This is a genomic window from Polaromonas sp., from assembly GCF_039930745.1.
Taxonomy (GTDB): Bacteria; Pseudomonadota; Gammaproteobacteria; order Burkholderiales; family Burkholderiaceae_C; genus Polaromonas.
Window position 1 is genome coordinate 1 of sequence record NZ_JBDTTH010000025.1, and the last position, 50,749, is coordinate 50,749.

The window sequence follows — 50,749 nt, forward strand, 5'->3', positions numbered from 1 at the left end:
CCAACGGCATCCTGTTCGGCGCAGGTGCTCAGGTCAATGTGGGCGGGCTGGTGGCCTCGACGCTGGATATCAAGGATGCGGACTTAAGCAGCAGCCAACGCAGCTTCAGCGGCCCCGGTACCGGCAGCGTCGTCAACCAGGGCCGCATCAGTGCCACACCGGGCGGTTACGTGGCCCTGCTGGGCAATATCGTGAGCAACCAGGGCAGCATCAGCGCGCCCTTAGGAAGCGTAGTGCTCGGCGCGGGCAGTGCTGCCACCTTGACTTTCCAGGACAACCAGTTGCTCAAGGTCGTGGTGGACCAGAGCGTTCTCAACAGCCTGGCCGAGAACGGCGGGCTGATTCAGGCAGACGGCGGTCGTGTGCTCATGAGCGCCGGCGCCCGGGATTCTCTGCAGGCCAGCGTGGTCAACAACAGTGGCGTGATCCAGGCGCGCACGGTCGAGAACCGCAACGGCACCATCATCCTGCTGGGCGGCATGGCCGCCGGCACCGCCAATGTCGCGGGCACGCTGGATGCCTCGGCGCCCAATGGCGGCAACGGCGGGTTCATCGAGACTTCGGGTGCGCACGTCAACGTTGCCAACAGCGCCCGTATCACCACGGCGGCGCTCACGGGCACTACTGGCACCTGGCTGATCGACCCGGTGGACTTCACGATTGCGGCCTCGGGCGGAAACATGACGGGCGCGGCGTTGAGCACCGCCCTGGGCGTAAATAATTTCGTTGTCCAGAGCACCGACGGGAATACGGGCACCGCAGGCGATATCAACGTCAACGACGTGGTGAGCTGGAGCGCCAACCAGCTGACGCTCAGCGCGCAGAACAACATCAACATCAACGCCAACCTCAATGCCTCGGGCACGGGCAAGCTGGCACTGGAGTATGGCCAGGGAACGGCCAACGGGGCTGCCAACGGCACTGCCAATACCTACAACTTCAACAATGGCGCGAAGATCAACCTGCCGGCCGGCAACAACTTCAGCACCAAGCAAGGCAGCACCGGCACGCCCGTCGTCTACACCGTGATCACCGACCTGGGCACCGCAACCAGCGCCACCGGAACCGACCTGCAGGGCATCAGCGGCAATCTCAACGGGCGCTATGCGCTGGGCGCGGACATCGATGCTTCGCCGACCAGCACCTGGAACGCCGGGAATGGATTCACGCCGCTGGGCAACAGCACGACGCAGTTCACCGGCACGCTGGACGGTTTGGGCCACACCGTCAATGGCCTGTCCATCAACCGGCCCACCGCCGACGATATCGGCTTGTTCGGCCGCGTGAACAACTTTGGCCGCATCAACAATCTGGGCCTGGTCGGCGGCAATGTTTCGGGCCAATTCAGGGTGGGCGCGCTGGTGGGATGGAACCTCGGCAAAATCTACAACAGCTACACCGACAACACGCCTGTGACGAGCGGCGGAAGCGTGGTCGGCGGGCTGGTTGGGCTGAGCCAGGGCTCCATCACGAACAGCCACGCTAGTAGTGCGGTGAGCGGCGGGTCCTACGTGGGTGGGCTGGTCGGTTGGGGCCAGGACGTCATCATCAACAGCTATGCCACCGGCAATGTCACTGCCTCCGGCGAGCGGGCAGGCGGACTGGTAGGCGACATGCTCAACAGTGGGGCCATCAGCGGCAGCTACGCAAGCGGCAACGTGAGCAGCACCGGCGGCAACGTGGGCGGGCTGGTGGGGTCGTGGAACAGCAACGGCGCCGCCAATGCTGCGATCAGCAACAGCTACGCGACCGGCGCTGTGACCGGCACCGATGGCGTCGGCGGCCTGGTGGGGCACAAGTTCAGTGCTGGTGGCACTGTCAACAACAGCTACGCGGCCGGCTCCGTGAGTGGCGCCAGCAACACCGGTGGGCTGGTCGGCTTGTGGGACGCCGGGACTGGCATCAACAACAGCTTTTGGGACCGCACCACGACCGGACAGCCCAACAGCTCGGGCGGCGGCACGGCCATGACCACGGCCGAGATGCAGCAGCAGGCCAACTTCAGCTCGGCCACGGCCGCCAACGGCAACGTCAACCCGAACTGGGATTTCGCCAGCGTGTGGCGCATTTATGAGGGGAACAGCCGTCCCCTGCTCAAAGCGCTCATGAAGGCCACCACGGTCGCCATCGGCAATACCAGCAAAACCTACGACAGGCTGGCCTGGAACGGCGGAACCGGCATCAGTTGCTCCAACGTGGCTTGCGGCAGCTTGTCGGGCAGCATCAGCTTCAGCGGAACTGCCCAGGGTGCGGTCAATGCCGGCAGCTATACGGTGACGGGGTCCGGCCTGTATTCCAACCAGCAGGGCTACGACATCAGTTACGCCAATGGCAGCCTGACGATCAATCCCGCCAGCCTGGCGGTCACCGGCGTGAGCGCGGCCAACAAGGTGTATGACGCCGGCCCGGGTGCCACCTTGAATGGCACAGCCAGCGTCACGGCCATTGCCGGCGACACGGTGAGCGTGGCCGGCACCGGCAGCGGAACGTTTGGCGACAAGAACGTGGGCAACGGCAAGGCGGTAACGGTCACAGGCTACACGCTGGGTGGTGCCGATGCCGGCAACTATGTCATCGTGCAGCCCACGGGCCTGACCGCGAGCATCACGCCGGCCAGCCTTGTCGTTGGCGGTGTGACGATCCAGAACAAGGTGTACAACGCCAGCGACGCCGCCACCATCAACGGCACGGCCAGCGTTGCAGCTTTCGCCGGTGATACGGTGAACGTGGCCGGCACGGGCATCGGCCGGTTTGCCGACAAGAACGTGGGCAACGGCAAGGTGGTTACCGTGACCGGCTACACGCTGGGCGGCGCCGATGCCGGCAACTACACCGTGGTGCAACCCACAGGCTTCACGGCAAACATCACGCCGGCCAGCCGCGCCGTCACAGGCGTGGGAGCGGACAACAAGGTGTACAACGCCAGCGACGCTGCCACCCTCAACGGCACGGCCGGCATTGCGGCTTTCTCGGGCGACACGGTGACGGTTAGTGGTGGCAGCGGCACCTTTGTCGACAAAAACGTAGGCAATGGCAAGGCCGTGACTGTGACTGGCTACACGCTGGGCGGCGCCGATGCCGGCAACTACGTCATCACTCAACCGACCGGGATCACGGCAAACATTACACCCGCCAGCCTGGTTGTCACGGGTGTAGGGGCAAACAACAAGGTCTACGACACCACGACCGCCGCCACGCTCAGCGGAACGGCGGCCGTCACGGCCCTGGTGGGCGATGTGGTGGCTGTGGGCGGTACTGGCAATGGCAACTTCGCCAACAAGAACGTGGGCAATGGCAAGGTCGTGACCGTGACCGGCTACACCTTGAGTGGTGCCGACGCCGGCAATTACACGGTGGTGCAGCCCACGGGGGTGACCGCCAATATCACGCCGGCCAGTTTGACGGTCAGCGGTGTGAGCGCAAACAACAAGGTCTACGACACCACGACCACCGCCACGCTTAGCGGAACGGCTGCGGTGACGGCCATGGTCGGCGACGTGGTGACGGTTGGCGGTGGCGGCGGCAATTTCGCCAACAAGAATGTGGGCAATGGCAAAGCAGTCACGGTGACGGGCTACACGCTGGGCGGAGCAGATGCCGGCAATTACACCGTGGTACAGCCCACGGGCCTGACTGCCAATATCACGCCGGCCAGCTTGACTGTCAGCGGCGTGGGCGCGAGCAACAAGGTTTACGACACCACCGCCACAGCCACGCTCAATGGCACAGCCAGCGTTGCAGCATTCGCGGGCGACACAGTGACCTTGGGCGGCACAGGCAGCGGCACATTCGCCAACAAGAACGTGGGCAATGGCAAGGCCGTGACGGTTACTGGTTACACCATCAGCGGTGCCGATGCCGGCAACTATGTCATCACTCAACCCACTGGCGTCACGGCGAACATCACACCGGCCAGCCTCGCTGTCACCGGCGTGGGCGCTGCCAACAAGGTGTTTGACGGCACAACCGCAGCCACGCTGAACGGCACCGCCAACGTGACAGCGCTGGGCACCGATGTGGTCACGGTAAGCGGCAGCGGTAGCGGTTCTTTTGCCAATGCGAACGTGGGCAATGGCAAATCCGTGACCGTCACAGGCTATACGCTGAGCGGCGCCGACGCAGGCAACTACACCGCCGTGCAGCCCGTCGGCCTGACGGCTGCGATTACCCCCGCGCCTGTGCCTGTACCGGTGATAGTGACCGGATCTGCGTCAGCATCTGCGTCCGCGACGGCCGGAGCGCCCGGGCGGAACGTGGATGCCGCCACGCAGCAGGCTCTGAACGAGGCACGTGCCAAATCCGAAGTGCCCGAGGCATCGTCAACCCTCCAGGTCATTTACAGCGCGAGTAACGATGCAAAAGATAGAAAGGATCTACCAGTTTCCAGTCCGGCCGTTGAGAGGTTGAAGGACGCTTCTGGCACCGGAGGAAAAGATCCGCTGCTGCACATCGTTGATGGTGGGGTCAGGGTGAGAAGAAACATGTTTGCATCTCAGGAATAAAGCTGGTCATCGAATGGTATTTTTCATGAAGGGCAGCGCTGGCCTGAATCGCCGTTATCGGCAGGTCTGGCGCTTGGTAGCGGTGTCGGATAAAAAAATAAACAGGCTTACTTCCTTGGATCGCCATGCTGGCCTGGCCCACTTGCCGCCTGGTGTGATGCGTGACCGGCTTGCGGGCCAGCCTTCCGCAAAAATTTCCCGCTTGAGGTGGTTGGTAGCCGGTCTGCTGGTAACCGCACCCCTGTTGACGGCCCAGGCGGCTGGTCCGGCGCCGGTGGGTGTCGGTTCCATCCTGCAGCAAATCCAGTCGCCCGAGCGAGCCGTTCAGTCGTCTGGCGGAGCAGGGTTGTCCGTCAACAAAGAGAAAGATGCCCAGGCGTCGCCAGAACAGGCTGCCATTCTGGTGGATGTCACAGCGGTCAAGGTTTTGGGCAATACCCTGTTCGAGACGGCCACCCTGCATGCATTGGTGGCCGACGCCGAAGGGAAAAAATTGACGCTGGACCAGCTGGACCAGCTGGCCGCACGCATAGGCAAGTATTACCACAGCCGGGGCCACACCTTCGCGCGGGCCGTGGTGCCTGCACAGGTGATCCAGTCGGGCGTTGTACGCCTGCTGGTGATCGAGGCACGCTACGGCAGGGTAGGCATCGATAACCAGACCCGCGTGAACGACGTGTTGCTGCAGGCGACGGCGGCGCCGCTGCAAATTGGGCAGGCGGTCGACCAGGCGTCGCTGGACAAGTCCCTGCTGCTGATGTCAGACATACCTGGTGTGGTGGTGCAGGCGGTATTGAAACCCGGTGAAGAGATGGGCGCGTCCGATTTGACGATCTATGCCACACCCGGCCCGGCGACGACGGGAAGCCTGGTTCTGGACGGCTACGGCAACAGCTACACAGGAAAAGCCCGCCTGGGCGGCACGGTGAACTTCATCAATCCACTACAGCACGGCGATGTCCTGAGCCTGGGGGGCTTGAGCTCCGGCCCGGGGCTGAACTATGGACGCGTGAGCTACGAGACCTTGCTCAATGGCCAGGGTACGCGCGCGGGAGCAGCTTATTCTTTGTTGAACTACAAACTTGGCGAATCCCTGGAGATTCTTGGTGCGCATGGGTCCGCCGAAACGGGAAGCCTCTGGGGCCGGCATCCGCTGGTGCGAACTGCGGATGCCAATCTCTACGGACAACTCCAGTACGACAGGACGCAGCTGCGTGAGCGCATTGACCTCATCGAGATGAAGACAGACCGGCATATTGACAACTGGACTGCCAGCCTGGCCGGAGACTGGCGGGATACGCTGATGTCCGGCAGCATCAACACCTGGAGCCTGGGGTGGACAGCGGGCCAGGTTGGTTTTGATGACGCTGCAGCGCAGCTGGATGATGCGGCAACGGCAAGAACCCAGGGCGCGTTTTCCAAAGTGAATCTGGGCTTTGCCCGCCTGCAGCGCTTGGGACCCAGAGGCACGTTGTATTTTTCAATGGCAGGCCAATGGGCGAGCACCAACCTCGATTCGTCGCAGAAGATGGCCGTGGGCGGGCCTCACTCGGTGCGCGCCTACGATGTGGGCGCTCTCTCGGGTGACCAGGGTTACCGGGCAAGCATTGAAATGCGCTACGACCTGGGCCAGGCAGGAGGCGGCAAACTCCAAGGGCTTGCGTTCTGGGACGGCGCGCATCTGACAGTCAATCAACGCCCCTGGGTGGTGGGCGCCAACAGCGCGACTTTGAGTGGAGCGGGAATCGGCCTCGATTGGACCGGACTCAATCAGTGGCGAGCCCGGGCCTACCTAGCCGTGCCTTTGGGGTCGGAACCCGAGCTGGTCAGGGCAACCCACTCAAAACGTGTGTGGACCGAGGTTGGCTACCGGTTTTGAAGGCTCCGATGGCTATGCCTTCTCCGGCTGAAGGCATGCCTTGTCAATCCGATGAAAAGAGCGCTTTTTCACGCCTTGTTCAGGGTCATCCGGCTGCGCCTTTCTTGATACCGTCCATGGATGTGGTTCTCCCGCGTTTGAGACGGAAGAGGCCTGCTGGAGAGAGAACATGCAACTGGACAATTTGAAGGTCAGCACGCGCCTCTGGGCCGGCTTTGGCATCGTGTGGCTGCTGATGGGCGGCTTGATGGCGGTGGGGCTGACGTCCCTCGCAGGTGTGGGCACTGTCAGCCGTGACATTGCCGGCGCTGACTGGCGCCGGGCTGGCGCGTTGGCGGCTGTGGGCGCTTCGGCCCAGGCGACTGCGCAAAAGGCTATGGAACGGGTGCTCGCGGGCGATCCGGCGCAGGCGGCGGCAAAACAGCAGCTGGCGGCCGGCGAAACAACCATCGCCGAAGCATTGGCGGCGCTGGAACAGGGCAGTCCTCCCGGTGAAGAAAAGGCCTTGCTGGCAGGCTTGCGCGGCGCCCATGCGTCGTACGCGTTGGCCCTTGGCAAGGTGGTGAAACTGCTGGAGGACGGCGACCGTGATGCGGCCTCCCGCGCCTGGATGGGCGAAACCCGGCAGACGCTGGAGCGCCTGCAGCAGGAAGTCCAGGCGCTGGCCGCGCTGCAGACGCAGCGGGTGCAAGCTCGCGGCCAGGCTGTGGAAGGCGACGTCGGCTCGGCACGCCGCTGGATGATCGGGCTCGGGCTGGCTGCCCTGCTGATAGGCGGCACGGTGGCTTACCGGCTGGTGCGTAGCATTGAGCAGCCGCTCAATGAGGCAATTCATATCGCTGAAACCGTGGCTTCCGGCGACCTCAGCCAGGAATTTTCCACCGAGCGTGGCGGTGATTTCGGCCGGCTGCTCGGTGCCCTGGGCGGCATGGAAGACACCCTGACCGATCTGGTGAGCCGCATCAAGGCTTCGACCGATTCGATCACCCTGGCGTCCAGGGACATCGCCGCCGGCAACTCGGACCTGTCCCGCCGCACGGAAGAGCAGGCCGCGTCGCTGGAAGAGACGGTCTCCAGCATGGAAGAGCTGACTTCCACCGTCAGGCTGAACGCCGAACATGCACGTTCCGCCAGCGGACTGGCGACCGATGCCTCGGGAATCGCCGAGCAGGGCGGCGCGGTGGTGGTCCAGGTGGTGAACACCATGGCCTCGATCAGCGGCAGCTCGAAAAAAATCGTGGACATCATCGCGGTCATCGAGGGCATTGCTTTCCAGACCAACATCCTGGCGCTCAATGCGGCGGTGGAGGCCGCGCGCGCCGGCGAACAGGGGCGCGGCTTTGCCGTGGTGGCCAGCGAGGTACGCGGGCTGGCGCAGCGCAGCGCCGAGGCGGCGCGTGAGATCAAGGCGCTGATCGCCGATTCCGTGGCGCATGTTGACAACGGCTCCGAACTGGTTGGGCAGGCGGGCCGCACCATGCAGGACATCGTGCAGGCCGTCAGGCGCGTGAGCAGCCTGCTTGAGCAGATTTCGGCAGCGTCGGTGGAGCAGAGCAACGGCATCGAGCATGTGAACCAGGCCATGGTGCTGATGGACAAGGCGACGCAGCAAAACGCGGCACTGGTAGAGCAGGCCGCAACAGCCGCTTCGGCGCTGGCGGAGCAGACACAGCAATTGCAGACCGCGGTGGGTGAGTTCAAGCTGGATGCCGACGACGCACCCGCAGGCAGCATGGCAGCCGGAAGCCGCCTCGCGGCGGTGGATGTGGAGATGCGTTATCCGGTGCCGGCAACGGCGTAGTTGCTATTGTTTCAGGAGCTGCTAGCGACCGTGTGGAAAGGGCTGAAGGCCGATTTGTTTGAATAATTTCAGATCGACGAGGGTTTCTTCAGCGTCAGCAGCCGGTCTTGCGCTTTCAGCACAATGATTTTCACCTCGGCCCCGTGTTGCACCGTGAGCGAGACCTCGGCATCGGGCGCGGCCCGGTCCCAGAGTTTCTTGTAGAAGCTTTCCAGGGTGGCGACCTGGGTGCCGTCCACCGCCAGCACCACGTCGCCCGCTTCCAGCCCGGCCAGCTCGGCGGGGCTGTCCTTGCTGATGCGCGTGATCCGGATGCGGCCGCCCAGGTCGTTCGAATTCAGGCCCAGCCAGGGCCTGCGGCTTTTCATGCTGGTGCCGGACTGCTGCATTTCAGCCAGGATGGGGCGCAGCAAATCCACCGGCACAAACATGTTGCCGACCACGCGCTGGTTCTCCCCGGTGGCGTCCGATACCAGCAACGAACCTATGCCCATCAGCTCGCCCTGCTGGTTGAACAGCGGCGCGCCGCTGTGGTTGGCGCCGTTGGACAGGATGGGCGGGCTGGTGAACAGGGCGCTCTCGATGTGGTATTCCCAGGTGCCGGAAAACGCGCGCCGGCTGACCAGCTGCGTCATGTTGACGGCGCCGTCTTCGTCGGCCTGCGGGCCGGTCACCGCCATCAGCGGCTCGCCGGCCTGCAGGCGCTGGCTGCTGCCCAGCGCGGCCACGCTGACCGGGCCCAGGCTTTGCACCGGAAGCAGGGGGCGCAGCAAGCCGAAACCGGTGGCCAGGTCGTAAGCTACGGGGCGGGCCGGCACGGTCTTGTTGTCCTGCGTGACGATTTCAATCTGCTCGGCCTCCAGCATCAGGTAGCCGATGGTCAGGATCAGCCCGTCCGGCGCGATCAGCACGCCCGTGCCTTTGCGCCGCTGGCCCAGCGTGTCTGCAGATGCTGCGTCTTCGGCCACCGTGACGCGAATGCCCACCACCGACGAGTTCGCGCGCTCCAGCGCTTCGATCATCCGCAGCGTGGCCGATGGCGGGTCCGTGGCCGCATGGGCCGGCAGGCTGGCCAGCCAGCAGGCTGACACAAAGAGAAAACGGAGCAACCAAGGACGAGGTGAGCGCATGACGAACTCCCGAAGCGGCAAAAACCGCGATCCAAGAATGCGCCCAATCGGATGCCCCTGCAAGCGACAGGCCCGGGAAACCTGTGGGCGCGCAGCGCTGCCTGCTGTAGGAATTAACTGCGCAGGCGCTGGTGCACCCAGTGCGCAGCGGCCAGCAGCCTGTGGTCGTCACCAGGAGCGCCCACCAGCTGCAGCCCCACCGGCAAACCGTAGCGCCCGCGGGCAAAGGGCAGATGCACGCAGGGCAGGCCCAGCAAGGTCCAGCTGCGGCAGAACAGCGGGTCACCGGTGCTGTCCAGCCCGCGCGGCGCCTCGCCCAAGGTGCTGGGTGCCAGCAGCACGTCGTGCTGGTCGAACAGTGCCTGCGCCTGCTGGCGCGCGCTGGCAGTGGCCCGCAGGTTGCGCGCGTGGGTTTCGCCGCTGATCGCCAGGCCGTCGGTGATCAATGCCTGCAGCGGCGCACTGAGCAGTTCCCGGTATCGCAGGCGTTCATGGCTCAGCGAGCGGGCTGTCTCGAAAGCCTGCACTTCCTTCTGCACCCTGACCAGCCCGCGCCATGGCACCGGCAGCGTGAGAGGCGTGGCGTGGTCAGCCAGCGCTTTTTCGGCCTGCGCCCAGGCCTGCTGCGTGTCGTCACCCGCCTGCGCCCACTCGAATGTCCGGCACAAGCCGATGCGCGGCGCCGCAGCCTGCTCAAAGTTGGCAGGGTCAGCCAGCCGCGCATCGCCGGTCAGCACCGCGCCCAGCAGGGCTACATCGCGCACGCTGCGCGCAAAGCCGCCCACCGTGTCCAGCGTTTCCGACAGGCTTTTGACGCCGGCCTTCGGTACCCGGTTGTGCGTGGGTTTGTAGCCCACCACGCCGCAGAAAGCGGCCGGCCGTATCAGCGAGCCGGCAGTCTGCGTCCCCAGCGACAGCGGCAGCATGCCGTCGGCCACCGCCGCGGCCGAGCCGCTCGACGAACCACCAGGCGTGTGCGCGAGGTGGTGCGGGTTGCGCGTGGCGCCGGGGAACATATTGGCCAGTTCGGTCGTCACGGTCTTGCCCAGCAGCACTGCGCCGGCTTCGCGGCACAACGCCACGGCGGCAGCATCAGCCGGCGGCTGCCGGCCCGCATAAATGGGTGAGCCGTAAGCGGTGGGCAGATCAAAGGTGTCGAACAGATCCTTCACCCCAAACGGCAGACCATGCAGCAGGCCACGTACCGGCCCGGCCTCGAGCTCGAGGGCCGTCGCCAGAGCGGCATCGGCGCCCAGCTGCACAAAGGCCTGCACTTGCGCTTCACGCTCGGCAATGCGGTCCAGGCAGGCGCGCACCAGATCTACAGCGCTCAGTTCACGGCGTGCGAGCAATGGGACGGCCTGCCAGGCTTCGAGCCGGTGCAGGGGTGTGAAAGTTGCGCTCATGAGCGGAGTATCCATGCTTTGCACCCATAATCCGCTCCCATGAGCGGCACAAACCAATCAACAAAATACCGCCCAGACATTGATGGATTGCGGGCCCTTGCCGTCATCCCGGTCATTCTTTTTCATGCGGGATTCACCATCTTTTCAGGTGGCTATGTGGGCGTGGACGTCTTTTTCGTCATCTCGGGTTACCTCATCACGACCATCATTTTCGAGGGACTGAAGGCGGAACAGTTTTCCTTTAGCGGGTTTTACTACAACCGGGCAAAAAGAATCCTGCCCGCCCTGTTTTTTGTCCTGCTTCTGACGCTGCCCGTCGCCGTGTACCTGATGCTGCCCAATGACCTCGCCGCATTTGGCAAGAGCAATGTGTATGCGCTGACTTTTCTAGCCAATTTCTATTTCAGGAAATCGGCGGACTACTTCGCCCCCTCTTCTGACCAACTGCCCTTGCTGCATACCTGGAGCCTGGCGGTTGAAGAGCAGTACTACCTGATTTTTCCCGTGGTCCTGTTCCTGCTTTGGCGTTTTGGGCGCAAGCATGTTTTCGGCGCTCTGCTGGGCATTTTTATTGTTTCTTTCCTGCTGTCCATTCTGGGCGCGAGAAACTTTCCGGTCAGCAACTATTACGTGCTTCCGACGCGTGCATGGGAGCTGCTTGCTGGTGCCCTGATTGTTTTCCTGCCCAGGTTGCACGTCCTGCAACGCCACCAGGGACACTGGGCTGTCAGGGAAGGCTTGCCGCTGCTGGGGCTGCTGATGATCGTGTTTCCGGTCTTTGCCTTTGACAAGATGACGCCTTACCCGGGGCCGCCTACCCTGATGCCGGTGCTGGGGACTGTGCTGATCATCCTGTTTTTCAATGAGCGGGGTTGGGCTGCGCGTTTGCTGTCTGTGCGTCCGCTGGTTTTTATCGGAGCCATGTCGTACAGCCTGTACCTCTGGCACTTTCCGGTCTTTGCCCTGGGCCATATCTACCAGTCGCAGCACGGTGTTTATGTTCCCGTCGGCTGGCTGTTTGCCCTGCTGGTGGGGATGGCCTATTTCTCACTGGTGGCCATTGAACGGCCGGTCCGCTATTCGAAAGCGGGCAAGCTCGGCATGTCAGCGCTGTTCGGTGTGATTTCGGCCCTGATGATTGCAGGCGGGTGGTTGCTGCAGGACAGGCCGGAGGAATTCAAAGCCTACAAACCGGCCCAGCTTCAGTTGATGCGCGCGCCGGCGCATGATCCGGGCGTACACACCTGGGACAAATGTTCCGCCACCGGCATCGCCAATGCCTGCGAAGGCGGCGATGTTCATGCGGCCAGGAAAGTCATCCTTTTTGGCGATTCCCATTCCTACACGCTTTTTCATGGCCTGAGTGAGGAACTCAAGAGCCGGGGGCAAAAACTCCTGCTCATCACGGACGGCAATTGCCCCCCGGTATTTGCGGCGGACGGGGTGCTCACCGATGACAAGTGTGTGGCCAGCAGCAGGGCCATCTACAAAGCCCTTTTGCAGGACAGCGATGTGGATGCGATTGTCCTGGTAGCGCGGTGGAGCTGGTACATCCACAGGGAACCCTTTGACAATTTGCAGGGCGGTGTGGGCGAAAAATCGAGCAACTTCCTGATCTCCCACCAAAAAAGCGGAGAGGGTCGCGTCAGCCTGTTGTCCTCCCTGTACGAAAAAACCTTCAGGTCCCTGGTTGCATCGGGAATCCCTACCGTGGTGGTCAATACCATTCCCGAGCCAGGCTGGAATGTACCCAAAAAGGCGCTCTACATGTTGAGTGATGCAAGCTTTGACCAGTTGTCGCTGAGCTACGGTGCGGAGGTTTTTGTCAAAAGAAATGCTGCTTTCGACCAGACGCTCGCCAAGTTCAAGGACATTTCCAGCTTCAGGGTGGTTCATCCTTCCAGCCTGTTTTGCAATGCCTCGGTGCCATTGCAATGCACTTCATTGATGAATGGCGCGCTGATGTACGCGGACGACAATCATCTGTCCTACCTGGCGTCCACGATGGTGTCGAAGCAGATTGCCAAAGCGCTGGACAACTTCCAGGAAGCTTCACTCAAGTTGCGCTGAGCCGCTGCCTACCTTGGGGGTGACCCTTCAGGGCGGCTGCACCGCCGTCAGCCTGAAACGCGAGGGTTGGCGGATACCCTCCAGCTTTACCCAAAGGTCTTCGCTGGCGCGCCACGACCGGCCAGCTGGCAATTGCAGCGCCGGTGGCGCCCAGGCCTCTCCCAGCCAGGGGCCGGTGGCGGCCAGATGCAGCAGGCCTGACGTGCACATCACTTCGTCGCCGGCGGCAAGATGCAGGCTCAGCGGCTGCCCGGGCGGCAGCGTGCGGTCAGGGCGCATGTGTGCTCACCACCATGTCCACCTCCACGGCGGCATTTTTGGGGAGTTGGTAAACCCCTATCGAGCTGCGTGTGTGCTGGCCAGCCTTGCCCAGCACGGTGTGCAGCAGGTCTGAAGCCGCATCGGCTACCTCGCTTTGCTGCGTGAAGTCCGGGGCGCTCTGGACAAAGACATTGATGCGCAACATGCGGCTGATGCCGTCCAGGCCATTCAGGGACTGCCCCAGCAGGAGCAGGGCACGGACAACGCACACCTGTGCAGCCCGGCGCGCCTGCGCCAACGTGACGTCGGCGCCCACGCGCCCGGTGACCACGACCGTGTCGCCCACACGCGGGATCTGGCCGCTGACGTAAGCGACGTGGTTTTCCTGCGCTACGGAGACATAGTTGCCGCCAATGAGAATGTTGCCGTCGAAGCTGTAGCCCAGGGCCTGGATGATGCTGTCCAGGGCAGCCTGCCGTGAAGATGGAATTGACATGGTGTGTTGACCTCCTGCCCCAAGCGTAAAAGGGGCGCGCCGGACGGAACAGGCACAGCGCCTGGAAATGCGAGGGCATCAGAAACGATTGGTGGACTCTGTTATGGTCGATTTCGGCGCTGCCTGTATCTGTTGCGAAACAGCGGCGCCACGCAAGATCAAGCCATGAACAAGCCCAACGACACGCCGCTGTACCAGCAACTTGCAGCCGACTACGGTGAAGCCATCGGTAAAGGCTCCTTGCAGACGGGCAGCCGCATGCCTTCGGTGCGTGAATTGATGCGCCGCCATGAAGTGAGCCTGTCAACGGCCCTGCAGGCACTGCGCGTGATGGAAGACCGCGGCTGGCTTGAAGCGCGGCCGCGGATTGGCTACTTTGTGCGTGCCAGCGCGCCGGCGCTGGCCGAGCTGGCCGACCCGGACTTGCGGACCCCGCTGGCTGCTGAGCAAAGCCGTTTCGGTGATCGCTTTGTCGGGCTCAATGAACGCATCTCCCTGGTGCTGGACAGCGCCCGCCGCGCCGGCGTGCGGGTGGACCTGGGCGGCGCCACGCCCGGCCCCGAACTGTTCGACGTGGTAGCCATGAACCGCAGCGCCGTCGCCTTGCTGCGGGAGCAGCCCGAGCTCATGGTGCTGGGCCGTGCGACCACCGGCGCGCATCCGGAGTTCCAGACGGCGATGGCCCGCCGCGCACTCGATGCGGGGGTGCGGCTGGCGCCACAGGACGTGCTGGCCACCAGCGGCAACACCGAGGCCGTGCATCTGGCGCTGACCGCCGTGGCGCAGCCCGGCGATGTGGTGGCGGTCGAGTCACCCACCTATTACGGTCTGCTGCAGGTGATCGAGTCGCAAGGCCTGAAGTCGCTGGAAATCCCTTGCAGTCCGCGCAGCGGCATCTCGCTGGAAGCGCTCGAACTGGCGGTACGCACCGAGCCGAGGCTCAAGGCGGTGGTCGTCATGCCGCACCTGCAGATGCCGCTGGGCACGCTGATGCCCGACAGCCACAAGGCGGCGCTGGTGGCGCTCTGCAGCGAGCATGGGTTGGCGCTGGTGGAGGACGATTCCTATCGGCTCCTGCTGGATTCGCCCACGCCACCGCGCCCGGCCAAGGCCTGGGACGTTTCAGGCCATGTCATCTATTGCGAGTCGTTCAACAAGACGCTGGCACCGGGGCTGCGGCAAGGCTGGATGAGCGCCGGCCGCTGGCATGAACGTGTGTACATGCTCAAGTTTGCGCAAAGCCGCAACACCGCGCAGTGGGGGCAACTGCTGGCCGCACGCTGGGCTTCGGCGCCGGCGTTTGCGCGCCACCTCCAGCGCCTGCGCACCAGCCTGCGCGGCCAGCGCGAGCAGGCGGCACGTGCTGTTGCCCGCCATTTTCCGTCGGGTACCCGCCTGAGCATTCCACCGGGCGGGCTGAACCTGTGGGTCGAGCTGCCGCCGGGCGCTTCATCTTCCAGGCTGTTCGAGCAGGCTTTGCGCGAAGGCATACGCATTGCGCCGGGTTCCATGTTTTCCAACACCGGGCGTTACGACGGCTTTGTGCGGCTGGGCTGTACCGTGCGTTTCACGGACGAGGTGGAGCAGGCCTACCGGGTGCTTGGCCGCCTGCTCGGCAAGGACGGGCAGACGGGTAGATAGAGAGAGGCAGAGAGTCAGCAGCCGGCTCAGGCTGAGCGGCAACGTGTTTGCCGACCTTGGCCAGCCTGACGCGGACCAGCTCAAGATTAAAACTGGTTTGGTGATTGAGATCAGGAAAGCCATGCGCAATCGTGGCCTTACGCAACAAGCCGCTGCAAAGCGCATGGGCATCACCCAGCCGAAAGTTTCAGACATGATGCGCGGCGATTTCACTAACCTGTCAGAGCGCAAACTGATGGACTGCTTGACACTAGTACTGCAACCCGAAAATATCGAAACATGAAAGCGCGTCTTCGCACCCATGGCGGCGTTGCAACCCTTGCGAAGGCGCCCAGCCTTCGCTGCGGCTTGCGCCTTGCCCTGGGCTCGAAGCCATCACTTTCATCTTGCTTCGCTACTTCCGGGTTGCAGTACTAGGTTATGACATCGAGATCAACGTCAGGCCAGCCAAAGAGGAAATCGGTCATCTGATGTTGACCGCAGCCTGACTGGCTGGGGAAAAAGGTCAACAGGATCGGGTCTCCTTTCCTGCAAGGCAATCGCTGCGCAGACAGAACAAGGGCTAACCACGCAGTTGGCCATGCGGCAACAAGCTGCCCAAGCAGTCGCCGTCATCCATCAGATGCTTGGAGATGATGGTTTTCTTGCGAAGTGGGATAAATACATGGCAGAAAAGCCATGGTGCCCGGGGCCGGAATCGAACCGGCACGCCTTGCGGCGGGGGATTTTGAGTCCCCTGCGTCTACCAATTTCACCACCCGGGCAGGAAGAAGCGAAGAGGCAAATTATGGCACAGTGCAGGTATGAATTATCTGACCATCGAAGACGCCATTGGCAAAACGCCTCTGGTGGCACTGCAACGCATCCAGGCTGACAGCAACTCCCAACGCAACAACGTGGTCCTCGGCAAGCTCGAAGGCAACAACCCGGCCGGCTCGGTGAAAGACCGGCCCGCGCTGTCCATGATCAAGCGCGCCGAAGAGCGTGGCGAGATCAAACCCGGTGACATCCTGATCGAAGCCACCTCCGGCAATACCGGCATTGCGCTGGCCATGGCCGCGGCCATCAAGGGCTACCGCATGGTGCTGATCATGCCGGAGGACTTGTCGATCGAACGAGCGCAAACTATGAAAGCCTTCGGCGCCGAACTGATCCTCACGCCCAAAAGCGGCGGCATGGAGCATGCGCGCGACCTGGCTGAGCAGATGGAAAAAGACGGCAAGGGCCGCATGCTGGACCAGTTTGCCAACCAGGACAACCCGCGTATCCATTACGAGACCACCGGCCCCGAGATCTGGGCCGACACGGCGGGCAAGGTTACGCATTTCGTCAGCGCCATGGGCACCACCGGCACCATCACCGGTGTGTCGCGCTTCCTGAAGGAAAAGAACCCGACCATCAAAATCATAGGTGCGCAGCCGAGTGAAGGCTCGCGTATTCCGGGCATACGCAAATGGCCTGAAGCCTACATGCCGAAAATTTACGACCCCAGCCATATTGACGAGACCGTGCTGGTGAGCCAGCTTGATGCCGAAGACATGTGCCGGCGCCTGGCGTGTGAAGAAGGCATCTTTGCAGGCATCTCGGCCGCCGGTGCCTGCTGGGTGGCACAGGAGATTGCCAAAACGGTGAAAGACGCGGTGATTGTGTTTGTTGTCTGCGATCGCGGCGACCGTTACCTGTCCACCGGCGTGTTCCCCGCTTGACGGATTTTATTGAATAAAAAGTGGCTGTAGCCCTTATATGACGGTCGCAAGCAGCTATCAAAAACGAAGCAACCAGACCAACATGCCATGACCCACGAATTCAAGTTTTGCCCCAACTGCGCAACCCCGCTCGCCATGATCACCGAGATGGAAGACGGTGGCGAGAAAGCCCGCCTGCGCTGTCCGGCCTGCGACTTCACCCACTGGAACAATCCGACGCCGGTGCTGGCGGGCGTGATCGAGTACCAGGGCAAGATCTTGCTGGCGCGCAACGCGGCCTGGACGGCCAAGATGTATGCGCTGATCACCGGCTTCATGGAAGCCGGCGAAACGCCTGAAGGCGGAATCACGCGCGAGATCAAGGAAGAAACCAATCTTGACGTGACCGACCTCAAGCTGATCGGCGTTTATGACTTCCAGCGCATGAACCAGATCATCATTGCCTACAGCGCGGTCGGTCACGGCGAAGTCAAGCTCTCGCCCGAGCTGGTGGACTACAAACTGTATGCGCACGAAGACGTGAAGTGTTGGCCGGCAGGCACCGGCTACGCGATGGCTGACTTCTTGAAGTCCAAGGGTTACAAGCCGGAGTTTCTGGAGTGGGCCAAGCGGGATTGAGTACCTGGCAGCACCTTGGGTGGTGAATTTTCAAGCCTTTTCGGCCTCCAGCCCTTATGTGGCGGGCGCCGACAGCTATCAAATATGTAGCGTGTCATTTATTTTCAGCTTTCACGTCACAAACGGCCACGCTGAATCGTCAATACGGTGTCACCTCCAACTTTTAAAGGAAACACCATGACCGCTACCACCACGGCCAACACCGCTCCCATCCGTCTGGACCTCGTCGTGCCTGAAGTCTTCCCCGCCCTGCTCAAGGTGAGAGAGGTCGTTGATGGACTGGGCCTGGACAAAAAACTTCATCACCTGGTGCACCTGCGCGCCTCACAGATCAACGGCTGCGCCTTTTGCGTGAAGATGCACCTGCGCGAAGCCCGTGAAGACGGCGAAACCCAAGACCGGCTGGACCGCCTCGTTGTCTGGGCGCACGTCAACGATTTCAGCGAAGCCGAGAAAGCCGCACTGGCCTGGACCGAAGCGCTGACCGTGCTCGACCACAAAACCGACTACACCAGCCTGCGCGGCCGGCTGCGCGAATCATTCACCGACAAGGAGATCGGCGCGCTGACCGCGACCATCAGCATGATCAACCTCTGGAACCGCATCCAGGTTTCGGCTCACTAGGCGCCAGCATGCAAGGCATCACTCCCGCCGCCGTGTTTGAAGAAAGGCGCAGGCACCTGTTCGGCCTGGCCTACCGCATCCTCGGTTCACGGGCCGATGCCGAAGACGCCGTGCAGGACGTCTTCATCAAATGGCAGGCCGCCGACCATGCCAGCATTGCCACGCCGGCGGCTTGGCTCACCACGCTTTGCACGCGGCACTGCATCGACATGCTGCGCGACGCGCAGCGCAGCCGGGTGGACTACGTCGGCACCTGGCTGCCCGAACCCATTCACACCAGCACCGAAGAAACCCCCGAAACACATGCCGTGCTGGCTTCGTCGCTGAGCATGGCCTTTTTGCTGCTGCTCGAAAGGCTCACGCCCAAGGAGCGCGCCGCCTACCTGCTGCACGAGATTTTTGAAACGCCCTATGCCGAGGTGGCCGGCATACTGGACATGGAAGAAACCGCCTGCCGCAAGCTGGTCTCGCGCGCCAGCATCAACATCGCGCAGGGCAGGGTGCGCCACGTAACACCGCCCAAGGTGCAGGACGACCTGCTCACCGCCTTTCGCGAAGCCATCACCGGCGGCAGCACCGAGTCGCTCGCCAGCCTGCTGTCGGACGACATTGCTGTAAGCGCCGACAGCGGCGGCAAGGTCCCCTCCATCGAAGGCGTGTTTCAGGGCAAGGGCAGCGTGCTTACGCTTATATCCACCCAGTTGGCCCGCTACTGGGCGGCTTACGAATGGATTCCCTGCGAGATCAACGGCGGCCGGGCCATCCAGCTGCGCGCGAACGGCGAGATCGCGACAGCCATCACCTTTGCCTACAACGACGAAGGCAAGGCGACGAACATCTACATCATGCGCAACCCCGACAAGCTGGACGGGCTGGCCTTTGGGCCGGAGGCGCTGGCATGAGCAACACCTCAACCGGATGGATGGCCCTGCTGACTGGCGTTAACGCAATTCGCACGCTGGCGCTGGTCGGCGGGGTCGCCTTGCATGCCATCAACCTGTATATCGGTACGACCATCCTTCCGACTGTGGTGCGCGATATAGGCGGCCTGGAGTATTACGCCTGGAACACCGCACTTTTCGTGGTTGCCTCCATCATCAGCGCCGCCATGGCGACGCAGGTACTGGGCAAGCTCGGGCCACGGTTTGCGTATGTGGTGGGCGCGGTGATCTTTGCCGTGGGTTCGCTCGCCTGCGCACTGGCGCCGTCCATGCCCGTCATGCTGGCCGGGCGCGTGGTGCAAGGCTTTGGCGGCGGCCTGTTGCTGGCCTTGCCTTACGCCATGATCCGCCTGCTGTATGACGAGGCTTTGTGGCCCAGGGCCATTGGCCTGCTGTCGGGTATGTGGGGCGTGGCCACCCTGGTCGGGCCTGCCATCGGCGGCGTGTTTGCCCAGCTGGATGCCTGGCGCATGGCGTTTGGCACGCTCATTCCCGCGGCGGCACTGTTTACCGTGCTGGCAGTCTGCGTGATTCCCAGGCGCAACAGCATGGACAGGCCGCCTTCTTCAGTGCCGTGGGTCCAGTTGACCTTGCTGGCGGGCGCGGTGATTGCGGTCTCTGCCGGTGGTGTCAGTGCCCAGGCCGCCTGGAATGCCGCCGGCGTGGCCGTGGCCGTCTTGCTCAGCGTGCTGCTGGTCGTCATCGACAAACACGCCCCCAATCGCTTGCTGCCCAAAGACGCCTTTCGCTCTGGTTCTGTCCTTGGCGCGCTGTACCTCACGATGGCGCTGTTGGCCATGATGGTCACTTCCACGGAAATTTTTGCACCGCTGTTTTTTCAGGTCCTGCATGCGCAGACTCCACTCGCTTCAGGCTACCTCGCAGCCATCATGTCGGCGGGCTGGACAGTAGGCTCGCTCATGAGTTCGAGTGCTACCGGGAGCCGGGTCAGGCTGGCGATCCGCAGCGCGCCGCTGCTGGCGCTGGCGGGCATGGTGGCCCTGGCTGTCCTGATGCCTGCGCCTACCGACGGTAACTGGCGAATGCTGGGCCTCCTCTGCATCGCCATGACGGCCGTGGGCCTTGCCGTGGGCATCGCCTGGCCGCACCTGAGCGCCCGCGTGTTGCAGATTGCTCCGCCGGGCGAGGAAAACCTGGCAGCCTCTTCCATCATGACGGTGGAGCTGTTTGCCACCGCCTTGGGCGCCGCCCTGGCGGGCATGGTCGCCAACCTGGGCGGGCTGAGCAGCCCCGGCGGCGTCGCGGGAACTTCCGGCGCGGCGCAATGGCTGTTCGGCCTGTTTGTGCTGGTGCCGGTGCTGTGCCTGTTTACTTCCTGGCAAACAGCCCGTGCGCGACCTGCCATCGAGACAAAAGAAGCCAGCAGCGCCGTGTGACCGCCTGGCGGCCCTGAACTGCGTGTTCGCCTGACATGCCTCGTTCTTCACAGCAGCGTCATTTTAATAATATTTTCGGTCTTCAGCCCTTATCCCACGGGCGTGAATAGCTATCAAAACCGTAGCAATTGGCGGTCTCCGGTGGGTCGCGGGGATGGATCTCGATCAGCGCCGCCCGCCTTGGTAAACTACGCGTCTGCCTTTGTAGCTCAGTGGATAGAGCGATCCCCTCCTAAGGGATAGGTCGCAGGTCCGATTCCTGCCAAGGGCACCATCTTTCAGCGCCATTGCCCTGCTTCTCCGGGCAATGCCTGGGCGTCTGAAGCAAGCCTTTCCCCAGCCTAGTCAAACTGCAGCGTGAAAATCAGGTCCATCGCACTTTGATCGCCGGCCTGGGCGCGCACGGTGAAGCGCTGCGACAGGTCATAAAACACAAACAGTGTGCCAAGCGCGCCCGACAGGCTGCGCTCATAGGCCGCATAGAAGTTGCGCGAAAAGCGTTTGCCCAGCGTGACGGCGCCTTCGGCAGTGCCGCCATCGGTGTTGCTGGCCGCGCCGCGGAAGGACAGCTCGTCCAGTCCCAGTGAAGCAGCCAGCCCGCCGGACATGCCGCCACCGGCCTTGCTGCCCAGCAGCGCAATAGCGGCTTGCTGCAGCAGGGCGGCTTCGGCACCGCCGCTGGCCGAGGCGCGACCGACTACCAGCCAGGAGAGTTTTTCGGCGTCGGACAGCTCGGGCTGCGCGTACAGGCGCACGCGCGGCAGCAGGGCGGTCCCCAGGATCTGCACACCGACGCGCTGCGTGAGGTTGGGGCGAATCGCCAGGATGTCCAGCGTCGGGTTGTCGATGGGGCCGGTAAAACGCAGCTGGCCCTGCTCCACATCCAGGCGCTGGCCGTAGGCGCGGTACTGGCCGCCCACGGTACGCACCGTGCCGTTCAGGCGCGCGCTGCTGAAAGATTCGCCGCTGAGCGCCAGCGTGCCCTGCACACGTGTGTCCAGGCCCTTGCCCTGGATGCGGAAGTCCTGACCCAGGTCAATCTGCACCGCCAGGTCGAGTGCGCGGCCGTCTTTTTCGGCTTGTATTGCGGCGGGCGCATTGGCTTCGGCCGGCCCCTTTTTGCCGGAAGCTGCGCCGCCAGCGCTGCGCACGATTACATCGTTGCCGAGCTGTGGCGTGTTTTCGTCGGGCAACAAAATGCGCGCTTGGTCAATCAGCAACCTGCCGGTGAGCGACGCAACTTTACCGAGCAGGCTGGCCTGGACGTCGCCCGACACCGTGAGCTGCCTGTCGGTGCGCAGGCTGGCGCGCAGGCGCTCCAGTTTGGCGTCAAGCCGCACTTGCGGCTGGCCATCGACCCAGCCCGCCTCGCCCTGCGCGCGCAGCAGGCCGCCCGTGCCTTTGTCGCCGGCGCCCTGCAGGGTGAACTCGCTGATGCGCATGCGGGTGCCGTCCAGCGTGGCGCGCAGCGTGCCCTTGCTGAACTCGATGCCGTCCACCACCGAACGCAGCGCCAGGTCGTCAGCCTGCAGCGTGCCTGCCAGCTGCGGCGCAGAGCGGCTGCCGCTGATGGCGATATTCGCTGCCAGCGAGCCGCGCAGCCGCCAGCCGGGCGGCGCCAGCACCGACCACACGCCAATACGCGGCAGCTGTGCGCGCAGCTGGCCGTTCAGCGGGGCATCGGCCGGCCAGGCCCAGCCGCCGCCGGGGCTGCGTGCCAGGCGGGTGGCGAGCTGGCCGTCGGCGCTGCCGGCACGTTCGCTGTCCCAGCGCAGCGCCAGGGTTACGGCGTCTCCCTGGCTGTCGAGAGACAGGCGTGCTTCTTTGACGCCGGCAGCAATGCGTGTGGCGGCACCCTGCGCGGTTTCGGCCTGGACCGTGATGTCGCCGCTGCTGCGCGCCAGGCTGGCTTTCAGGCGCAGCGTCTTGCCCAGCGCCGCGTCCCACTGGCCATTGAACACGAGGTTGCCGGCCAGGCCCGCGCCGGCCAGCTGCGGCCCGGCAATCAGTTCCACCCAGGCCAGCGGCAAGCCCGTCAGCGCGCCGGCGGTCAGCAACTCACCGGCGCGCCAGCGCACGGGTTGCCAGGCCAGCGTGGCCTGCGAAGGTGTGCCGGCCGCGGCGTTGCGTGCTGGCGCCGTCAGCAGCGCTTCGCCCGCGCCGGTTTCCAGTGCACCCCCGGCCGATGTTGGCGTCCACTTCAGCAGCACTGCTTTTTGCAAGGCCAGTTGCCAGGCGCCGGCGCCCAGGGCCGGGTCTTCCACCGACACCGTGAGCTGCTGCAGCAGCGCTTGCCACGGCGCGTTGCTCCATGCGGCCAGGCTGCCTGGCGTGGGGCCGGTGCGGCCGCCGCTGGCGGCCAGCTGCAGCGCGTAGCGGCGCGCGCTTTCTTCCAGCCGTCCCTGGAGCTTGAGGTTGGCCTGGCTCAAGCGGCCGGCTAGCGTGGCTTCAACGGCACGAAATTTCAGCACGCTGGCAGGCACCGCAGGGCCCGGCGTGGATGTCGTGGACGGCGTTTTGGAGCTGGCGGCGGCGCTGCGCCAGTCCAGCGAAGGCAGGCTCAAGCGAGCCTGCACGGCCGGGTCGCGCCAGCCGCCTTGCCAGCCGAGCTGGAGTTCGGCGCTGCCGCTGGCCGATGCATTTTGCAAAGCCATGGGCGCGCCGGGCAGGCGCTGCAGCCAGCGCAAGGCCTGGGCGGCGTCGCGCCCGCGCAGGCTCAGTTCGCCGGCGCCGCGTGTTTCGCGCAGCTCGCCTTGCACTTGTGCGCTCAGGCCGGGTGCGCTCAGGCTCAGGCGGCCTTTGCCGCTGCGAAGGGCGGGCTGAATGTCCAGCGTGCCGGCCAGCTCGGCATCGTCGGTGCGCAGCTGCAGCTCGGCCAGCGTCAGCGTATCGCCGGCCCAGCGTCCAGTGGCGCGGGCGTCGCGCAGGCGCAAGGCCGCGAGCGTATTGCCGGCCGTGCGTGGGCGCGCAGCTGCGGCCCTGCCGCTGGCCTGCAGCCGGGCATCAAACCCGATGGCACCTGCTTGCCCTTTCAGTTCGGTGCGCCCGTCCACCAGCAGCGGTGCCAGCTGCGTGTGCAGGGCGGCCGGGTTGATGTTTTTCAGCGTGGCCTGCAGTTGCCAGGCTGGCGCCGCGGCGGCAGAAGGCGTTGCTGCACCTGATGCCTCGGTCCATTCGCCGCTGGCAACCACTTCGCCGCCACCCAGCTGTGCCTGCAGGCTGCGCACCAGGGCCGCGCCGCCGCGCCATTCGCCTTCGGCCTGCAGCTTGTCCAGCGGCAGGCGTTGCTGGTCCCAGGGGCCGGGCAGGCTGTTGCTGATGGCGGTTTGCAGTTGCCAGGCGTCGCTGCGGCTGCTGTCCGGCTGGATGCTGAGGGTGCCGCTCAAGCCGGTTTGCGGCGCACCGGGCCAGAGGCTGGCCAGGTCCAGCGCGCGAAAAGTGGCGTCGGCCTGCGTCAGGGGTTGCGCGGCCCAGGGCGTGATGCGCGCCGTGGCGCTGGCTTGTGGCGTATCGCCGGGGCGGGCTGGTGCGGCGCCGAGCTTCAGTTCACCCTTGGCCTGCAGCTCGGCCAGAGGCCCTTGCGCGGTGGCATCAAAGGCCAGCGGCAGGCGCGTGCTGCTGCCAGGCACGGCGGCTTCCAGCACGCCCGAGAGGGCGGCATCCAGCGTCAGCGTACCGGTGGCAACCAAAGTGGCGCGGCCGGAATAGCGCCCGCCGGCCACTTGTGCATTTGCCAGCTCGACTTTGTGCTGTACGCCATCAAACTCAAAACGCGCGCGGACCGCGCTGGCCTCCAATGCAGGTGGGCCCAGCCATTGCAGGCGGCCTATGGCCAGCTCATCCAGCGTGATGCGAAAGGGCAGGGCCACCGATGCCGGCGGACCGGCCGCGGCTTCCGCCCGCGGACGCTGGTCGACCACCCGCAGGCTGGCCGCGGCCAGGCGCTCGAGCTTGAGCGTGCCCGAGAGCAGCGACAGGGGTTGCCACGCCAGCTGAACGCCGTTGGCGACGAGCTGCAGGCCGTCCTGCTGCCAGTCCAGCGTTTCAACCCGGCCACCCGCACGCAGGGAGCCTGTCACGCCTTCCGCCGTGAGCGGCTGCGAACGTGCGACCCAGCGTAGCGCGGTGGCGAGTGAGCCATCGCTGCCCGACCACCACCAGAGCGCGCCCAGTGAGGAAACCAGCACCAGCAGGAGGGTGCCCACGATGGCCGCCAGCGCGCGGCGCCAGCGGCGCGGTGCCCGTGCGGGCTGTGGGGCTGATGCAGAACTGTCTGGCATGGCCATCATCAGAAAACAAAACCCACACTCATGTGCAGCCGCAGTTTTTTGGGCTCGAGCCCGTAAGCCACGTCAATTTGCAGCGGACCGATGGGGCTGCGCCAGCGCACGCCCGTGCCCACGCCGACTTTGGGCTTGAGGTCTTTCGGCCGTTCGGCCACCGAGCCGGCGTCGATGAACAGCGTGTGCTCCCATTCGGTGGGCAGGCCGTTGCGCCGTATAGGACGCTGCCATTCGATGCTGCCGACAGCCATGTAACGTCCCGGCCCGATCACGCCGTTGGCGCGCTCCACACCGATGTCGCGGTAGCCGTAGCCCCGCACCGTGTTGTCGCCGCCGGTGCGAAACAACAGGGTGCCGGGGATGCGCGCCGAGTCGGCCGCCACCACCGCGCCGGCTTCGGCGCGCAGGGAAAGACGGCTGGCGGTCAGCGATTTCACGCCCAGCCAGCGCCCCGTGGTGCGCAGGAAGGGTTTGCGTTCGCTGCCCAGCGTGAGGCCGCCGCCGAGTTCAAACCCCAGGCCGTAACCTTTGCCGGGAAAAGGCAGACTGTCGAAATAGCGGCCGGTCCACACATAGTTGCCGCTGATGGCAGAGCCGTCGCCGGTGTCGCTCTCGGCTATCGCGCTCGCGGTCGGGCTCTTGGCCTGCACACTGGCGCGGTCGTATTGCAGGTACATATTCCGGTCGATACTGTCACCGGCCTGCGAGCGGCCGAACCGCAGGCGCTGCGCGCGCGTGACCAGCTCGTCATCGTCCAGCCGCTCGGCGCGGCCGAGCGCGCCCCAGCGCCAGCCGTTTTCGTCGGGAATGGCTGTCCACTCGGTTTGTGCAAACGGTGACTTGCGCTCCAGCTGCAGCTTGGTGACCGCGCGCCAGCCGATGCCGGGCACGCGGTGGTGCGTGTGTTCTACCGATGCGCGCGGCCCGCCGTCGGTGGTGATGCCCACGCCGAGCACGACTTTTTGCAGCGGGGCTTCACGTACCTGGACTTGCACGGGTGCCGCCGCCGGGTCGCTTTCGGGATCCACAAAGATGGTCGCCGAATCGAAATAACCGCTGGACGCCAGGCGCTGCTGGGCTTCGACCAGCCGGTTCTGGTCATATACCGAACCGGGTGCAAGGCGAGCCAGCCGTGGCACCAGCAGCGGGTCGTAACGCTCGATACCGTTGACCTGCATGGGCCCCAGGCGGTACAGCGGGCCGGAGTCCAGGCGCAGCGACAGGTTGGCACTTTGGGTTGTGGCATCGATGTCTGCCAGGCTGTCGGCCAACCGCCCCGCCGGGTAACGGCGCGCCACCAGTCCGCGCAGGGCCTGGGTTTTGGCGCTGTCCCAGCTGTCCTGGGTGAAACGCTGGCCGATAGGCAGGCGCCAGTCGCGGCGTATTTCCGCGCGCTGTGCCGCGGCATCGGTGTCGGGCGATTCGGCAATGTCACCCGAAAAATCGATGGCCACGCTGCGGGTCTGGGTGGGTTCGCCGGGCGTCACCTCAACCACTACTTTTGGGCGTTGCGTGGTGCGGCCTTCCTGCGTGATGCGGATCTCGGGGCTGAAATAGCCCAGCGTGCCCACCAGGTTGCGCACATTGCGCTCGGCCAGCACGATCAGGCGGGCGAGTTCGGCGTCGTCCAGGTCGGTCACCGCGCGGTAGCGCTGCAGTTCAAGGTGGCGTTCCAGCAGTTCACGCACTGCATCGGGTGCACGCACCTCGATGTCAAAGGCGGTGACATCGGTTTGTGCCTGCGTGGGCCCGATGGAGCCTGCCGGTGTGGGCGGCGGCGCCGCGCTGGCGGGGGGTGGCGCCGGCACGGTGGTCTGCGTGACGGGCGCGGGGTTGGTGGCCGAAGGAAGGGGTGCGGCACTGTCGGAAGGGGCGGCGGGCGCGGCGGGCGCTACAGCCTGGGCTGCAGCAGCGCAGGTGAAAAGGAGGGCGAGCGCGGCGGCCGGTAAATTCCTGGCCGCCCTCCAGGCGAGGCAGGAACGGGAATGGGTCACATTTTCAGTTTACTTGGACAGCAAACGCATTGCCTCTTCAAGCCCCTTGATGGTCAACGGGTACATGCGCTGGTTCACCAGCTGCTGAATCACGCTGATGCTCTGGCGATACTGCCAGACGCCCTGGGGCTCGGGGTTGATCCAGACGAATTTCGGGAAGGCATTGGTCAGCCGCTGCATCCACTCGGCGCCGGCTTCCTCGTTGTTGTATTCGACGCTGCCGCCAGGCTGTAATATTTCGTAAGGGCTCATGGTCGCGTCACCGACGAAGATCAGCTTGTAGTCCTTGTTGTACTTGCGGATGATGTCCCAGGTGGCGAACTTTTCGCTGAAGCGGCGCCGGTTGTTCTTCCACATGAAGTCATAAACGCAGTTGTGGAAGTAGTAAAACTCGATGTGCTTGAACTCGGTCTTGGTGGCGGAGAACAATTCCTCGACGCGGGTGATGTGTTCGTCCATGGTGCCACCCACGTCCATCAGCAGCAGCACTTTCACGTTGTTGTGGCGCTCCGGCACCATCTTGATGTCGAGCCAGCCGGCATTCGCCGCAGTGGACTTGATGGTGTCGTCCAGGTCCAGCTCTTCGACATGGCCTTCGCGCGCGAACTTGCGCAGGCGGCGCAGTGCCACCTTGATGTTGCGTGTACCCAGCTCTTGCGTGTCGTCGTAGTCTTTGTAGGCGCGCTGGTCCCAGACTTTCACCGCGCTTTTGTTGCGGCTTTTCTCCTGGCCAATGCGTATGCCCTGCGGGTTGAAACCGTTGGCGCCAAACGGCGAGGTGCCGCCTGTGCCAATCCATTTGTTGCCGCCCTCGTGGCGCTCTTTCTGCTCTTCGAAGCGCTTTTTGAGCGTCTCCATGAGCTCGTCCCAGCCCATCTTCTCGATCTTGGCCTTGTCTTCGGCGCTGAGCTCAAGCTCCAGGTTCTTGCGCAGCCATTCCAGCGGGATGTCCTTGGTGAAGTCGGCAATCATCTCCACACCCTTGAAGTAGGCCGCAAAAGCGCGGTCGAACTTGTCGTAGTGTTTTTCGTCCTTCACCAGCACGGTACGGCTGAGGTAATAGAAGTCGTCGATTTTGTACGCGCCTTCGCCGATCTCGCCATCCTCCAGCTTGCCACTGTTGGGCCCGACCACGCCGGCCTGCAGCGCTTCCAGCAGCATCAGGTATTCCTTGACCGAGACCGGCAGCTTGGCCGAACGCAGGGTGTAGAAGAAGTCGATCAGCATCTGCAATTCTCCGAACATGTGAAGCGCGGACACGCGGCTTTGTCCTCGAGCGTAAAGATCGTATCTTTGCAACTCGGTAATGTCAGGGTCTTGTCCGGCAAAATTCCCAGGCCTTCAAATTGAGCATCGTAAACAAGGCGCCCTGTCTCCGGATCACGGGACAAAAAATCCCGGCACGTTTCAGAATATCCAGCTACCACTGTCCATTCCTTTTTTGAATCGTTGTGAATAGTGATCAAGCGAGGAACGTAGTTGCCGGTGCTGCGCTGATCTGTCCATTGGTAGTTTGAAGATAACTTTGACAAATTAAATTGCTTGGCAGGAGGCGCCTTCTTCGTCACATCGTTCTTTGCATCCAGAAACCTGATGTCGGCCGTCGTAAGGATTCCCGGGACATCCAAAGTGAAATTTTTAAGTAAAACTTCCTTTGGGATAACAGGGTTGCAGGCATTCCTTAAGGAAGGGTTTTCCAGCACCTTCGCTCGTCTCACATGGACGGGTTTATCGGTTTGGTGCTGATCACCATCAGCTAACCCGCTCGGAACAATTCTGTAAATCCGTTCTTCAGCAGGCCCATCCTCCCGATGTCCGGTTTCCATGAATAAAGTCAGCTTATCACCTGCAATTTTGCCGACCAACTGACCGGTGTAAACCCTGGAGCAATTAATACCACCGCACTCCGAGTAACTTCCGCAGACAGAGTGGCCATTTTGAATCAGTGACATTTCCGCGTAGGCCGCATATTTCTTCCCGAGGAAGCAATGGCGAACAGAAATTTCGTCAAGACTGTTATCCATCTCTTTGTCGCTACAACTTCCCAGCATCCCATAAGAGCCAGTAACATCAGCCGGCTTTTGCGCGGCGGCGAAACCCATTCCTCCCAGCCACACAGCACACAGGATGGAGAGAAGGACGCGCGCGCTGAGCATTTGACTTACCCGCGTGGTTTGTCCAGCAGGTACAGCAACTGCGCCTTCACTTCCGGCCATTCGCCGGAGCGCAGGCTGTACATCACCGTGTCGCGAATCGTGCCGTCGCGGCGCATCGCGTGGCCACGGATCACGCCGTCTTTCCTGGCGCCCAGCCGTTCAATGGCGCGCTGCGAGGCATGGTTGAAGTTGTCGGTGCGCCAGCCCACCACATGGCAGCCCAGGGTTTCAAACGCATGGGTCAGCATTAGCAGCTTGCAGGTGGTGTTGACGTGGGTGCGCTGACAGCGCGCGGCGTACCAGGTGTAGCCAATCTCCACGCGTTTCACTGCCGGCAGGATGTCATGGTAGCTGGTGCTGCCCAGCACGGTGCCGGTGGCCTGGTCGCGCACGGCGAAGGCGAAACGGTGGCCGGCTTCGCGGGCTTTCAATGCATCTTCGATATAGACGCGGGTCTGCTCCGGCTCCGGCACCGAGGTGACGCGCAGCTTCCAGAGCTCGCCATCGGCCGCCGCGGCGCGAAGGCCTGTTTCATGTTCCAGTGACAGGGGCACCAGCTCGACGCCGCGGCCGGACAGGGTGACGGGTTCTACAAAGCTCATCTGGCGAGTCCCTTTACGCAAGCTAGCGGCATCAGCGGTTATGGCGCTGCATGAACACCAGTTTTTCAAACAGGGTCACGTCCTGCTCGTTCTTGAGCAAGGCGCCGACCAGCGGTGGCACGGCCACCTTGTCTTCTTTGCTTTGCAGCGCTTCAAGCGGAATGTCTTCGGCCACCAGCAGCTTGAGCCAGTCCAGCAGTTCGCTGGTGGACGGCTTCTTTTTCAGGCCGGGCAGGTTGCGCACGTCATAAAACGTCTTCATGGCCGCGGCCAGCAGCTCTTTCTTGAGCCCCGGGAAATGCACGTCCACGATTTGCTTCATGGTGTCTGCGTCGGGAAACTTGATGTAGTGGAAGAAGCAGCGGCGCAAAAAGGCGTCGGGCAGCTCTTTTTCATTGTTCGAGGTGATGAAGACCAGTGGCCGGTGTTTGGCCTTGATCAGCTCGCGTGTCTCATAGACATAGAACTCCATGCGGTCGATCTCGCGCAGCAGGTCGTTGGGGAACTCAATGTCAGCCTTGTCGATTTCATCAATCAGCAGTGCAACCGGCTCATCGGCGGTGAAGGCCTGCCAGAGCACACCCTTGACGATGTAGTTGTGGATGTCCTTGACCTTTTCGTCGCCGAGCTGCGAGTCGCGCAGGCGCGACACCGCGTCGTATTCATACAGGCCCTGCTGCGCCTTGGTGGTGGACTTGATGTGCCACTGCAGCAGCGGAAGATTCAGCGCCTGGGCCACTTCCTCGGCCAGCATGGTCTTGCCGGTGCCGGGTTCGCCCTTGACCAGCAGGGGCTTCTTGAGAGTGGCGGACGCGTTGACGGCAAGCATCAGGTCCTGGGTGGCGACGTAGTTTTTGGAGCCTTGGAATTTCATGTTGGGCAGGAAGTAGGAGCTGGAAGGTCGGAGTCAATCTGCGCGGGTTGGCGGGGGCGGGATTCACCCCGGCAGGCCCAGATATAATCAGCGGCTGTTTTATATAACAAATTCTCACCTGATTGTGCGCGCAAAATGACCAAGCTGTTCACCACGCTATTCGCTCTTGCTGTCTCATTTGTGACGGTTTCCGCCCATTCCCAGGACATCAAGGGGGATGTCAAAGCCGGCGAAGGGAAAATCGCCATGTGTATTGGCTGCCACGGCATCAAGGGTTACCAGGCCAGTTTTCCAGAGGTTTACAAAGTCCCGATGATTTCGGGCCAGAGCGCCAAATACATCCAGGCTGCCTTGAATGCCTATAAAAAAGGCGAGCGCAAACACCCTACCATGCGCGGCATTGCCGACACCCTCAATGAGCAGGACATCGCCGATGTGGCCGCTTATTACAGCCAGCACGGTGTGGCAGACAGCGCAGCCGCCGCTTCCAAAACGGTGAAAACGCCCAGCCCGGCCGTCGCGGCTCTGCTTGGCAAGGCCAACTGCGTTTCCTGCCACGGTGCTGATTTCAGTAAACCGATTGACCCGAGCTATCCCAAGCTGGGCGGCCAGCATGCGGACTACCTGTTCGTGGCACTCAAGGCCTACAAGACGGAAAACAATCCCAAGGTCGGTCGCGGCAACGCCATCATGGCCGGCATGGCCAAGCAGTACACCAATACAGAACTCAAGCAGCTGGCCAACTACCTGTCATCGGTGGAAGGCGATCTGAAAACCGTTCCGCAGAGCAAATTCCGCTGAAGGTATTTTTCGCCTCAAAAAAAGCCGTTGGTTCCAGCGGCTTTTTTATTGGCTTGAGGGGCTTGTCGCCACTGGCGGTCTGGCTCAACGCGCCGGGTCAATGCCGGAGTGCTGCGTTGACTTGAAGCAGACCGCAACCGAATGCATCGTCACGCCCCGTCGGGCCCAGGTCTTTTGCGGTCTCGCAAAAATGGTAGGGCGCGGTCATGCTCACTTTTCTTTTGCTCAGCCAGTATGCAAGGGCACCTGCAGCGTAGGCACTGGCATAGGACGTGCCACTGACATAACGTGCGGCAACACCCAGGGGTGCGTGTGGCGCTGGCGCCGCGCCAGGTACCCAGATGTTGACACCGGGGGCCGCCACCGAAATGTATGCGCCATGATTGGCTTGGCTATAAAGCTGTCCTTCGACATCGATCGCAGTAACCGCCAGCATGCCGGTGTAGCTGCTTGCATAGGCGGCAGGGTAAGCGGGCGGCGCGCCGCTGCCATGGTTGCCTGCGGCGGCTGTCAGCAAAACGTCACGTTGCATGAGTTCAGCGATGGTCATTGCGAAGTTCTTGTCGTACCGGCCAGACAAGCTCATGTTGATGACCTGCACGCGCTGTTCCAGTAACCAGTCGGCACCTTGAATCAACCGGTAGCTGGTGGTAACCGCTTGATCCCCTTTGGTCGACATGACAACAGCGTTAAAAAGACGTATCGATGGCGCAATGCGTGCAATCAGGCTTGCGATAGCGGTGCCGTGGGCGGGATGGGCTGGCAGATCCGAGGCCGCGCTTGGACTCTCTGCCGCGAAGGGTCTAGTTGCAAGCGTCACATCACGCAGCCACGCTGTGGGCATCACCTCAGTGTCGAGCATGCCAACGCGGATGGCGCGCAAGGCCTGATGAGTGGCTTTTGATGCTGCACCGGCTTTTGCGGGGGGAGGCGGTAAATCCAGCATTCCCAGTGCATATTCCCTGCCTGTGACACCGGCCTGGGTACGGTACAGGTAGTTGAAGTCCACGCTAACCTGCGAAAACCGTTGCTGCCACCGCGTTACCTGCTGTGCGGCCGTGGCGTGGTCGGCAAACTGAAACAGCGCAAGGCTCCATCCCAGTGTGTTCAACCGGGTGGAGGTGATCGGTTGAATATTTTCATTGGCCAAAGCGCTCAATACATCCTGTATAGCTGCCAGGTCCTTCGACACCAGCAATACCTGGCCAATCTCGACGTCACCGGGCAGTACCGGAGTGACGCTAACCGCGGCCCGCGGGGTCGGAAGCATGCCCGGGTATCTTGGAAGGCTGATGTCGCGCCCGGGTATTGTGCCGGTGCCTGGGGAGCCTGCAGGTACCGTAGTCGCAGGGGGTGAGGTAGGCGGCGGCGGTGGCGTTATGGTCCGGTTCAGCAAACCGGGATTTGGTATGACGGGCGCTGCCCTGAGTGAGCCGGGGTCCGGGGTGTGTTGTGCCAAAGACTCGGATACCCAGGCTGTTTGCAACAGCACGATAAATATCACAATGCGGAGCATGGTCAACGGTCTCCAGCGGGTGTGACAGTCTCAAAAACCGTGGCAGCCTCGCGTTGTAAACGTTGCGCAAAAACGGCCGGGTTGCGCAATTCGGTTTCACCAGTGCTTGCGGGCTTAATTTGCAAGGTATAGATACCCAGCGCTGTGGGGCCCTGCACGATGGTGGCCTTGTAGCGGTGCAGTGTCTCGCTCAATTGGGCTTGCGTCACCGTCGGGCCAATGGTGACATGCAGCAAAACGCCCGTTGAAGCGCCCAGCGCTGGCTCACTCGCGCCGGCGGCGACGTAGTTGGGGTCTTGCTGCATCAATGCTGCAATCACCACCGCCTGCGCCACCAGCAGGCTGCACGCGGTTGCCATGACGGGGATGAAGTTGCGTTGCAGCCAGGCCCGCAACCTCTCTGACCAGCCGCCGCTGGCGGGTGCAGAACGGGCAAACTTTGATTTGCGTTGCGCTTCAATGCGTACGGCAAGCGCCGACCATCCAAGATCTCCGACCGGCAGCGGGTCCAGCGGCTGGTCTTGCATGGTTTTTCGCATGCCTTCCAGCCAGGCCAGCTCAGCTGCCAATTCCGGATACTGTTGCAACCCGGCATGTACTTGCTCCGTTTGCGCAGCGTCCAGGGTCTGGTTCGCATGAAACGGCAACAGTTCGCGCAAGCGTTGCTTGTTAACGGCATCACTGTTGTGTTCAGTCATGGCGGACTCCGGTCATGGGGCCATCGACATCCTTGAACAAGCGCTGCAGACACTCTTTCATCTTGCGGCGCGCATGAAACAGGCGGGTCTTGACGGTGTTCTGTGGGCAAGCCTGCACATGGGCAATGTCGGCCAAAAGCATGTCTTCATACAAGGCCAGGTGAAGTGCCTCGCGCTGGTCCGGCGGTAACTTGCCCGCACAGTGGGCAATCATGTCGTGCTGTTCGCGCTGCACCACGCGCTCGAACCCCGTGGGAGCATCGCACTCGGGTTCTGCAGGGTTTTCAGATGGCGAATCCAGTTGCTCATCAAATGACACGTGCTGATGCCGATAGCGCTCGCGCAACTTGTCGAGCAATTTGTACCGGGCAATGCCCAATACCCATGTACGAATGCTTGATTGCCCCGCAAAGCTGGCGGCATGGCACCACACCTCGTACAGCGCTTCCACAACCACTTCCTGGGCTTGCACCGGGTCACTCAAGCGGCGCATGGAAAACTGGTAGACCGACGGCGCCAGGGCTTGGTAGAAGCGTTTCATGGCTTGCTCGTCACGCTGAACAATAGCGGCAAGGTCAGCTTGCAAGGTCTGAGCTTCCGGGTCCGTCGATGGATCAGCGCGATCTCCCACAAAACCTCCCGAATTGATGGCCGTATGGCGAGCGAATCAATGGCATCGAAATTTTTGGGAGTATAGACCTGCATGGCGTGCTTTGTGTGAGGAAAAGTCAATGTGTGTTGAGTCGGTGGTCGGCGGTGAAAGGTTCAATGAACTTACACATTGGCTGCAAATACTTTGAACCGGTGTGCTGCGCTGTCCGACTCACTGGCGTCACCGGGTAGCGCGCCGGGTGGCACTTAACCCAACCATTGGAGAACATATGAAACCGATCATCTCGCAAGTTACTGCGTCAATAGCAATTTCCATACTGCTTGCCTTGGGAAGCGCAAGCCTTCAGGCCAGGGCCGCTTCGGCGATCGACGACTTTGAGCATTGCACTTGGGGCGATTTTGGTTGCACCAACCCACCCCCAGAGGCAAAGCAACCTGCCGTGAAATCGGATGCGAAGACGCTTCGCGCTTCTCCACCCGGGTCGCTTGGCCGGGGTTAATAGCCAGCTTCGGGTCAGAGGCATTGAGCGCTTTTCCGCTCAACAGCTCTCTGGCCGTTCGAAACTCATCGCACGCATGATTGGAGCGAAACGCTACCCTGCCCGTTGTCGGTGCGCGTCATGGGGTAAGTAACCGGTGATGAGAAGAAATTCCTGGCGCTCTGACGCACAAATTTAAGAGCGGCCCGATGGAGTTGACCACCTGGCCGCCGCGATGCATGAAGAGTGCACTTCGATTAAAGGCACGAACGGGTCGCCGCCTCCCGGTTTCGCCTCACCTCGGCTTGACCCCTGCCACCGGCGTCAACAGCAATAAGCTGCTTTGATGCGCCGGCTTTAATTCGTCGGCCCAACACAGAATGCACTTTGCACATTGTTATTCTCAAAGCGCTCGGCAATTTGTGCATCGGGGTCTGCGGTGATGGTGAAATTGCATTGCGCATTCGAACCTGCGGAATAACATCCGTTTGGAATGGTCACCTTCTTTGCCACGTGCGCGTGAGCTGCCAGAGGCTGTACCGCTACATTCACAATCTGCACCTGCTGCGTGTTCGGATTCACAAATCGGACACGCACCTTGCTATTCGGAGAAGGCACGGTGCCACGGTTATAAACTTCGAAATAGACACGTCTGGAAGGCCCACCCTGGCCATCGTTTGAGCCGCAAAATTCAACCAACGGAAAACCTGTGGGCAAACCCGCTTCTTGTGGGGTCTTGTAAAAACGATAAATGAAAAGATCCGGAAGACCATTCGCCTGGGAAGATTTGGCGGCATTCGGATCAACCGGCGCAGCAGCATTTTCGGCCTGCGGATGTACTGTCGGAGGGGGCGACAAACCCAGTGTCTTGAGCGGCGGGTTAACCGGAGATACATCGGCCTTTGCCGGTTCTCCAGGCGCGCCATACCGGCGAGCGCAATCGCCAATAGCGCCGGGTGCTGCCGGCGGGCAAGGTTTCAGCTGTTGAGTTCCCGCCGGATTGGCTGCATGTGTTGCAGGCAGGAAAGTCACGCCAAGCAACAATGCCAACGCGACCGGATTGGTACGGGAGACGCTGGGCGTTTTTAGAGAAAAGATACTGTGCACGATGAGCTCCTTGATGGGGTTTCGAGTCAGCAAATGCAATTCGTCGTCAAACGAATCGGTGTTGCACCCGTTGAGTCGCCTCAATGTTTGGTTCGGTTCAATTTTTAATTTGAACCGGTGCGATTCAGCGCCGATTCGGGTACCGCATCAGTCTTGTGATGGCAGCCCATGCACTTTGTGCTATTTGCCACCGTTGGTTGTGAGCGTCCCATAGCAGTCCGGCGGAAAGAACTCGTCCAGGTCATCCACACCGTTGTGATTGCAGTCAGATATTTCACGCGGCGGTGCTGATTTCGATGGTGAGAATTTCCGTGGCATGTCAGATCCTGGTGGCGTTTCGATGGCGTGGGATGTTTCGCCCATCGCGTAACAGGAGACAGAAGCGGCAGTGCCGGCAAAGGCCAGTACCAGACTGGCAAACAGGGCTGTACGTGAGGTTTTCATGACGAATTTCCTTCGTTGAGAAGTTCTCAGCCAGTCCGGCTGAGTGGAGTATCAGGCGACTCGCCCGACGCAGGTGAGTCGGAACGCGTCGGTATGAGGTTCAAAAAATTTGAACCACTCCTTCCTCGCTCACACCCCGTGCCCTGAGTCCGTACTCACGGGCATTCATCTCCCTCGATAGAAATTTTGAACCCTTCCGGTACACATCCCGACTCAGTTTTCAGAAGGCGGTCAAACCTGCTTTCAAAACAAGCCACTTCGCGCTGGTGCGAAGGATTCAAGGAAGACCTTAAGGAGTTCATCATGCGTACCATCTCGAGCCAAACCGGAATTCGTATCGCACCTGCCTGGCACTCTGCACTCATGTTGTTGCTGACTGCTGCAATTCTGCTCACTGTGTGCACACCGCTTCGGGCCAAAGATGTGGATATCTGGGTCACATATACCTCTGCCCCAACAATCTACGTTGAGTCCAATGGTGCGCGTTACACCCGGTTATCCTCCGCAAAACACGGTAATCAGCCGATTCAGTTCAATGCTCATTTGCAGATACAGGGTGGACAGGATCGCGTCAGAAAATGGAGTGTTGCGCCGCGCTTGAGCGCCCTTGGCAAAACCTGGGGCTGGGACTGGAGCGTGAACTCCGGCACCAGCCGCCCACCCGAGTCGGATTGGGGCATTGTGAGCAAGAGCTACGGACACGGCGACCGGCCCACCAACGTCGACAAGTTCATTACCATGAACGTAGGCCGGCATTACGTTGAAAGCTTTGCCGTCGATGTCTGTAATGCGCATGCTGGTACCCAGCGTAGTCAGGGAAAAGGCAATACCGCGATCTTCGATAGCCCGTACACGCTGCACATCAGAACCACCAGCAAATACAACATCACCTATACCAATATTGCCGACACCGACAGCTGGCAAATTTTCGAATCAGAACCGGATGCGGAAGCGTATGCCAAGGTCGTCTGCATGAAATGGGCTGGTGCGCAGGTACCTCCAGCCACCAGCGACCTGCAAGCGGGAATAGGTGTCACGCAATCGTCACTCACCATTATTGAAACGGCGACTGTCAATGGTGCATGCAAGGTAAATCTATCTGGCGTGATTGAAACCAATGTCACCAACGCGCAGGTGAAGTTCCGCTATGAACATACGAACGGAACGAAAAGCGACATTAAAACAGTCACTACCGACCACTCTAAAACCGCTTTCTTTTCATACAAATACGATGTGCCGAACAACCCCAATGGGGGGGAGGCAGGCAGCATCCGCATAGTCGGTGTTTCGCCCAAGTTTGAGTCAGCCTGGAAGACTTATGACATGGAGTGCAGAAACCCTGCTCCCCAGGGCTTGCAGGCCGCCACGGTGCCCAAAGTCAGCATGAATGTCGAACCCGGCCTCACCGTCATGGTTGATGGACAAATCTGCCCTAGCGCGGTATTGCTGCACACCACGATCACTGCGGGCAGTGCGTTTCATGGCAAGGGCCTGTTTCTTGGCGATCATTTTCTGACTGCCCCAGAGGATATTGAAGTGTCTGTCAATCAAGTCAAGCACGTATTTGGCAAACGTGAGCTGAGCTGGAACCCGACTGGCGGTGGAATCGCCGGTACGCTGGCGGCCCCGCCCACGGGAGGCAAACCGCCCATGAAGACGCAACAGATACGCATCGGCTTTAATCTTGCCAACCTGGAAGGCAAGGTCATAGCCCAGGCCGCGCAGAAGATGTACAGCATCACTTGCAAAGAGCCCAAGCTCAATCCGGGCATTCCGCATTCAGACAAGCCTTTACTCAACGCGCCAAGAAACGACTCCAGCAAAAACCTTCCGCTGCCCGTGCTGCAAGGCCCTGCGGTACTCAAGCTACCAGCAGTACCCAGCGCACCTGCTCGTTCCAGCCCGGCACCGCAGAATCGTGGAGCGCAGCGTGCGCCCACATCGTCCATGCCACGAACACAGCCATTGAGAGCACTCTGAAATAAAAAAGCCGCTGATCCAGCGGCTTTTTTTATGGGCCGACGACGCGGGCGCTCAAAGGGAACTCTTTCTGTTTCAAGCAGGGGCCGCGGGTCTGGCTTTGCCGGCCCGCAGGCGCAGCGGCCCCTCGGTGAGGCCTCCTTCGACAAGCTCAGAATGAACGGGATAACGGAGGCTCTTCAATTCAAGCAGGGGCCGCGGATCTGGCTCTGCCAGTCCGCAGGCGCAGCGGCCCCCTCGGGGCTGGTGCCTGCGGCTCCGAACCTGCTTGAGCAGGTTTGGACAGGCATCAGAAGCGAAGCCTCTGGCGAGCGGCGGCCTGCAAGGTGCAGGGCGCTACACGCAGTGAGCAACCGTGGGGGCTAATCCTTGGTCGCATGCCGCTGCACACAGGCCATGTAGGCCGCACCGTCGGGCGGGCGACCGGCGCGCTGGCTTTCCCAGACCATCTGGCCCAGGCAGTCCATGGCCTGGTGGTGGGCTTCGTGCAGCGAGTTGCGCCGCGCAGTCAGCAATTCAACAGCCTGCCGGATGCCGCGCGGCTGGTCGATGGAGCACTGTTCGCTGATCGACAGGTGCATGGACAGGTGCAGAAAGGGGTTGGCTTTGCCGTCTTCAAGGTCGTACATCTTGTTCAGCGCAGCATCGGCATCGGCGAAGTCGGCGTGGTATTCGGGGTGCTCCTCCATCCATTGGCTTGCTATGATTTCAATAGCTTCCAGCGCTTGCCCTGAGCGGGCTTTGGCGTAAACAGAGCAAAAGAAACGGCGGACGTCGGCTTGCGAAGGGGTGAACATCCGGCAAGCGTAGCATGCGGGCTTTTTCCGTTGCCCGAGTGGTGTTTCCCGGGCGGAAGATGACCCGGCGGTAATGTCCTACGCGGTTTTTGGCTGCCTTCGCGTAGATTACGCACACGGCAGCGTGATCCCGGCAAGCGCGCGCCGACCTATCTATCATCCGGCGAGGAGAGTTTCATGAATGCAATCAGGATCACGGGCATTGTTTTGATCGTGCTGGGCCTGGCCGGCTTTTTTACCGGTGGTTTCAGTTTCACCAAGGACAGGACGGCCGCCAAGATAGGGCCTATCCAGCTGACCGTCAAGGAAGAAGAGTCGATCAACATCCCGCAGTGGCTAAGCATAGGTGCGATAGTGCTGGGCGCCGTGGTGCTCGTCATGGGCGCTCGCAAGTCCTAACTCCGCTTCTAATTTCGCTGAGCGCCGAGTAAGCGCGAAATCATTTGCGCGGCGGCCAGCAGGGCCGGCAGCATGTTTTCCTGCATCACTTTGGCACTCGTACGGTTGGCCTGCCCGCTGATGTTCAGCGCCGCTACCGTGCGGCCCAGCCGGTCATGAATCGGCGCGGCCATGGACACCAGGCCTTCCTCGAGCTCCTGATTCACCAGGCACCAGCCTTGGCGGCGAGTCTGTGCAATTTTCAGGCGCAGCGCTTCCAGATCCGTCACCGTATGGCGAGTCAGGGGCTCTGGCCTGGAGGACTGCAGGCAGGCTAGCGTTTCTTCTTCCGGCAGTCCGGCCAGCAAGACCCGCCCCATGGATGTGCAATAGGCTGGCAGGCGCGAACCGATGCCCAGGGTGATGCTCATGATCTTGTGGGTGGACACGCGCAGCACATAGACGATGTCGGTGCCCTCCAGCACGGCGGCAGAACACGACTCCCCGACTTGTCTGGTCAGAGAGGACATCACCGGCTCGGCCAGGTTCCAGATCGGCATGGACGACAGGTAGGCAAAGCCCAGGTCCAGGATGCGCGGGGTCAATGAAAAATACTTGCCGTCGCTGACAACATAGCCAAGTGTCTGAAGCGTCAGCAAAATCCGCCGGGCGCCGGCGCGGCTCAAGCCGCTGCGCTCCGCCACCTCGCTCAGTGTTTGTCGGGGCGCCTGCGCGCTGAAGGAGCGGATGACTTCCAGCCCGCGCGCGAAGGACTGGACATAGCTGTCGCCCGGTGCGGGACCGGGGCGACCGTCGGGACGGGAGGACGATGCAGCAATTGCCATAGGTGCCAAAATCTCCTAAAATTCATTATACGAACATTTGTTCTATATAAGAACAAATTGCCAGAATGATCCTCAGGCGGAGACAGTTTCATGATCAACAAGATTGCCCGGTCGGTGGCTGAGGCTCTGGCCGGCGTCCAGGACGGCTCCACCGTGCTGATTGGCGGTTTTGGCACGGCCGGCATCCCGAACGAGCTGATCGATGGCTTGATGGCGCAGGGCGCGAAAGACCTGACCGTCGTCAACAACAACGCCGGCAATGGCGACACCGGGCTGGCTGCGCTGCTCAAAGCCGGCAGGGTGCGCAAAATCATCTGCAGCTTTCCGCGCCAGGCAGACAGCCATGTGTTCGACGCGCTTTACCGCGCCGGCAAGCTGGAGCTGGAGCTCGTGCCGCAAGGCAATCTGGCTGAACGCATACGCGCCGCCGGTGCCGGCATAGGCGCTTTTTTTTCGCCGACCGGTTATGGCACGGAGATGGCAAAAAACAGCGACGGTACAAGCAAGGAAACCCGTGAAATCAAGGGCAAGGGTTATGTGCTGGAGATGCCGATTCATGGCGACGTGGCCCTGATCAAGGCAGAGCGCGGCGACCGATGGGGCAACCTCATGTACCGCAAGGCGGCGCGCAACTTTGGCCCGGTCATGGCAACAGCGGCCAGACTCACGGTGGCGACGGTGCACGAGATCTCAGAGCTCGGTGAGATGGATCCAGAGCACATCGTCACTCCCGGAATCTATGTCCACAAAATTGTGAAGATCGGCCGCGTGGCGACGCAGGCCGGCGGTTTCAAGCAGGCGGCCTGACATGAGTTACCAGAAACGCAGCAAAGACCAGCTCGCCGCCCGCGTGGCGCAAGACATTCACGACGGCGCGTATGTGAACCTGGGCATAGGCATGCCAACCCAGGTGGCCAACCATTTGCCTGCGGGTATCGAGGTCATCCTGCAAAGCGAAAACGGCATCCTCGGCATGGGTCCGGCGCCCGGCGAAGGCGACGAAGACTTTGATCTGATCAACGCCGGCAAACAACCCGTGACTCTGCTCAAGGGAGGTGCGTTTTTTCACCATGCCGACAGCTTTGGCATGATGCGCGGCGGCCACCTGGACATCTGCGTGCTGGGCGCTTTCCAGGTTTCCGCCACCGGTGACCTCGCCAACTGGAGCACCGACGAACCCGGCGCCATACCGGCTGTGGGCGGCGCCATGGACCTGGCCATCGGCGCCAGACAGACCTGGGTCATGATGGACCTGCTGACCAAAAAGGGCGAGAGCAAGGTCGTCAAGACCTGCAGCTACCCGCTGACCGGCATCGCCTGTGTGAAACGCATTTATTCCGACCTGGCCACGCTGGAATGCACGCCGCAAGGCCTCAGGCTGATTGATAAAGTTGAAGGGCTGGGGCACGACGAGCTGGAGAAGCTGGTCGGCCTGCCGATTGGTATTGCTTCCTCTCCCTGACCCTCTCCCAAAGAGAGATGGAAATTTTCACTAAAGGACACATATGAACCAAGCTTTTATCTGCGACGCCATCCGCACCCCTTTCGGCCGTTACGGCGGCGCGCTCAGCAGCGTGCGCACCGACGACCTGGCCGCCGTGCCGCTCAAGGCGCTGATGGCCCGCAACCCGAACGTGGACTGGTTGGCCGTGACCGACGTGATCTACGGCTGCGTCAACCAGGCCGGTGAAGACAACCGCAACGTCGCGCACATGGCCACCTTGCTGGCCGGCCTGCCGCTGGAGCTGCCGGGCGCCACCATCAACCGCCTGTGCGGCTCCGGCATGGACGCGGTGGGCACGGCGGCCCGCGCCATCAAGGCCGGCGAGGCCCGCATGATGATTGCCGGCGGCGTCGAGAGCATGAGCCGTGCGCCCTTCGTCATGGGCAAGGCCGAAAGCGCTTTCAGCCGCGCCGCGCAGATGTACGACACCACCATCGGCTGGCGCTTCGTCAACAAGCTGATGAAAGAAAAGTACGGCACCGACGCCATGCCGGAGACGGCAGAGAACGTGGCTGCCGAGTACAAGATCAGCCGCGAAGACCAGGACAAGATGGCGCTGGCCTCGCAGCTCAAGGCAGTCGCCGCACAGAAGTCCGGCTTCTTCGACGCCGAGATCACACCGGTCACCATTCCGCAGAAAAAGGGTGACCCAGTGGTGGTCAGCAAGGATGAACATCCGCGCGAAACCTCGATGGAAGCGCTGGCCAAGCTTAAGGGCGCGGTGCGTCCTGACGGCAGTGTCACGGCGGGCAATGCTTCAGGGGTGAACGACGGCGCGTGCGCCTTGCTGATCGCCAACGAGGATGCCGCCAAACAGAACGGCCTCACGCCACGCGCGCGCATCGTCGGCATGGCGACGGCCGGTGTGCCGCCGCGCATCATGGGCATAGGCCCCGCACCGGCCACAGAAAAAGTGCTGGCGCTCACCGGCCTGAGCCTGGCGCAGATGGATGTGATCGAACTCAACGAAGCCTTTGCCGCCCAGGGCCTGGCCGTGCTGCGCCTGCTGGGCCTGCAGGACGACGACGCCCGCGTCAACCCGAACGGCGGTGCGATTGCGCTGGGCCATCCGTTGGGTGCTTCGGGTGCCCGCCTGGTGATTACCGCGGTGAACCAGCTGCACCGCACCGGCGGCCGTTACGCACTGTGCACCATGTGTATTGGTGTGGGGCAGGGCATTGCGGTGGTGCTGGAACGTGTGTGATTCCATTTCCAAATCATCCGTGCACTTTGTCGGCTTCGCTAGCCGTACGTCTGTACTGTCGTCGCTTCGCCTTCGCGTTCACGAATGATGTAGAAATGGAATGAGGGGTCTGGTTTTCTCCGGATTTATAGAGAAAATAGGCCGTAACCCGCGTCCTATTTACGTATGATGCTACTGAAATAGTAGCAGTTTGTGGCGTGAGCCCTGCACCCTGCTAAAGCGCCATCGAAGGCCGCAGCGCCATCGCCGCACGCCAGCGCAGCAGGTGCGGGTGCTGTTCGCCGGGCTTGACCTTGACGACGCGGGCAAAGTCCACCGCCACCACGGCGGTGATGTCGGCAACGCTGAACTGGTCTGCGGCCACAAAATCGTGTCCGTCCAGCCGTTCATTGAGCATCACAAAAAACTGCTGCACGCGCGCCAGGCCGCGCTGCGCCAGTTCAGGAATCTGCGCGTAGTCCACCGGCCCAGGCAGGGCGCGGTTCGCCATGGCCGGCGAGCTGTTGCGCAGGCATTCGGCAATCGCCACCAGGCCCTCAAACTCGATGCGCCACTGCCAGCTGGCGATATCGGCTTTTTCCAGCGCGGTGCTGCCCAGCAGGGGCGGTTGCGGGCAGTACGCTTCCAGCCAGGCGGCAATGGCGGCGTTGTCGGTCAGAAGCACGCCCTCGCTGGTGCGCAGTGCGGGCACGGTGCACTGCGGATTGATCCGTCGGTAGGCTTCGCCCATCTGCTCGCTGGTGCGCAGGTCCACCTGCACGGTCTCATGGGGCACACCTTTTTCGGCCAAGAGGATGCGGGCGCGCCGTGGGCTGGGCGCGGTGGCGCAGTCGTACAGGGTGATCATGTTGCCAGCTTATCTTGAGTGCGGGTGTCAAAGTCGCCGGCGTCATGGCGCTCATGCAACTGGCTGGAGGCTTCGCCCCAGGTGCGGTTGACCATGCGCCCGCGTTTGGCGGCGGGCCGTTTGGCGATCTCGTTGGTCCAGCGCAGCACGTGGGTGTAGGTCTGTACCTGCAGGAACTCGCCGGCTTCATACAGCTGGCCTTTCACCAGCGTGCCGTACCAGGGCCAAACCGCCATATCGGCAATGGTGTAGTCGTCGCCGGCCAGATACGGCACCTCGGCCAGGCGGCGGTCCAGCACGTCCAGTTGCCGCTTGACCTCCATGGCATAGCGGTCGATGGGGTATTCCATCTTGCTTGGGGCATAGGCATAAAAGTGGCCGAAGCCGCCGCCGAGAAATGGCGCACTGCCCATCAGCCAGTTCAGCCACGACAGGCATTCGGCGCGCGGCGCACCGCTGGCGGGCAAAAACGCGCCGAACTTTTCGGCCAGGTACTGCAGGATCGCGCCCGACTCGAAGACCCGCTGCGGCACGGGGCCACTGCGGTCCACCAGCACGGGAATTTTCGAGTTGGGGTTGGCCGCCACAAAGCCGCTGCCGAACTGTTCACCCTCGTTGATGCGGATCAGCCAGGCGTCATATTCTGCACCGCTGTGACCCAGCGCCAGCAGTTCTTCCAGCATGACCGTGACCTTGACGCCATTGGGCGTGCCCAGCGAATACAGCTGCAGCGGGTGCTTGCCCACTGGCAGCTCCTTGTCGTGCGTGGGGCCGGCCACAGGCCGGTTGATGTTGGCGAAGCGGCCGCCGCTCGACGGTGGCGGCGACCAGATGGCGGGGGGGACGTAGGGAGTGGTGTCGTTCATGCGAACGATATTGCCTGAGTTTGGAGGTGTCTGCACGACAGGCCATATTTGAAAGATCATGCCTTTTTCCGCCACCGGGAAAACTGATTTCCTCTGTATTTCTTGAACCCTCCGGTAGGCTGCGGCACATTAACGTCAGACGTTATGAACAAGGAGACAGCATGACAGTGCGCATCGGATGGATAGGCTTGGGACGGATGGGGGAGGCCATGGCCAAACGCCTGATCAAGGCCGGTAACGAAGTCAGCGTGTGGAACCGAACCGCGTCCAAAGCCGCGCCGCTGGCCGAGTACGGCGCCACCATCGTCGGCAGCAAGCAGGACCTGGCCTCCTGCGACATCGTGTTCACCATGGTTTCCACCACCGACGACCTGAAGCAGGTGCTGTTCGGCGAAGGTGGCCTGGTGGCGGGCAATTCCAAACCCAAAATTGTTGTGGACAGCTCCTCCATCTCGCAGGAAGGTTCTGCCGAAATCCGCAAGCGGCTTGAAGCCTTGAACGTCGGCTACCTGTGCTCGCCGGTGTCGGGCAATGCCAAGGTGGCCAAGGCCGGCAAGCTGCTGCAGGTGGCCTCTGGGCCGAAAGCGCTGTACACCGAGGTCGAGCCCTATTTGCAAGCCATGGCCCGCAAGGTCATGTGGGTGGGCGAGGGCGAACTCGCGCGCATCTGGAAGATTGCCCACAACACCATGTTCGGCGTGATCATCCAGAACCTGTGCGAGATCACGGTGCTGGCCGAGAAGGCGGGTATTCCGCGCCACATCTTTCTGGAGAGCATCAACGACTCGGTGCTCGGCTCCATGTACACGAAATACAAGACGCCGATGCTGACCAACCTGACGTTTGACCAGGTGACCTTCACGCCCAAGCTGCTGCTCAAGGACATGGACCTCGGCCTAGGCGCCGCCCGCGCGCATGGTGTGGCCATGCCCGCTGCGGCGGCGACGCGCGAGTCGGTGGCGCGCATGGTGGGCCGCGGCTACGAGGACATCGACTTTGCCGTATTGCTGGTGGAAACCGCCAAGGATGCCGGCCTGGAGCTGAAGTCTGAAAACATGAAGATGAGCGACGGACTGGAAAGCTGAGCATGGCGGCACCGGCCAGAACCCTGATCAAAGGCGCCACCATCATCACGATGGATACGCAGGGCGACCTGCCCACCGGTGACATCCTGGTGACGGGCGACACACTGACGGAGGTTGCGCCGCGCATCCATGTCGATGATGCGCAGGTGGTCGATGCCACCGGCCACATCATCATCCCCGGCCTCATCAATGCCCACATGCACACCTGGCAGACCGCGTTGCGCGGGATGGCGGCCAACTGGACGCTGCTCGAATACTTCAGGAAGATGCACGCCGGGCTGGCCACGGTGTTCACCCCGGACGACCTGCACATCGCCACCTTGGTTGGTTCGCTGAACCAGCTCAACTGCGGCACGACGACACTGGCCGACTGGTGTCACAACAACCCGACGCCGGCGCACAACGATGCGGCGCTTGCCGCGCTGCTGGCGTCCGGCATACGCGCCGCGTTTTTCCACGGCACGCCCAAGCCGGATCCGCAGCCTGGGCAGGCAGCCTTCTGGGAAGTGCCGCATCCGCGCGCCGAAATCGAACGCCTGCTCAAGGCGCACCAGGGCCAGCCGCTGCTGAGCATCCAGGCAGCGGTGCTCGGGCCGCACTACTCGACGCTGGAGGTGGCGCTGCACGACTTCGCCATGGCCAAAGACCTGGGCCTGATCGCCTCGCTGCACCAGGGCGGTGGCCCGGCGCGTACGCCCGACGGCTGGCGCCAGCTGGACCTGGCCGGCCTGCTCGGCGAACACATCAACATCGTGCACGGGCACGCGCTCAATGACGTTCAGCTGCAGCGCTTCTGCGAGCTGGGCATGAGTTTTTCTGCCGCGGCCGAAAGCGAAATGAGCCAGGGCCATGGCCACCCGATCACCGGGCGCCTGCGGACGCTGGGCCGCGCCCCTTCGCTCGGTGTGGACCTGGAAAGCGTGATGAGCGGTGACATGTTGTCGCAGGCGCGCATTGCGCTGGGCATCCAGCGCTCGCTTGACAACGTGGCCTACCGCGAAACCTGCGGTTCCATCCCGCCGACCTCGACCATCACCACGCGCGAGGCCTTGTCGTGGGTCACGGTCGAAGGCGCGCGCATGCTCAAGCAATCGCACCGCATCGGTTCGCTGGCCGCCGGCAAGCAGGCTGACCTGGTGATGATCCGCGCGAGCGACCTCAACATGCAGCCCGTGCACGACCCGGTCAGCTCGGTGGTGATGCAGACCTCGCTGGCCAACATCGACAGCGTGATGGTTGCCGGCCAATGGAAAAAGCGCCACGGGCAGTTGCTGGAGGTTGACCTGCAGCCGCATCTAATGGCCTTGCAGGTGTCGGGGCAGAAGATCGCCAAGGCGTTATCGCTATAAATAATATAGCGGATGGCGCCCGTGTGCAAAGGGCTGGGGCCGTATTTGATGATAAATCCAGGAGACAAACCATGAAACGCTTCATTCTTCTCGCCGTGAGCCTGCTGGTTGCGGGCACCGCGATGGCCCAGGGAGGCTACCCCAACAAACCCATCAAGTTCCTGGTGCCCTTTACCGCCGGCAGTGGCACCGACCTGATTGCCCGCAGCATCGCCGACACCATGGGCAAAAGCATGGGTCAACCCATCGTGATCGAGAACAAGCCGGGCGCCGGCGGCACCATTGCCGCGGGCCAGGTGGCCAAGGGCGAGGCCGACGGCTACACCGTGCTGGTGCATTCCTCTGGCCATGCGCTGAACCCGGCGATTTACAGCACCATCGGCTACGACACGCTCAAGGACCTGACCGGCATCACGCCGCTGGCGGCCCTGCCCAATGTGCTGGTGGTGAACCCGGCCAAAGGCTGGAAGTCGGTGGCCGACCTGGTCGCTGCCGCCAAAGCAAAGCCCGGCCAGCTCAACTACGCTTCGGCCGGCGTGGGCAGCGCGACCCACCTCAACGCCGAGAAATTCCGCCTGCAGGCCGGCATCGAAGCCCTGCATGTGCCCTACAAGGGAACACCCGAAGCGATGACCAACGTCATCGGTGGCAGCAACGACTGGTTCTTCGCGCCGCTGGCCTCGGCCTTGCCGCTGGTGAAAGATGGCAAGCTGCAGGCGCTGGCCGTCAGCACGCCCACGCGTTCGCCCTCGCTGCCGCAGGTGCCCACCACGGTCGAGGCCGGCGTGGCGGGCTCGGACTACACCTTCTGGGTCGGCATGATTGTGGCCAGCAACACGCCAGCGCCCGTGGTCAAGCGTTTGCACGGAGAAGCCCTCAAGGCCATGGCCAGCCCGGAAGTCAAGGAGCGCATGAACAAGCTGGGCGCCGAGCCTTTTCCCATGCAGGTCGATGCCTTCAACGCCTTCATCAAGACCGAAGTGGACGCCGCCGCCCTGATCGCCAAAGCCGCCAATCTCAAGGGCCAGTGATGACGCTTGTTCATGTCGCCGGTGTGGGCAAGATGGGTCTGCCCATGGCCGGGCACCTGCAGGCGGCCGGCCATGCGGTGACGGTGAGCGATCCCAGCGAGGCGCGCCTGCAACTGGCGCGCAGCCAGGGGTTAAAGGTGGCCGCAGACGCCGGCGCCGCGATCGGGCGCGCCGACGTGGTGCTTTCCTCGCTGCCTAACGATGCGGCCCTGCGCCAGGTGGCCGCGCAGGTGGCGCAATCCGCGCGGCGCGGCGCAAGCTACATCGACACCAGCACTGTGTCGCAGCAGGCCTCGGCCGAAGTGGCCGAGGTGCTGGCGGCCACTGGCGTGTTCTATCTGCGCACCACGGTGTCGGGCAACAACAAGATGGCCGAGGCGGCCCAGCTCACGGTGATGGCGTCCGGGCCGCGCGCGGCCTACGACGCCGTGTTGCCGCTGCTCAAGGCCCTGGGGCCGAACCAGTTCTACCTGGGCGAGGCCGAACAGGCGCGTCTGATGAAACTGGTGGTCAACCTCATGATTGCGCAGACCAGTGCCATGCTGGCCGAAGCCCTGACCCTGGGCCGCAAGGGCGGTCTGGACTGGGGCGACATGTGGCTGGTGCTGGGCGCGAGTGCAGTGGCCTCGCCCATCGTCAAGGCCAAGGCCGTGCAGCTTTCGCAGCGTGACTTCACGCCGACTTTCACCGTCGGGCAGATGATCAAGGACCTGGACCTGATTTTGGATGCAGGGGAGGCCGTGCATGCGCCCCTGGCCCAAACCGCGCTGACGCAGCAACTGATGCATGCGGCCATGGCGCAGGGCGACGGCCAGGACGACTACGCTGCCATCATCAAGACCGTCGAGCGCAGTGCGGGTTTATCCACGGAGTTCAACGAGAAGCCATGAGAAGTTTTGTCTACAACGCCCAGGCGGCCCGCGTTATTTTCGGCGCCGGCAGCCTGCAGCACCTGGGCCGCGAGATCGACGCGCTGGGCGCGCGCAAGGCGCTGGTGCTGTCCACGCCGGAGCAGCGCGCTTCTGCCGAAATGATTGCCGGCCTGCTCGGGCCGCGCGCCGCCGGTGTGTTTGACCGCGCCGTGATGCATGTGCCAATGGAAACCGCGCGCGAGGCGCGCGAGCTGGCCCGCAAGCTCGGCGCCGATTGTGCCGTCGCCATTGGCGGCGGCTCCACCACCGGGCTGGGCAAGGCCATCGCGCTGGATTCCGGCTTGCCCATCCTGGCCATTCCCACCACCTATGCCGGCTCGGAAATGACGCCAATCTACGGCATCACCGAAGGCGGGATGAAAAAAACCGGCAAGGACGCACGTGTGCAGCCGCGCACCGTGATCTACGACCCCGAGCTGACGCTGGGCCTGCCGGTCGGCATGAGCATCACCAGCGGCATCAACGCGATTGCCCACGCCGCCGAAGGCCTGTACTCGGTGGACAGCAACCCCGTCATGGATTTGATGGCAAAAGAGGGCATAGCCGCCATGGGAAGGGCGCTACCAGCTATTAAAAACGTAGCGAATGACCTGGCCGCCAGAAGCGACGCCCTGTACGGCGCCTGGCTGTGCGGCACCGTGCTGGGCAATGTCGGCATGGCCTTGCACCACAAGCTGTGCCATACCCTTGGCGGCAGCTTCAACCTGCCGCATGCCGAAACCCACACCATCGTGCTGCCCCATGCGCTGGCCTACAACGCTGCCGCCGCGCCGCAGGCCATGGCAGCCATTGCCACCGCGCTGCGCGCAGACAGTGCAGCGCAGGCGGTGTTTGATCTGGCGAAGGACAACGGCGCACCGGTGGCGCTGCGTGACATCGGCATGAAAGAGGCCGACCTCGACAAGGCTTGCGACATCGCCATGCAGAACCAGTACCCGAATCCGCGCCCGCTGGAGGGCAAAGCGATACGGCAACTGCTGCAGGATGCGTTTGAGGGGGTGCGGCCGGGGGAGTGAGGGAGCGGGTGTGAAGGACTTCAACGGGTCGATTGCGGTCGTAGCGGACGTTCAACGTCTAAATTCAGTGGGCGGCGAAACCGATCCACTGCAATGATGGGTTAGCCGTCATCGCGCTCAACCCTCAGTTGAGATTTTCTCGATACGATGCTCAGCAATCTCGAGTTCGTCTGGTTCCTCCCAGAAATCGCTTGCCATCTCGAAGAATGCGGCCGGCACAACCATGGAGAACGTGGGGCCCCTCTCGACGTTTCTTCGCATGACCCTTTCGCGCCGCACTTCACGGGACGCCACGAGCAAATACAACGCCAATTCCACGTGCGCATCATGCGCTCGCATGTAGAAATCTTCGCGACTCTGCCGCTGGACGAGACCAAGTTCCAGGACGGGCGGTATGCCACACGCCAGCAGAGCTTGAGCATGGCTCCAGATGTGATCAAGCAGGCGCGCCTTGCGCTCGATGTACCAAGGCATGAGCTCTGTGCTCGGACGATCCGGACTGAATAGTCTTGCAAACCACTCGTCAAGGGCGATGTGAACCCCGCCTACGCGAGTTGCAAGGGACGAGGCGAACGTTGACTTTCCCGCGCCGACTGGTCCTTCGATGAGGTAAATCTTGGGCATATAGAGAGACGGTTCCTCGTGACGGCTAACGTAAAAGTAACCAGCGACCAAGACAAGGTGTGCGCGAAGCGCAGGGACGCACTTGGGCGTCCGCGTTGACTGACAAGTTAAGCACGCAACACCTCCCTCTCGAATCTTTCCATGGCCGGAGTGAGATCTTCCTTCAGAAGCCAGTAGTTATCGATGGCGCGACTAAGCATGAATCGCCCCGGGTTTCGTGGAGGCCCGTTGGGTTAAGTCAGACTGTTGTGGC

41 protein-coding genes, 2 tRNA genes and 1 pseudogene are annotated in these 50,749 nt (G+C 62.4%); 23 read left to right on the forward strand and 21 right to left on the reverse strand.

Translation table 11 applies throughout. From position 1 onward, the window contains the following. The 3 genes from ABI660_RS10260 to ABI660_RS10270 form a co-directional block, all read left to right on the forward strand. Window positions 1–4,502 (forward strand): YDG domain-containing protein (locus tag ABI660_RS10260; protein ID WP_348067559.1); only part of this gene is annotated, 4,502 nt, incomplete at its 5' end. 202 nt (window positions 4,503–4,704) lie between these two features. After that, window positions 4,705–6,381 carry a ShlB/FhaC/HecB family hemolysin secretion/activation protein gene (locus ABI660_RS10265; RefSeq protein ID WP_348067561.1) on the forward strand — a complete coding sequence of 559 codons (1,677 nt, stop codon included), beginning with the start codon at window positions 4,705–4,707 and terminating at the stop codon, window positions 6,379–6,381. Between the two features lie 169 nt (window positions 6,382–6,550). Then, entirely contained in the window at window positions 6,551–8,182 is a 1,632-nt protein-coding gene (locus tag ABI660_RS10270) for a methyl-accepting chemotaxis protein (RefSeq protein WP_348067563.1), read from the forward strand. Window positions 8,183–8,250: 68 nt separating this feature from the next. On the opposite strand, the gene ABI660_RS10275 is transcribed toward ABI660_RS10270, so the two are convergent. Then, window positions 8,251–9,312 (reverse strand): S1C family serine protease, encoded by a 1,062-nt coding sequence (locus tag ABI660_RS10275; protein ID WP_348067565.1) that lies wholly within the window; start codon window positions 9,310–9,312, stop codon window positions 8,251–8,253. A gap of 113 nt (window positions 9,313–9,425) precedes the next feature. Beyond that, complete coding sequence (locus tag ABI660_RS10280) at window positions 9,426–10,718, reverse strand: amidase (RefSeq protein ID WP_348067567.1); 1,293 nt, start codon at window positions 10,716–10,718, stop codon at window positions 9,426–9,428. A 39-nt stretch (window positions 10,719–10,757) separates the two neighbouring features. Here ABI660_RS10280 and ABI660_RS10285 point away from each other — a divergent pair, with 39 nt between their 5' ends. Next, entirely contained in the window at window positions 10,758–12,788 is a 2,031-nt protein-coding gene (locus ABI660_RS10285; RefSeq protein WP_348067569.1) for an acyltransferase family protein, read from the forward strand. Window positions 12,789–12,815: 27 nt separating this feature from the next. Here the strand turns inward: ABI660_RS10285 and ABI660_RS10290 are convergent, their stop codons facing one another. Both ABI660_RS10290 and ABI660_RS10295 read right to left on the reverse strand, forming a co-directional pair. Further along, window positions 12,816–13,067: a hypothetical protein gene (locus ABI660_RS10290; RefSeq protein WP_348067571.1), complete on the reverse strand. Its 252-nt coding sequence runs from the start codon at window positions 13,065–13,067 to the stop codon at window positions 12,816–12,818. Next, a complete protein-coding gene (locus ABI660_RS10295) occupies window positions 13,057–13,545 on the reverse strand; it encodes a RidA family protein (protein WP_348067573.1) in 489 nt (162 codons plus the stop codon). The genes ABI660_RS10290 and ABI660_RS10295 overlap by 11 nt, the downstream gene beginning before the upstream one ends. 165 nt (window positions 13,546–13,710) lie before the next feature. Between ABI660_RS10295 and ABI660_RS10300 the strand changes: the two genes are divergently transcribed. Together ABI660_RS10300 and ABI660_RS10305 are read left to right on the forward strand one after the other, a co-directional pair. After that, a complete protein-coding gene (locus tag ABI660_RS10300; RefSeq protein ID WP_348067575.1) occupies window positions 13,711–15,186 on the forward strand; it encodes a PLP-dependent aminotransferase family protein in 1,476 nt (491 codons plus the stop codon). A gap of 31 nt (window positions 15,187–15,217) precedes the next feature. Further along, window positions 15,218–15,433 (forward strand): annotated as a pseudogene (locus tag ABI660_RS10305) (helix-turn-helix transcriptional regulator); the annotation flags it as partial. 432 nt (window positions 15,434–15,865) lie between these two features. Here the strand turns inward: ABI660_RS10305 and ABI660_RS10310 are convergent. Further along, a tRNA-Leu gene (locus tag ABI660_RS10310) sits at window positions 15,866–15,950 on the reverse strand. 39 nt (window positions 15,951–15,989) lie between these two features. On the opposite strand from ABI660_RS10310, the gene cysM reads away from it, so the two are divergent. The 6 genes from cysM to ABI660_RS10340 all read left to right on the forward strand — a co-directional run bounded on the left by cysM (window position 15,990) and on the right by ABI660_RS10340 (window position 20,746). Beyond that, complete coding sequence (gene cysM / locus ABI660_RS10315; protein WP_348067577.1) at window positions 15,990–16,892, forward strand: cysteine synthase CysM; 903 nt, start codon at window positions 15,990–15,992, stop codon at window positions 16,890–16,892. 87 nt (window positions 16,893–16,979) lie between these two features. Next, the gene (locus ABI660_RS10320) at window positions 16,980–17,510 is read left to right on the forward strand and encodes an NUDIX domain-containing protein (RefSeq protein WP_348067579.1); all 531 of its coding nucleotides are present in this window, start codon (window positions 16,980–16,982) and stop codon (window positions 17,508–17,510) included. A gap of 177 nt (window positions 17,511–17,687) precedes the next feature. Beyond that, on the forward strand, window positions 17,688–18,134 hold the full coding sequence (locus ABI660_RS10325) for a carboxymuconolactone decarboxylase family protein (protein WP_348067581.1): 447 nt from the start codon (window positions 17,688–17,690) through the stop codon (window positions 18,132–18,134). An 8-nt stretch (window positions 18,135–18,142) separates the two neighbouring features. After that, the gene (gene sigJ / locus ABI660_RS10330; protein ID WP_348067583.1) at window positions 18,143–19,036 is read left to right on the forward strand and encodes an RNA polymerase sigma factor SigJ; all 894 of its coding nucleotides are present in this window, start codon (window positions 18,143–18,145) and stop codon (window positions 19,034–19,036) included. Further along, window positions 19,033–20,472: an MFS transporter gene (locus ABI660_RS10335; protein ID WP_348067585.1), complete on the forward strand. Its 1,440-nt coding sequence runs from the start codon at window positions 19,033–19,035 to the stop codon at window positions 20,470–20,472. Before sigJ ends, ABI660_RS10335 begins: the two co-directional genes overlap by 4 nt. Window positions 20,473–20,670: 198 nt before the next feature. Next, window positions 20,671–20,746 (forward strand) — tRNA-Arg (locus tag ABI660_RS10340). A gap of 67 nt (window positions 20,747–20,813) precedes the next feature. Here the strand turns inward: ABI660_RS10340 and ABI660_RS10345 are convergent. Genes ABI660_RS10345 through ABI660_RS10370 form a run of 6 tightly spaced genes read right to left on the reverse strand, consistent with a single transcriptional unit; the run spans window position 20,814 to window position 30,381 of the window. Continuing rightward, complete coding sequence (locus tag ABI660_RS10345) at window positions 20,814–24,752, reverse strand: translocation/assembly module TamB domain-containing protein (RefSeq protein ID WP_348067587.1); 3,939 nt, start codon at window positions 24,750–24,752, stop codon at window positions 20,814–20,816. An 8-nt stretch (window positions 24,753–24,760) separates the two neighbouring features. Beyond that, window positions 24,761–26,749, reverse strand: coding sequence for a BamA/TamA family outer membrane protein (locus tag ABI660_RS10350; protein ID WP_348067589.1), 1,989 nt, complete (start codon window positions 26,747–26,749; stop codon window positions 24,761–24,763). A 9-nt stretch (window positions 26,750–26,758) separates the two neighbouring features. Then, window positions 26,759–27,976 carry a VWA domain-containing protein gene (locus ABI660_RS10355; protein WP_348067638.1) on the reverse strand — a complete coding sequence of 406 codons (1,218 nt, stop codon included), beginning with the start codon at window positions 27,974–27,976 and terminating at the stop codon, window positions 26,759–26,761. After that, a complete protein-coding gene (locus tag ABI660_RS10360; protein WP_348067590.1) occupies window positions 27,970–28,905 on the reverse strand; it encodes a hypothetical protein in 936 nt (311 codons plus the stop codon). Before ABI660_RS10360 ends, ABI660_RS10355 begins: the two co-directional genes overlap by 7 nt. Before the next feature lie 5 nt (window positions 28,906–28,910). Then, window positions 28,911–29,507 carry a GNAT family N-acetyltransferase gene (locus ABI660_RS10365; protein WP_348067592.1) on the reverse strand — a complete coding sequence of 199 codons (597 nt, stop codon included), beginning with the start codon at window positions 29,505–29,507 and terminating at the stop codon, window positions 28,911–28,913. Window positions 29,508–29,538: 31 nt separating this feature from the next. Continuing rightward, entirely contained in the window at window positions 29,539–30,381 is an 843-nt protein-coding gene (locus tag ABI660_RS10370) for a MoxR family ATPase (RefSeq protein WP_348067594.1), read from the reverse strand. A gap of 135 nt (window positions 30,382–30,516) precedes the next feature. On the opposite strand from ABI660_RS10370, the gene ABI660_RS10375 reads away from it, so the two are divergent. Continuing rightward, on the forward strand, window positions 30,517–31,182 hold the full coding sequence (locus ABI660_RS10375) for a c-type cytochrome (RefSeq protein WP_348067596.1): 666 nt from the start codon (window positions 30,517–30,519) through the stop codon (window positions 31,180–31,182). A gap of 97 nt (window positions 31,183–31,279) precedes the next feature. Here the strand turns inward: ABI660_RS10375 and ABI660_RS10380 are convergent, their stop codons facing one another. The 5 genes from ABI660_RS10380 to ABI660_RS10400 form a co-directional block, all read right to left on the reverse strand. Next, window positions 31,280–32,452: a S8 family serine peptidase gene (locus ABI660_RS10380; protein WP_348067598.1), complete on the reverse strand. Its 1,173-nt coding sequence runs from the start codon at window positions 32,450–32,452 to the stop codon at window positions 31,280–31,282. A gap of 248 nt (window positions 32,453–32,700) precedes the next feature. Further along, window positions 32,701–33,396: a hypothetical protein gene (locus ABI660_RS10385; protein WP_348067600.1), complete on the reverse strand. Its 696-nt coding sequence runs from the start codon at window positions 33,394–33,396 to the stop codon at window positions 32,701–32,703. After that, on the reverse strand, window positions 33,389–33,982 hold the full coding sequence (locus ABI660_RS10390; protein WP_348067602.1) for a sigma-70 family RNA polymerase sigma factor: 594 nt from the start codon (window positions 33,980–33,982) through the stop codon (window positions 33,389–33,391). Before ABI660_RS10390 ends, ABI660_RS10385 begins: the two co-directional genes overlap by 8 nt. Before the next feature lie 862 nt (window positions 33,983–34,844). Next, window positions 34,845–35,594: a CARDB domain-containing protein gene (locus ABI660_RS10395; RefSeq protein ID WP_348067604.1), complete on the reverse strand. Its 750-nt coding sequence runs from the start codon at window positions 35,592–35,594 to the stop codon at window positions 34,845–34,847. A gap of 180 nt (window positions 35,595–35,774) precedes the next feature. After that, window positions 35,775–36,038, reverse strand: coding sequence for a hypothetical protein (locus tag ABI660_RS10400; RefSeq protein WP_348067606.1), 264 nt, complete (start codon window positions 36,036–36,038; stop codon window positions 35,775–35,777). A 303-nt stretch (window positions 36,039–36,341) separates the two neighbouring features. Between ABI660_RS10400 and ABI660_RS10405 the strand changes: the two genes are divergently transcribed. After that, on the forward strand, window positions 36,342–38,018 hold the full coding sequence (locus ABI660_RS10405) for a hypothetical protein (RefSeq protein WP_348067608.1): 1,677 nt from the start codon (window positions 36,342–36,344) through the stop codon (window positions 38,016–38,018). Between the two features lie 362 nt (window positions 38,019–38,380). On the opposite strand, the gene ABI660_RS10410 is transcribed toward ABI660_RS10405, so the two are convergent. After that, entirely contained in the window at window positions 38,381–38,815 is a 435-nt protein-coding gene (locus tag ABI660_RS10410; protein ID WP_348067610.1) for a DUF1841 family protein, read from the reverse strand. 177 nt (window positions 38,816–38,992) lie between these two features. On the opposite strand from ABI660_RS10410, the gene ABI660_RS10415 reads away from it, so the two are divergent. Beyond that, window positions 38,993–39,214, forward strand: coding sequence for a hypothetical protein (locus tag ABI660_RS10415; protein WP_348067612.1), 222 nt, complete (start codon window positions 38,993–38,995; stop codon window positions 39,212–39,214). Between the two features lie 8 nt (window positions 39,215–39,222). Here ABI660_RS10415 and ABI660_RS10420 read toward each other — a convergent pair whose 3' ends face one another. Continuing rightward, entirely contained in the window at window positions 39,223–40,038 is an 816-nt protein-coding gene (locus ABI660_RS10420) for an IclR family transcriptional regulator (protein WP_348067614.1), read from the reverse strand. Window positions 40,039–40,128: 90 nt separating this feature from the next. Between ABI660_RS10420 and ABI660_RS10425 the strand changes: the two genes are divergently transcribed. Genes ABI660_RS10425 through pcaF form a run of 3 tightly spaced genes read left to right on the forward strand, consistent with a single transcriptional unit; the run spans window position 40,129 to window position 42,746 of the window. Continuing rightward, window positions 40,129–40,845 (forward strand): 3-oxoacid CoA-transferase subunit A, encoded by a 717-nt coding sequence (locus tag ABI660_RS10425; protein ID WP_348067616.1) that lies wholly within the window; start codon window positions 40,129–40,131, stop codon window positions 40,843–40,845. 1 nt (window position 40,846) lies between these two features. Next, window positions 40,847–41,500, forward strand: a complete 654-nt coding sequence (locus ABI660_RS10430; protein ID WP_348067618.1) for a 3-oxoacid CoA-transferase subunit B — start codon at window positions 40,847–40,849, stop codon at window positions 41,498–41,500. A 43-nt stretch (window positions 41,501–41,543) separates the two neighbouring features. Continuing rightward, window positions 41,544–42,746, forward strand: coding sequence for a 3-oxoadipyl-CoA thiolase (gene pcaF, locus ABI660_RS10435; RefSeq protein ID WP_348067620.1), 1,203 nt, complete (start codon window positions 41,544–41,546; stop codon window positions 42,744–42,746). Between the two features lie 214 nt (window positions 42,747–42,960). Here the strand turns inward: pcaF and ABI660_RS10440 are convergent, their stop codons facing one another. Continuing rightward, window positions 42,961–43,593 (reverse strand): glutathione S-transferase, encoded by a 633-nt coding sequence (locus ABI660_RS10440; protein ID WP_348067622.1) that lies wholly within the window; start codon window positions 43,591–43,593, stop codon window positions 42,961–42,963. Then, complete coding sequence (gene yghU / locus ABI660_RS10445) at window positions 43,590–44,459, reverse strand: glutathione-dependent disulfide-bond oxidoreductase (protein ID WP_348067624.1); 870 nt, start codon at window positions 44,457–44,459, stop codon at window positions 43,590–43,592. Before yghU ends, ABI660_RS10440 begins: the two co-directional genes overlap by 4 nt. 161 nt (window positions 44,460–44,620) lie before the next feature. Here yghU and ABI660_RS10450 point away from each other — a divergent pair, with 161 nt between their 5' ends. The 5 genes from ABI660_RS10450 (at window position 44,621) to ABI660_RS10470 (ending at window position 49,872) form a co-directional block, all read left to right on the forward strand. After that, window positions 44,621–45,544, forward strand: coding sequence for an NAD(P)-dependent oxidoreductase (locus tag ABI660_RS10450; protein WP_348067626.1), 924 nt, complete (start codon window positions 44,621–44,623; stop codon window positions 45,542–45,544). Between the two features lie 2 nt (window positions 45,545–45,546). Then, complete coding sequence (locus tag ABI660_RS10455; protein WP_348067628.1) at window positions 45,547–46,893, forward strand: amidohydrolase family protein; 1,347 nt, start codon at window positions 45,547–45,549, stop codon at window positions 46,891–46,893. Window positions 46,894–46,964: 71 nt separating this feature from the next. Further along, the gene (locus ABI660_RS10460) at window positions 46,965–47,924 is read left to right on the forward strand and encodes a tripartite tricarboxylate transporter substrate binding protein (protein WP_348067630.1); all 960 of its coding nucleotides are present in this window, start codon (window positions 46,965–46,967) and stop codon (window positions 47,922–47,924) included. Continuing rightward, on the forward strand, window positions 47,924–48,814 hold the full coding sequence (locus ABI660_RS10465; protein ID WP_348067632.1) for an NAD(P)-dependent oxidoreductase: 891 nt from the start codon (window positions 47,924–47,926) through the stop codon (window positions 48,812–48,814). Before ABI660_RS10460 ends, ABI660_RS10465 begins: the two co-directional genes overlap by 1 nt. Continuing rightward, window positions 48,811–49,872: a maleylacetate reductase gene (locus ABI660_RS10470; RefSeq protein WP_348067634.1), complete on the forward strand. Its 1,062-nt coding sequence runs from the start codon at window positions 48,811–48,813 to the stop codon at window positions 49,870–49,872. The genes ABI660_RS10465 and ABI660_RS10470 overlap by 4 nt, the downstream gene beginning before the upstream one ends. 117 nt (window positions 49,873–49,989) lie before the next feature. Here the strand turns inward: ABI660_RS10470 and ABI660_RS10475 are convergent, their stop codons facing one another. Continuing rightward, entirely contained in the window at window positions 49,990–50,496 is a 507-nt protein-coding gene (locus ABI660_RS10475) for an AAA family ATPase (RefSeq protein ID WP_348067636.1), read from the reverse strand. Window positions 50,497–50,749: the final 253 nt, after the last annotated feature.

What these genes read in the sequence shown, in the direction of transcription:
- ABI660_RS10270 (WP_348067563.1), top strand. Translation starts at nt 6,551, where the DNA reads ATGCAACTGGACAATTTGAAGGTCAGCACGCGCCTCTGGGCCGGCTTT.
- ABI660_RS10275 (WP_348067565.1), bottom strand. Translation starts at nt 9,312, where the DNA reads ATGCGCTCACCTCGTCCTTGGTTGCTCCGTTTTCTCTTTGTGTCAGCC.
- ABI660_RS10280 (WP_348067567.1), bottom strand. Translation starts at nt 10,718, where the DNA reads ATGAGCGCAACTTTCACACCCCTGCACCGGCTCGAAGCCTGGCAGGCC.
- ABI660_RS10285 (WP_348067569.1), top strand. Translation starts at nt 10,758, where the DNA reads ATGAGCGGCACAAACCAATCAACAAAATACCGCCCAGACATTGATGGA.
- ABI660_RS10290 (WP_348067571.1), bottom strand. Translation starts at nt 13,067, where the DNA reads ATGCGCCCTGACCGCACGCTGCCGCCCGGGCAGCCGCTGAGCCTGCAT.
- ABI660_RS10295 (WP_348067573.1), bottom strand. Translation starts at nt 13,545, where the DNA reads ATGTCAATTCCATCTTCACGGCAGGCTGCCCTGGACAGCATCATCCAG.
- ABI660_RS10300 (WP_348067575.1), top strand. Translation starts at nt 13,711, where the DNA reads ATGAACAAGCCCAACGACACGCCGCTGTACCAGCAACTTGCAGCCGAC.
- cysM (WP_348067577.1), top strand. Translation starts at nt 15,990, where the DNA reads ATGAATTATCTGACCATCGAAGACGCCATTGGCAAAACGCCTCTGGTG.
- ABI660_RS10320 (WP_348067579.1), top strand. Translation starts at nt 16,980, where the DNA reads ATGACCCACGAATTCAAGTTTTGCCCCAACTGCGCAACCCCGCTCGCC.
- ABI660_RS10325 (WP_348067581.1), top strand. Translation starts at nt 17,688, where the DNA reads ATGACCGCTACCACCACGGCCAACACCGCTCCCATCCGTCTGGACCTC.
- sigJ (WP_348067583.1), top strand. Translation starts at nt 18,143, where the DNA reads ATGCAAGGCATCACTCCCGCCGCCGTGTTTGAAGAAAGGCGCAGGCAC.
- ABI660_RS10335 (WP_348067585.1), top strand. Translation starts at nt 19,033, where the DNA reads ATGAGCAACACCTCAACCGGATGGATGGCCCTGCTGACTGGCGTTAAC.
- ABI660_RS10345 (WP_348067587.1), bottom strand. Translation starts at nt 24,752, where the DNA reads ATGCCAGACAGTTCTGCATCAGCCCCACAGCCCGCACGGGCACCGCGC.
- ABI660_RS10355 (WP_348067638.1), bottom strand. Translation starts at nt 27,976, where the DNA reads ATGCTGATCGACTTCTTCTACACCCTGCGTTCGGCCAAGCTGCCGGTC.
- ABI660_RS10360 (WP_348067590.1), bottom strand. Translation starts at nt 28,905, where the DNA reads ATGCTCAGCGCGCGCGTCCTTCTCTCCATCCTGTGTGCTGTGTGGCTG.
- ABI660_RS10365 (WP_348067592.1), bottom strand. Translation starts at nt 29,507, where the DNA reads ATGAGCTTTGTAGAACCCGTCACCCTGTCCGGCCGCGGCGTCGAGCTG.
- ABI660_RS10370 (WP_348067594.1), bottom strand. Translation starts at nt 30,381, where the DNA reads ATGAAATTCCAAGGCTCCAAAAACTACGTCGCCACCCAGGACCTGATG.
- ABI660_RS10375 (WP_348067596.1), top strand. Translation starts at nt 30,517, where the DNA reads ATGACCAAGCTGTTCACCACGCTATTCGCTCTTGCTGTCTCATTTGTG.
- ABI660_RS10380 (WP_348067598.1), bottom strand. Translation starts at nt 32,452, where the DNA reads ATGCTTCCGACCCCGCGGGCCGCGGTTAGCGTCACTCCGGTACTGCCC.
- ABI660_RS10385 (WP_348067600.1), bottom strand. Translation starts at nt 33,396, where the DNA reads ATGACTGAACACAACAGTGATGCCGTTAACAAGCAACGCTTGCGCGAA.
- ABI660_RS10400 (WP_348067606.1), bottom strand. Translation starts at nt 36,038, where the DNA reads ATGAAAACCTCACGTACAGCCCTGTTTGCCAGTCTGGTACTGGCCTTT.
- ABI660_RS10405 (WP_348067608.1), top strand. Translation starts at nt 36,342, where the DNA reads ATGCGTACCATCTCGAGCCAAACCGGAATTCGTATCGCACCTGCCTGG.
- ABI660_RS10410 (WP_348067610.1), bottom strand. Translation starts at nt 38,815, where the DNA reads ATGTTCACCCCTTCGCAAGCCGACGTCCGCCGTTTCTTTTGCTCTGTT.
- ABI660_RS10415 (WP_348067612.1), top strand. Translation starts at nt 38,993, where the DNA reads ATGAATGCAATCAGGATCACGGGCATTGTTTTGATCGTGCTGGGCCTG.
- ABI660_RS10420 (WP_348067614.1), bottom strand. Translation starts at nt 40,038, where the DNA reads ATGGCAATTGCTGCATCGTCCTCCCGTCCCGACGGTCGCCCCGGTCCC.
- ABI660_RS10425 (WP_348067616.1), top strand. Translation starts at nt 40,129, where the DNA reads ATGATCAACAAGATTGCCCGGTCGGTGGCTGAGGCTCTGGCCGGCGTC.
- ABI660_RS10430 (WP_348067618.1), top strand. Translation starts at nt 40,847, where the DNA reads ATGAGTTACCAGAAACGCAGCAAAGACCAGCTCGCCGCCCGCGTGGCG.
- pcaF (WP_348067620.1), top strand. Translation starts at nt 41,544, where the DNA reads ATGAACCAAGCTTTTATCTGCGACGCCATCCGCACCCCTTTCGGCCGT.
- ABI660_RS10440 (WP_348067622.1), bottom strand. Translation starts at nt 43,593, where the DNA reads ATGATCACCCTGTACGACTGCGCCACCGCGCCCAGCCCACGGCGCGCC.
- yghU (WP_348067624.1), bottom strand. Translation starts at nt 44,459, where the DNA reads ATGAACGACACCACTCCCTACGTCCCCCCCGCCATCTGGTCGCCGCCA.
- ABI660_RS10450 (WP_348067626.1), top strand. Translation starts at nt 44,621, where the DNA reads ATGACAGTGCGCATCGGATGGATAGGCTTGGGACGGATGGGGGAGGCC.
- ABI660_RS10455 (WP_348067628.1), top strand. Translation starts at nt 45,547, where the DNA reads ATGGCGGCACCGGCCAGAACCCTGATCAAAGGCGCCACCATCATCACG.
- ABI660_RS10460 (WP_348067630.1), top strand. Translation starts at nt 46,965, where the DNA reads ATGAAACGCTTCATTCTTCTCGCCGTGAGCCTGCTGGTTGCGGGCACC.
- ABI660_RS10465 (WP_348067632.1), top strand. Translation starts at nt 47,924, where the DNA reads ATGACGCTTGTTCATGTCGCCGGTGTGGGCAAGATGGGTCTGCCCATG.
- ABI660_RS10470 (WP_348067634.1), top strand. Translation starts at nt 48,811, where the DNA reads ATGAGAAGTTTTGTCTACAACGCCCAGGCGGCCCGCGTTATTTTCGGC.
- ABI660_RS10475 (WP_348067636.1), bottom strand. Translation starts at nt 50,496, where the DNA reads ATGCCCAAGATTTACCTCATCGAAGGACCAGTCGGCGCGGGAAAGTCA.